The 55184-nt window shown below is 63.0% G+C and carries 58 protein-coding genes and 1 tRNA gene (1 of these 59 running past the window's edge); 38 read left to right on the top strand and 21 right to left on the bottom strand.

Features of this window, described 5'->3' with window-relative positions; translation table 11 throughout:
- The 6 genes from BraRD5C2_RS08150 to BraRD5C2_RS08125 all read left to right on the top strand — a co-directional run.
- Positions 1-531: the final stretch of a phage tail tube protein gene (locus BraRD5C2_RS08150; RefSeq protein ID WP_223967771.1), read on the top strand. 960 nt of this gene lie to the left of the window's left edge; the window shows 531 of its 1491 coding nt (coding positions 961-1491); the start codon falls outside the window, past its left edge; its stop codon occupies positions 529-531.
- Between the two features lie 87 nt (positions 532-618).
- Positions 619-1017 carry a hypothetical protein gene (locus BraRD5C2_RS08145; RefSeq protein WP_223967770.1) on the top strand — a complete coding sequence of 133 codons (399 nt, stop codon included), beginning with the start codon at positions 619-621 and terminating at the stop codon, positions 1015-1017.
- A 50-nt stretch (positions 1018-1067) separates the two neighbouring features.
- The gene (locus BraRD5C2_RS08140) at positions 1068-1358 is read left to right on the top strand and encodes a phage tail assembly chaperone (RefSeq protein ID WP_223967769.1); all 291 of its coding nucleotides are present in this window, start codon (positions 1068-1070) and stop codon (positions 1356-1358) included.
- The gene (locus tag BraRD5C2_RS08135) at positions 1358-3880 is read left to right on the top strand and encodes a hypothetical protein (protein WP_223967768.1); all 2523 of its coding nucleotides are present in this window, start codon (positions 1358-1360) and stop codon (positions 3878-3880) included. Before BraRD5C2_RS08140 ends, BraRD5C2_RS08135 begins: the two co-directional genes overlap by 1 nt.
- Positions 3881-3883: 3 nt before the next feature.
- Complete coding sequence (locus BraRD5C2_RS08130; protein WP_223967767.1) at positions 3884-4258, top strand: hypothetical protein; 375 nt, start codon at positions 3884-3886, stop codon at positions 4256-4258.
- A gap of 2 nt (positions 4259-4260) precedes the next feature.
- Positions 4261-4785 (top strand): DUF1833 family protein, encoded by a 525-nt coding sequence (locus tag BraRD5C2_RS08125; RefSeq protein WP_223967766.1) that lies wholly within the window; start codon positions 4261-4263, stop codon positions 4783-4785.
- Between the two features lie 127 nt (positions 4786-4912).
- Here BraRD5C2_RS08125 and BraRD5C2_RS39640 read toward each other — a convergent pair whose 3' ends face one another.
- From BraRD5C2_RS39640 to BraRD5C2_RS08110, 3 genes are all read right to left on the bottom strand, one after another.
- Positions 4913-5188 (bottom strand): response regulator transcription factor, encoded by a 276-nt coding sequence (locus BraRD5C2_RS39640; protein WP_223967765.1) that lies wholly within the window; start codon positions 5186-5188, stop codon positions 4913-4915.
- Positions 5189-5364: 176 nt separating this feature from the next.
- Positions 5365-5613 carry a DUF6894 family protein gene (locus BraRD5C2_RS08115; protein WP_223967764.1) on the bottom strand — a complete coding sequence of 83 codons (249 nt, stop codon included), beginning with the start codon at positions 5611-5613 and terminating at the stop codon, positions 5365-5367.
- A gap of 188 nt (positions 5614-5801) precedes the next feature.
- Entirely contained in the window at positions 5802-5981 is a 180-nt protein-coding gene (locus tag BraRD5C2_RS08110) for a hypothetical protein (RefSeq protein ID WP_223967763.1), read from the bottom strand.
- Between the two features lie 73 nt (positions 5982-6054).
- Here BraRD5C2_RS08110 and BraRD5C2_RS08105 point away from each other — a divergent pair, with 73 nt between their 5' ends.
- Genes BraRD5C2_RS08105 through BraRD5C2_RS08085 form a run of 5 tightly spaced genes read left to right on the top strand, consistent with a single transcriptional unit; the run spans position 6055 to position 13107 of the window.
- A complete protein-coding gene (locus BraRD5C2_RS08105) occupies positions 6055-6477 on the top strand; it encodes a hypothetical protein (RefSeq protein ID WP_223967762.1) in 423 nt (140 codons plus the stop codon).
- A 2-nt stretch (positions 6478-6479) separates the two neighbouring features.
- Positions 6480-10379: a host specificity factor TipJ family phage tail protein gene (locus BraRD5C2_RS08100; protein ID WP_223967761.1), complete on the top strand. Its 3900-nt coding sequence runs from the start codon at positions 6480-6482 to the stop codon at positions 10377-10379.
- Positions 10376-10858, top strand: coding sequence for a phage tail assembly chaperone (locus tag BraRD5C2_RS08095; RefSeq protein WP_223967760.1), 483 nt, complete (start codon positions 10376-10378; stop codon positions 10856-10858). The genes BraRD5C2_RS08100 and BraRD5C2_RS08095 overlap by 4 nt, the downstream gene beginning before the upstream one ends.
- Positions 10859-10876: 18 nt before the next feature.
- Positions 10877-12742: a hypothetical protein gene (locus BraRD5C2_RS08090; RefSeq protein WP_223967759.1), complete on the top strand. Its 1866-nt coding sequence runs from the start codon at positions 10877-10879 to the stop codon at positions 12740-12742.
- 5 nt (positions 12743-12747) lie between these two features.
- A complete protein-coding gene (locus BraRD5C2_RS08085; RefSeq protein WP_223967758.1) occupies positions 12748-13107 on the top strand; it encodes a hypothetical protein in 360 nt (119 codons plus the stop codon).
- A gap of 442 nt (positions 13108-13549) precedes the next feature.
- Here the strand turns inward: BraRD5C2_RS08085 and BraRD5C2_RS08080 are convergent, their stop codons facing one another.
- Together BraRD5C2_RS08080 and BraRD5C2_RS08075 are read right to left on the bottom strand one after the other, a co-directional pair.
- Positions 13550-13762, bottom strand: coding sequence for a hypothetical protein (locus tag BraRD5C2_RS08080; RefSeq protein WP_223967757.1), 213 nt, complete (start codon positions 13760-13762; stop codon positions 13550-13552).
- A gap of 167 nt (positions 13763-13929) precedes the next feature.
- Complete coding sequence (locus BraRD5C2_RS08075; RefSeq protein ID WP_223967756.1) at positions 13930-14112, bottom strand: hypothetical protein; 183 nt, start codon at positions 14110-14112, stop codon at positions 13930-13932.
- A gap of 79 nt (positions 14113-14191) precedes the next feature.
- Between BraRD5C2_RS08075 and BraRD5C2_RS08070 the strand changes: the two genes are divergently transcribed.
- Genes BraRD5C2_RS08070 through BraRD5C2_RS08055 form a run of 4 tightly spaced genes read left to right on the top strand, consistent with a single transcriptional unit; the run spans position 14192 to position 16524 of the window.
- Positions 14192-15442, top strand: a complete 1251-nt coding sequence (locus BraRD5C2_RS08070; protein WP_223967755.1) for a peptidoglycan-binding protein — start codon at positions 14192-14194, stop codon at positions 15440-15442.
- Complete coding sequence (locus tag BraRD5C2_RS08065) at positions 15439-15840, top strand: hypothetical protein (protein ID WP_223967754.1); 402 nt, start codon at positions 15439-15441, stop codon at positions 15838-15840. Before BraRD5C2_RS08070 ends, BraRD5C2_RS08065 begins: the two co-directional genes overlap by 4 nt.
- On the top strand, positions 15827-16153 hold the full coding sequence (locus BraRD5C2_RS08060) for a hypothetical protein (RefSeq protein WP_223967753.1): 327 nt from the start codon (positions 15827-15829) through the stop codon (positions 16151-16153). The genes BraRD5C2_RS08065 and BraRD5C2_RS08060 overlap by 14 nt, the downstream gene beginning before the upstream one ends.
- A complete protein-coding gene (locus BraRD5C2_RS08055; protein WP_223967752.1) occupies positions 16150-16524 on the top strand; it encodes a DUF1515 family protein in 375 nt (124 codons plus the stop codon). Before BraRD5C2_RS08060 ends, BraRD5C2_RS08055 begins: the two co-directional genes overlap by 4 nt.
- A gap of 332 nt (positions 16525-16856) precedes the next feature.
- Here the strand turns inward: BraRD5C2_RS08055 and BraRD5C2_RS08050 are convergent, their stop codons facing one another.
- The 4 genes from BraRD5C2_RS08050 to BraRD5C2_RS08030 all read right to left on the bottom strand — a co-directional run bounded on the left by BraRD5C2_RS08050 (position 16857) and on the right by BraRD5C2_RS08030 (position 19073).
- Positions 16857-17036, bottom strand: coding sequence for a hypothetical protein (locus BraRD5C2_RS08050; RefSeq protein ID WP_223967751.1), 180 nt, complete (start codon positions 17034-17036; stop codon positions 16857-16859).
- Positions 17037-17038: 2 nt separating this feature from the next.
- Positions 17039-17341, bottom strand: coding sequence for a hypothetical protein (locus tag BraRD5C2_RS08045; RefSeq protein WP_223967750.1), 303 nt, complete (start codon positions 17339-17341; stop codon positions 17039-17041).
- A 399-nt stretch (positions 17342-17740) separates the two neighbouring features.
- Complete coding sequence (locus BraRD5C2_RS08035) at positions 17741-18193, bottom strand: Hsp20 family protein (RefSeq protein WP_223967748.1); 453 nt, start codon at positions 18191-18193, stop codon at positions 17741-17743.
- A gap of 484 nt (positions 18194-18677) precedes the next feature.
- Positions 18678-19073, bottom strand: coding sequence for a response regulator (locus BraRD5C2_RS08030; RefSeq protein ID WP_223967747.1), 396 nt, complete (start codon positions 19071-19073; stop codon positions 18678-18680).
- 431 nt (positions 19074-19504) lie between these two features.
- Between BraRD5C2_RS08030 and BraRD5C2_RS08025 the strand changes: the two genes are divergently transcribed.
- Positions 19505-20203 (top strand): ABC transporter permease, encoded by a 699-nt coding sequence (locus BraRD5C2_RS08025; RefSeq protein ID WP_223967746.1) that lies wholly within the window; start codon positions 19505-19507, stop codon positions 20201-20203.
- On the opposite strand, the gene BraRD5C2_RS08020 is transcribed toward BraRD5C2_RS08025, so the two are convergent.
- A complete protein-coding gene (locus tag BraRD5C2_RS08020) occupies positions 20177-20995 on the bottom strand; it encodes an ABC transporter substrate-binding protein (RefSeq protein ID WP_223967745.1) in 819 nt (272 codons plus the stop codon). The genes BraRD5C2_RS08025 and BraRD5C2_RS08020 overlap by 27 nt on opposite strands.
- Positions 20996-21294: 299 nt before the next feature.
- Between BraRD5C2_RS08020 and BraRD5C2_RS08015 the strand changes: the two genes are divergently transcribed.
- Positions 21295-21465, top strand: coding sequence for a hypothetical protein (locus BraRD5C2_RS08015; protein WP_223967744.1), 171 nt, complete (start codon positions 21295-21297; stop codon positions 21463-21465).
- Positions 21466-21559: 94 nt separating this feature from the next.
- Here BraRD5C2_RS08015 and BraRD5C2_RS08010 read toward each other — a convergent pair whose 3' ends face one another.
- Positions 21560-21778 carry a hypothetical protein gene (locus tag BraRD5C2_RS08010; protein WP_223967743.1) on the bottom strand — a complete coding sequence of 73 codons (219 nt, stop codon included), beginning with the start codon at positions 21776-21778 and terminating at the stop codon, positions 21560-21562.
- A 66-nt stretch (positions 21779-21844) separates the two neighbouring features.
- Between BraRD5C2_RS08010 and BraRD5C2_RS08005 the strand changes: the two genes are divergently transcribed.
- The gene (locus tag BraRD5C2_RS08005) at positions 21845-22081 is read left to right on the top strand and encodes a hypothetical protein (protein WP_223967742.1); all 237 of its coding nucleotides are present in this window, start codon (positions 21845-21847) and stop codon (positions 22079-22081) included.
- Between the two features lie 74 nt (positions 22082-22155).
- Here BraRD5C2_RS08005 and BraRD5C2_RS08000 read toward each other — a convergent pair whose 3' ends face one another.
- Positions 22156-23526: a site-specific integrase gene (locus BraRD5C2_RS08000; protein ID WP_223967741.1), complete on the bottom strand. Its 1371-nt coding sequence runs from the start codon at positions 23524-23526 to the stop codon at positions 22156-22158.
- 1731 nt (positions 23527-25257) lie between these two features.
- On the opposite strand from BraRD5C2_RS08000, the gene BraRD5C2_RS07995 reads away from it, so the two are divergent.
- Positions 25258-25515, top strand: coding sequence for a PilZ domain-containing protein (locus BraRD5C2_RS07995; RefSeq protein ID WP_223967740.1), 258 nt, complete (start codon positions 25258-25260; stop codon positions 25513-25515).
- 31 nt (positions 25516-25546) lie between these two features.
- Positions 25547-25792 (top strand): hypothetical protein, encoded by a 246-nt coding sequence (locus tag BraRD5C2_RS07990; protein ID WP_223967739.1) that lies wholly within the window; start codon positions 25547-25549, stop codon positions 25790-25792.
- 12 nt (positions 25793-25804) lie between these two features.
- Here the strand turns inward: BraRD5C2_RS07990 and BraRD5C2_RS07985 are convergent, their stop codons facing one another.
- The 3 genes from BraRD5C2_RS07985 to BraRD5C2_RS07975 all read right to left on the bottom strand — a co-directional run bounded on the left by BraRD5C2_RS07985 (position 25805) and on the right by BraRD5C2_RS07975 (position 28206).
- Positions 25805-26446: a glutathione S-transferase family protein gene (locus tag BraRD5C2_RS07985; protein ID WP_223967738.1), complete on the bottom strand. Its 642-nt coding sequence runs from the start codon at positions 26444-26446 to the stop codon at positions 25805-25807.
- Positions 26447-26792: 346 nt separating this feature from the next.
- Positions 26793-27245 (bottom strand): VOC family protein, encoded by a 453-nt coding sequence (locus BraRD5C2_RS07980; RefSeq protein WP_097672220.1) that lies wholly within the window; start codon positions 27243-27245, stop codon positions 26793-26795.
- A gap of 787 nt (positions 27246-28032) precedes the next feature.
- Positions 28033-28206, bottom strand: coding sequence for a hypothetical protein (locus BraRD5C2_RS07975; protein WP_223967737.1), 174 nt, complete (start codon positions 28204-28206; stop codon positions 28033-28035).
- A gap of 167 nt (positions 28207-28373) precedes the next feature.
- Here BraRD5C2_RS07975 and BraRD5C2_RS07970 point away from each other — a divergent pair, with 167 nt between their 5' ends.
- From BraRD5C2_RS07970 to BraRD5C2_RS07960, 3 genes are all read left to right on the top strand, one after another.
- The gene (locus BraRD5C2_RS07970; protein ID WP_223967736.1) at positions 28374-28721 is read left to right on the top strand and encodes a GrlR family regulatory protein; all 348 of its coding nucleotides are present in this window, start codon (positions 28374-28376) and stop codon (positions 28719-28721) included.
- Positions 28722-28962: 241 nt separating this feature from the next.
- A complete protein-coding gene (locus tag BraRD5C2_RS07965) occupies positions 28963-29148 on the top strand; it encodes a hypothetical protein (protein ID WP_223967735.1) in 186 nt (61 codons plus the stop codon).
- 349 nt (positions 29149-29497) lie between these two features.
- Positions 29498-29773 carry a hypothetical protein gene (locus tag BraRD5C2_RS07960; protein ID WP_223967734.1) on the top strand — a complete coding sequence of 92 codons (276 nt, stop codon included), beginning with the start codon at positions 29498-29500 and terminating at the stop codon, positions 29771-29773.
- Positions 29774-29842: 69 nt separating this feature from the next.
- On the opposite strand, the gene BraRD5C2_RS07955 is transcribed toward BraRD5C2_RS07960, so the two are convergent.
- Positions 29843-30004: a hypothetical protein gene (locus tag BraRD5C2_RS07955; RefSeq protein ID WP_223967733.1), complete on the bottom strand. Its 162-nt coding sequence runs from the start codon at positions 30002-30004 to the stop codon at positions 29843-29845.
- Here BraRD5C2_RS07955 and BraRD5C2_RS07950 point away from each other — a divergent pair.
- The 7 genes from BraRD5C2_RS07950 (at position 30004) to BraRD5C2_RS07920 (ending at position 37206) form a co-directional block, all read left to right on the top strand.
- A complete protein-coding gene (locus BraRD5C2_RS07950) occupies positions 30004-30186 on the top strand; it encodes a hypothetical protein (RefSeq protein WP_223967732.1) in 183 nt (60 codons plus the stop codon). The genes BraRD5C2_RS07955 and BraRD5C2_RS07950 overlap by 1 nt on opposite strands.
- An 84-nt stretch (positions 30187-30270) precedes the next feature.
- Positions 30271-31032 (top strand): SIR2 family NAD-dependent protein deacylase, encoded by a 762-nt coding sequence (locus BraRD5C2_RS07945; RefSeq protein ID WP_223967731.1) that lies wholly within the window; start codon positions 30271-30273, stop codon positions 31030-31032.
- 199 nt (positions 31033-31231) lie between these two features.
- On the top strand, positions 31232-31894 hold the full coding sequence (locus BraRD5C2_RS07940; protein WP_223967730.1) for a cold-shock protein: 663 nt from the start codon (positions 31232-31234) through the stop codon (positions 31892-31894).
- A 122-nt stretch (positions 31895-32016) separates the two neighbouring features.
- Positions 32017-32496: a DUF192 domain-containing protein gene (locus BraRD5C2_RS07935; RefSeq protein WP_223967729.1), complete on the top strand. Its 480-nt coding sequence runs from the start codon at positions 32017-32019 to the stop codon at positions 32494-32496.
- A 120-nt stretch (positions 32497-32616) separates the two neighbouring features.
- A tRNA-Pro gene (locus BraRD5C2_RS07930) sits at positions 32617-32693 on the top strand.
- Between the two features lie 912 nt (positions 32694-33605).
- Entirely contained in the window at positions 33606-34382 is a 777-nt protein-coding gene (locus tag BraRD5C2_RS07925; RefSeq protein WP_223967728.1) for a cyclase family protein, read from the top strand.
- A gap of 1006 nt (positions 34383-35388) precedes the next feature.
- Positions 35389-37206, top strand: coding sequence for a carbamoyltransferase family protein (locus BraRD5C2_RS07920; RefSeq protein WP_223967727.1), 1818 nt, complete (start codon positions 35389-35391; stop codon positions 37204-37206).
- A 10-nt stretch (positions 37207-37216) separates the two neighbouring features.
- Here the strand turns inward: BraRD5C2_RS07920 and BraRD5C2_RS07915 are convergent, their stop codons facing one another.
- A complete protein-coding gene (locus tag BraRD5C2_RS07915; RefSeq protein WP_223967726.1) occupies positions 37217-38662 on the bottom strand; it encodes a SagB/ThcOx family dehydrogenase in 1446 nt (481 codons plus the stop codon).
- A gap of 30 nt (positions 38663-38692) precedes the next feature.
- Positions 38693-40945, bottom strand: coding sequence for a TOMM precursor leader peptide-binding protein (locus BraRD5C2_RS07910; RefSeq protein ID WP_223967725.1), 2253 nt, complete (start codon positions 40943-40945; stop codon positions 38693-38695).
- Positions 40946-41794: 849 nt separating this feature from the next.
- Here BraRD5C2_RS07910 and BraRD5C2_RS07905 point away from each other — a divergent pair.
- Entirely contained in the window at positions 41795-42685 is an 891-nt protein-coding gene (locus tag BraRD5C2_RS07905; RefSeq protein WP_223967724.1) for a VOC family protein, read from the top strand.
- A gap of 9 nt (positions 42686-42694) precedes the next feature.
- Here BraRD5C2_RS07905 and BraRD5C2_RS07900 read toward each other — a convergent pair whose 3' ends face one another.
- Positions 42695-43858, bottom strand: coding sequence for an OpgC domain-containing protein (locus tag BraRD5C2_RS07900; protein ID WP_223967723.1), 1164 nt, complete (start codon positions 43856-43858; stop codon positions 42695-42697).
- Positions 43859-44100: 242 nt separating this feature from the next.
- Between BraRD5C2_RS07900 and BraRD5C2_RS07895 the strand changes: the two genes are divergently transcribed.
- Positions 44101-44406, top strand: a complete 306-nt coding sequence (locus BraRD5C2_RS07895) for an ETC complex I subunit (RefSeq protein ID WP_223967722.1) — start codon at positions 44101-44103, stop codon at positions 44404-44406.
- Between the two features lie 48 nt (positions 44407-44454).
- On the opposite strand, the gene BraRD5C2_RS07890 is transcribed toward BraRD5C2_RS07895, so the two are convergent.
- Complete coding sequence (locus tag BraRD5C2_RS07890) at positions 44455-44952, bottom strand: Lrp/AsnC family transcriptional regulator (protein ID WP_223967721.1); 498 nt, start codon at positions 44950-44952, stop codon at positions 44455-44457.
- 2 nt (positions 44953-44954) lie between these two features.
- Positions 44955-45608: a TetR/AcrR family transcriptional regulator gene (locus BraRD5C2_RS07885; protein WP_223967720.1), complete on the bottom strand. Its 654-nt coding sequence runs from the start codon at positions 45606-45608 to the stop codon at positions 44955-44957.
- Positions 45609-45800: 192 nt separating this feature from the next.
- On the opposite strand from BraRD5C2_RS07885, the gene BraRD5C2_RS07880 reads away from it, so the two are divergent.
- The 6 genes from BraRD5C2_RS07880 to BraRD5C2_RS07855 form a co-directional block, all read left to right on the top strand.
- Entirely contained in the window at positions 45801-46973 is a 1173-nt protein-coding gene (locus BraRD5C2_RS07880; protein WP_223967719.1) for an isovaleryl-CoA dehydrogenase, read from the top strand.
- Positions 46974-47061: 88 nt separating this feature from the next.
- Positions 47062-48666 (top strand): carboxyl transferase domain-containing protein, encoded by a 1605-nt coding sequence (locus BraRD5C2_RS07875; protein ID WP_223967718.1) that lies wholly within the window; start codon positions 47062-47064, stop codon positions 48664-48666.
- Positions 48667-48668: 2 nt separating this feature from the next.
- Entirely contained in the window at positions 48669-50678 is a 2010-nt protein-coding gene (locus BraRD5C2_RS07870) for an acetyl/propionyl/methylcrotonyl-CoA carboxylase subunit alpha (protein ID WP_223967717.1), read from the top strand.
- The gene (locus BraRD5C2_RS07865) at positions 50675-51589 is read left to right on the top strand and encodes a hydroxymethylglutaryl-CoA lyase (RefSeq protein ID WP_223967716.1); all 915 of its coding nucleotides are present in this window, start codon (positions 50675-50677) and stop codon (positions 51587-51589) included. Before BraRD5C2_RS07870 ends, BraRD5C2_RS07865 begins: the two co-directional genes overlap by 4 nt.
- Positions 51590-51781: 192 nt before the next feature.
- Complete coding sequence (locus BraRD5C2_RS07860; RefSeq protein ID WP_223967715.1) at positions 51782-53365, top strand: sensor domain-containing diguanylate cyclase; 1584 nt, start codon at positions 51782-51784, stop codon at positions 53363-53365.
- 722 nt (positions 53366-54087) lie between these two features.
- Positions 54088-55184 (top strand): dihydroxy-acid dehydratase domain-containing protein (locus tag BraRD5C2_RS07855; RefSeq protein ID WP_223967714.1); only part of this gene is annotated, 1097 nt, incomplete at its 3' end.

Below are 55184 nucleotides of genomic sequence, written 5' to 3'. Positions count from 1 at the left end.
AAAAATTACATTGGCCGCGACGCCTATCTGCCGTCGCCGATGGCGCGCGCGACCGGCGCGACCGACGTTGCGGCGCCGACTTACGACGTTCTCAACACCTCGAGCAATGTCGGCCGCATTGGGTTCGATGGTTCGACCATCACCGGGCCGAACTTCGTGCTCGGCGCCAGCTTCACCATCAACAACAATATCCGCGCGCAGCAGGCGATCGGCTCGATCGGCGCGGTCGGTACCGGCAACGGTGAGTTTTCCGTCAGCGGCTCGCTGCAGACCTATTTCGGCGATCCGTCGATCTATCGGAAGATCGTCAACAACACGCTGACGTCATTCGACATGCGCGTCGGGCGTTCCGATGGCAACCGGGAATCGATCCTGTTCGATTTTCCCAGCATCAAGCTGGGCTCCGGCTCGCCATCGGTCAGCGGCAAAAATCAGGACGTCACGATCGACGGCGGCTTTACCGCGATCCGCGACGCGTCGCTCGGCTTCACCATGTCGGTCGGCCGCTTCTGGTATCTGCCATCCAAGTAACGGGCGATGGCGCCGGCGATTGCGATCGCCGGTGCGTCTCTCACACTGCCACCATCAACCGAGGCTACACAGATGAAGCTCTCTTCCATGAAAGTCGACTCCGCCCTGATCGAGCAGGGCGACTGGGTCGACAACATTCCGAACCTGCCGGGCATCCGTATCAAGGCGCGCGGTACCAACAACAAGGATTACCGCGCGCTTGAGGGCAAGCTCGTGCGCCAGATCCCGACCGGCGACCGCGCCGAGGGATTGTCTCCGGAAGATCAGGACCGCATCGCCGGCACGCTGCTGCTCGAAACGGTCGTGATGGACGTCGACGGCCTGACCGAGGATGACGGCAAAACGCCGATGAAATACACGCGCGAGCTCGGCGAGCAGATTCTGCTCGATCCGGATTTCCGCACGTTCCAGGCCGGCGCCGCCTATGCCGGCGGCGTCATTGCGCAGCGTCGCAAGCCGGTCCAGGAGACCGAGACAAAAAACTGATTGACGTCCTGACCTGGCAGCTGGATTGGGCCGACAAGATCGACGCGATCATGCAGGCGGCCACGGCCGCCGGCGTCCCGCTCCAGACGCTTCCCTGCGTCGCGAGCCGCGTCGATCTGTTCGGGCATCTCTGGTTTGAGGCCGATGCTTTTCGGCGGCTCTCCACTGATCGCCCGATCGGCTTCGACCGCGGCCCGATTCCCTGGCGCTCGATCCATCTCTATGCCGAGCGCTACGGCCTGGTGCAGGACGACTTCGATCGCTTCGCCGAGATCATCCACGCAATGGATGCGGCCTATCTCGACTATCACCGCAAGCTGAAGCCGAACGGGGGCAATTGATGCCGTCGCTTGATACCATTCGCACCGTCACGATCCGCGGCCAGTCCGATGGCGTCGACCAGACGCGGGCGGCGCTCGACCGCCTCACGGCCTCGATCCAGGCGGCGAATGAGAACCTCTCCAAGACCAAGCAGGTCGCCAATGACAACCGCGACGGCTTCGCGATCACCGGCGAGGGCGCGGCCTCGGCTGCCAACCATCTGCGGCAGGCCGCAGAGGCCGCCTATGCGTTCTCGCCGGCGTTCCGCGGCGTGGTCAACGGGATGGCCGTGCCGGCGCTGCAGGGCGCCGGCGTGGCGCTGGAGGCGGTCGCCGCCGGCATCGTGACGGCGACCAATGCCGCCGGCACTGGCGTCGTGCGCATCGGCACCGCGATCGAGACGACCTTCCCGGCCTTTGCGCTGCTCGCCGGCAACGTCAAGACGGCCGGCGCGGCCATGGAAGCGTTCAGCCCGTCGCTCGCGGGGACGGCGGCCACGATCGGCTCCAGGCTGCTGCCGGCGCTCTCGCTGCTCGGCAAGGCCTTCCTGATCGTCGACGTCATCAAGTCCGTGGCGCAGGCCTGGGAGCTCGGCAACGCCAAGCTCGCCGAATATGTCGCGCTTTCGGAGAAGGCCGCGGCGTCCGGCGTGTCGACCGAATTCTATCAACGCATCGCCAAGGCGGCCGAGCAGGCCAAGACGCCGGTCGAAGCGCTGACGGAGGTATTCAAGAAATTGAACGACGCTGCGGCGCCGCGGCTCGGCGGGACCACGGCGCAGAACCGCCTCGACGAGCTGGTCAAGGCGGGTAATTTCTCCGGCAACACCGGCGTCGGCGACCTCAAGAACGCGAATTCCAACGAGGAGCGCCTGCGTGCGGTCGCCAGCCTGGTCGACCAGGCGCTCGACAAGGGCCAGCGGCTCGCGGCGATCGATATCACGCGCTCGTTTCTCGGCGACCAGGCGGCGGCCAACCTGGCGAAGGATTCCGGCTATCTCGACGACCTGATCGAGAAGGCCGATCGCATCAAGGCCGATGACCTGATTTCGGCCGGCACGATCGCCAACGCGGTCGAGCTGCAGGACCGGCTCGACGCGGCCGAGAAGATCCTCTCGCAGCGCTGGCACCCGATCCAGGACCTGCTGACCCAGCTCGGCATCAAGATGAAGGAGACCTGGGTCGATATCGTCGAGGAGATCGCCAAGGCGGTCGACGCGGTGTTCAAGCTGGCCGAGCGGATCGGCGCGGCCTTGTCGCCGATGGTCGATTTCATGCATGGCATCGGCGACCTGCTGCAGAAGGCGGCGCCCTATATCGGCGCACTGCCTGTCGTCGGCGCGCCGGCGTCGACCGCGATCAATTCAGCCGGTAAGTTGCTCGGCTCGTCGGACACCACGGCGGCTGACAGTGCACAACGCGAGGCGCTGCTCGCCGATGCGCGCAAGCGCCTGGCCGAGGGCTTGAACCGGCAGGCCGACAAGTCGAAAGCGCCGCAGGTCGCGCAGGAGGCGAGCGCCTACGATCGCGCGACGGAGTCGCTGGAAAAATACATTCAGGTTACCAGCGCCGCCGCGACCACGGTCGGCAAGTCGGTTGCCGAGCAGGAGAAGGCCAAGGCGGTTGCGCAGTTGACCGCGGCGGCCATGAAGGATGGCACGCCGATCACGGCCGCGTTGCGCGCCGAGATGGACAAGCTCGGCGAGCGCGCCGCTGCGGCTGCGCAGGCGCTGGAACGGGCCAAGGTCGCGGCGGACATCAAGTTCAACCGTGACACGTCGCTGCTGTCGCAGGATGACGTGCAGATCGCGCAGCAGCTCAAGGGGCTCTATCCGGACGTAACGACGGCGCTGCGCAGCGTCGAGGCGCAGGCGATCCGCAGCAACAATGCCTTTAAGGAAATGGGCTCGGCGATCGAGCAGAACCTGACCTCCGGCCTCACCGATATCGTGTCGGGCTCCAAGACCGCGGCGCAGGGCTTTACCGACATGGCTAACGCGATCATCAAGGCGATTGAGCAAATGATCATTAAGATCACGATCGTGGAGCCGCTGATGCGCTCGCTGCAATCGTCGTTTGGCGGCGGCGGTCTGTTTAGCTTCGGCGGCGCCGGCGGCACGGCCGCGCCGACGCAAGGGGCTGGCGGCCTGGCTGCCATCCATCACACCGGCGGCATCGTCGGCGACCCGTTGATGCCGACGCGTTCGATCCATCCGGACTGGTTCGCCGGCGCTCCGCGCTTCCACACCGGCGGCATCGCCGGCGACGAAGTGCCGATCATCGCCAGGCGCGGCGAGGGCGTGTTCACCGAGGGCCAGATGGCCGCGCTCGGCGCCGCAGCTGCCGGCGGCGGCCAGGGGGCAAAGGTCACCATCAATAATTACAGCGACGCCTCGCCAACGGTTCAGAAGTCGTCGAACGGCGACGTCACTGTCACTTTGCGCAAGATGGTTGACGGCGCGGTCGGCGACTCGCTCTCGGCCGGCTCCGGCCGGCGCGTGCTGGGCAGCCAGTACGGCGTCAAGCAGTTTACGGGGCAATAACGCATGCCGCTTCCGTCCTGGCCGATCGCATCCTACATGCCCGATCCCGACAGCTTCCGCCCGCTGCAGCGGATGCTCGACCCGCTCGCAACCGACATGGAGGGCGGCAACACCCGCCAGCGTCCGCGGCCTGGCGATAATGTCGGGACCGTGACGCAAACGATCTGGATGCCGATGGCCGAGCACGATGTTTTCGTCGCCTGGGTCAAGGGCACGCTCGGCAATGGCACGGGGCGGTTCACCGCGAATATCTGGCTCGGCTCGAGCTACGTCACCAAGGTCTGCCAGTTCATCAAGCCGGGCTCGCAGCTGCTCTATGGCTATCTCTCGCCGGATAAGGTCGCGGTCACCATGACGCTGCGCGTGTACGACGTCTAATCATGCCGACGCACAATGAAGCTCTGCTCGAGGCCTATGCCTCTTGCCCACCCTCGGCGCGGATCTATTACACGCTCGAGGTCTGGCAGTCCTCATTCGATCAGCCGGCGCGCATCGTCGCCAATGTCGGCGATGACATGGCGTTCGGCATCGAGGTCGGCGCCGTCCGCAACAGTGGCGAAACCGTCACTTTCATGGCTTGCCCGTTTCAGGCCGGCTATCCGGAGCAGCGCGAAGGGCAGCCGCCGTCGATCAAGGTCAAGATCGACAACGTCGCGCGCGAGCTCGTGCCGAAGATCCGGACCGCGCAAGGCACGCGCGAATATCTCCAGGTGCTGTATCGGGAATATTCGACGCCGGATCTGAGCGAGCCGGCCTATGGCCCGGTCGAGTTCGAGCTCCGCAACGTCGCGATGGTCGGCGCCTCGCTGACCGGCGACGTCATGGTGAAGAACCTGCGGAATAAGCGGTTTCCGCGCATCATGAAGAATTATGACTACGTGCAGTTTCCGTCGCTGCTGCCCTAGAGGTGGGACGGGGAAAGTCGGCTCGAAGCGACAAGCATCGCATCACTTAATGAAGGAGGCCGCCAACTGAGGCGGCCCCTTTGATTGAGCGACCCCAGCAACCATTGGGGGCCTGTGTGAAGGAAGGCTAGTTGCTGGGGCCATCTACCGGCTCGGTGCTTCGAGCCAGGTTCGAACTGGAAGTGGGTCGCAGCTCTCGCGAAGGCCATCTAGCGAATTTTTCCGCGGCATCCACGATCTGAGTCTGAGAATGGATTTTCAGCTTCCTGAGTAAGCGAAGACGCTGGACAGATACTTGTGCTTCGGTCCCCCCGATCTGCGCGGCAATTGCAACATCACTCCGCCCCCGAGCCATGCGCCTCAGGAGCTTCTTTTCGCGCGGACTCAGGATGAGCGCCTTCACAACATGAACATAGCGATGGCGGCAATGGCGAGTGGGCTGAGCCCGAGTAAGACGATGGAAACGCGTTCAATTAGATCACGGCCCATGACGCAACTCCTGCGTTGGAGCTGAAACCTACTCCGATGAACCACAGCAGAATAGTGCAAATTGTGCCTCTACAGGCCAACTGAGGTGCCTTACTGGAGGCGTTTAATCTCGAACGAGAATGTAGCGTGCATTACCGCGCCGACCTCGTCGCGCACCTCAATTGTCAATTGCCGTGCTGATCCCCCGTCCGGTGAAACTCGCCGCACCTCATCTCTGGCAAAGTCGCCGAGCGCCCGTGCGGCTTCGTCCTGGACAGCTTCCAGGGTTGAAAACAGCATCCCCTCGTCATCCGAGACGACGCCTTGCTCGTCGCGTAGATCGAAAAAATATCGACGCATTGGGTGCGCTCCCATGTGAGGCGGGAGCATGCAGCACTCTCAGTCACCGATAGTTGCCGAGGTCCGTTCGGTGATGACCCACCAATAATCGAGTGATCTCACTGTTCCTACCCGGGCAAGTCCGGGTGATGTGCAGATGGCCCGTGTTCAGTTCCAACGTGAACATTGGCTCGGAACATTTGAGCGCGCTAGCCGCCGGGCCGAGAATCCTTCATCGCGCGTTCGACCTCATCAGCCAGATTGCGCTGATGGGCAGCTAGTTTGGCAAAAAGCGCTTTCTTCGTCGCGTTGGTTGCTAGCTTGCTGATGAGTTCGCACTCCTCGGCTTCGACGCGCAGCTTCTCTAAGTGCGCCGCCATGTCCTTCATTTTGAGCTTCCCCTTTGACGCTCGGGAGAGTTCTGCAAGTGGAACTTATTCGCATTAACCTATGATAACAATTGTGCAATCCGCCGGGCTGCGTTCGGCCTTCCTTTCGCCGTTGATCGGCGAGGCATGGGCCTGGCAATCCCGCAACTGCTGGGATTTCGCCTGCCATGTGCAGCGGGAGCTGTTCGGCCGCGAGCTGCCGCGCGTTGCGGTGCCGGACGGGTTTTCCGAGCGCTGGGTGCTCGAGGCGATCGCCGGGCATCCGGAGCGCGCGCTCTGGCGCGAGGCGCCGGAAGGGCTGGGCGGCCTGGTGACGGCCGCTGATGGCGCCCTGGTGCTGATGGCGCGCCTGCGCTTTCCCGCGCACATCGGCGTTTGGATGCGGCCCGAGGCGCGCGTCATTCACTGCGACGGCAAGACCGGCGTCGCCTTTGAGACCGTCCTGGCGCTGCGCCAGATGGGCTGGAAAAAGCTCTCTTTCTTCGAGCCAAGATAAACATGCACAGATCTGTCAAACGATTGTCGGCGCCGGAGATCGGCGCGCCGCGGCCGCGCGCTCGCCGTGCGCGGCGCCGTGATGCCGCGCGCCAGCCTGTGCTGCACCTGGTCGCGCCTGGCCTCGAGGTCGCCCGCGCCGAGCCGTTGCCGCGCGAGACCTTCACGGCGTTCCTGCGCCGGACCGGCTGGGCATCGCGCGATCGCCGCTACGGCTGGCAATTCCGTAAGGGCCTGCCGACCGTGCTCGAGGTCAACGGCGAGCCGGTTCTGCGCAAGGATTGGCGGCGCCGGCGCATCCGCGCGGCCGATACCGTGCGCTTTCTGTCCTATCCGCTGGGCGGCGGCGGCAACACGATGAAGCAGGTGATCGGCGTGGTCGCGCTGGTCGCCATCACGGCCTTTGCCGCATGGGCCGGGCCGGCGCTCGCTGGGTTGGCCTTCTCCGGCGCGACAGCAACCATCGCTGGCGGCGTTGCGACGGCCGCGATCAGCTTGGGCGGCGCGCTCCTGGTCAATGCGCTGGTGGCGCCGAAGGCTGGCGCCACCAATACGCCGTCGGCGACGCAGGACCAGATTTATTCGGTCATGGCGCAGGGCAACGTTGCCAAGCTCGGCCAGCCGCTGCCGGTCTGGTACGGCCGCGTGAAGGACTATCCGGATTTTGCGGCGACGCCTTGGGCCGAGTTCGTCGGCAATGACCAATACCTCAACGTGCTGCTGTCTCCGACCATGGGCAGCATGGCGTATGAGGCGATCTATGTCGACGACACGGTCCTCTGGGACTCAACCAACGGGATCTCGGCGACCTTTCCGGGCGCGCAGATCGCGTTCTATGAGCCGGGCGCAACGGTCACGTTGTTCCCGACCAACGTCGACCAGTCCTCCGAGGTTTCCGGCCAGCAGCTGCCCGATGGCACTGGTACGGCCGGCGGCTTCTTTGTCGCGCCGAGCGCTACGACATCCGGCGCCTGGCTCGGCCCGTTCGCGGCCAACCCGCCAGGCACGCTAGCGCAGTCGATCGCGGTCGACTTCGTCCTGCCGGCCGGCTGCGCCACCTTCAACCAGGGCAGCAACGGCGCAAAGATCGGCTACGCGCGCATTCCGCTGACCGCGGAATATTGCCCGATTAACGACGCCGGCGCGCAGACCGGCGCGTTCCAGACGCTGTTCTCCGGCGTGTACCTGTACGGCACCACCAGCCCGATCCGCGACAGCCGCAAGGTCGACGTCCCGGCTGGCCGCTATGCCGTGCGCTTTCGCCGGGATGACGCGGCCTTCAGCACGGATCTCGGCTCCAACCAGGTCGCATGGGCTGGGCTGCGGTCGTTCCTGCAAAACCACAATTCGTTTCCCGACGTCTCGACTGTCGCGATCCGCCTCCTGGCCTCGCAGTCGACGCAGGGCGCCTACAAGTTCGGCGTGCTCGGCACCCGCAAGGTGCTGGTGTGGAACGGCTCGAATTTCGTGCTGCAGGCGACGCGTAATCCGGCATGGGCGTTTCTCGACGCCGCGACCAGCGGGCAGTACGGCTCTGGCCTTCCGATTTCAAAGGTCGATTTCAACGCGGTCATGAACCACGCGACCGGCTGCGCCAATCGCGGCGACACGTTCGATTATCGCTTTACGACCGCGGTCGCCGTGCCGGAGGCGCTCGACAAGATCCTGACGCCGTCGCGGGCGCGGCACTTCTGGCTTGGCGACACGATCTCGATCGTGCGCGACGAATGGCGCGACGTCCCGACCATGATGCTCAGCGATCGCGAGATCGTGCGGGATTCGACGCAGGTCTCGTTTCAGATGCTGGGCGAGGAAGATCCCGATGCCGTCATAGTCGAATATCTCGACGAGGAAACCTGGCTGCCGGCGCAGGTCCAGTATCCGCCGAACACCATCGGCTTCACTGCAACCTATGCTGAGACCAAGCGCGTCGACGGTATCGTCAACCGCGACCAGGCGTTCCGGGAATGCGCCTTCTACTACCTGCAATCCATCTATCGACGCGAGACGGTGCAGCTCGATGTCGAATACGAGGGCAGGGCGATCACCTATGGTTCTGTGGTGCGCGTGCAGTCCGAGCTGCCGATGGCGTATGGCTATGGCGGCGCCGTTGTCGCGGTCGCCGGCCGCACGTTGACGCTCAACCCGGCGCCTGGCTGGGATGGCGGCCCGACCTATATCCGCCTCCGGCAGGCGAACGGTAAATCATTCGGCCCGATCCTGTGCACCGAGGGCGCGGATGCGTCCCAGGCCGTGCTCGACGCCGGCAGCCTGGCCGCAGCGCAGACCGCCCAGGCGACCACGCTCGCGGCCGTCCTGGCCCGCGAGGACGGCGGCGAAGATCCATCGTTTGAGATCGGCGCCGGCGACAACCAGTCCCGGCTTTGCGTCGTGCTCAATGGCGTGCCGAACGGCGAGCTCTGCACACTGAGCCTGGTCGTCGACGACCAACGCGTCCATGCGACGGATCTCGGCAATCCGCCCGTGCTGCCGAGCCCGCAGTTTCCGAGCAACGACAAGGTGCCGCTGATCGCCGGCCTCAATGCCAGCTTTGGGCAGGGCACGGCCGAGCCGATGCTGTCGGCGAGCTGGTTTCCGGCCGCCGGCGCGCTCTACTACATCGCCGATGTCTCCTATGACGCCGGCGCGTCCTGGGCGCAGGTCTATGAGGGCGCGGCGAACCAGTTCGACCAGGTCGTACAGAACGCGGCGCTGCGGCTGCGCGTCCAGGCCGTCAACTCGGCTCTGCGCGGTCCCTATTCGACGGTCGACCTCGAGGCGCCGACGATCGTCATCTCGGACGGCGCGGTCGCGCTGAAATCGCTGCAGGAGGGCATCAAATATGCCGTTACGACCTTGCAGCAGCAGCACGCGCAGGACATCGCGGATCTCGAAACCGCGATGTCCGACCAGATGCGCCAGGTCGCGGCGCGGATCACACTCGCCAAGCAGGCCGGCAACCAGCAGGCATGGGACCAGCTGCAGCAGGTCGAGAACCTGGTCCAGGTGACGGCCGATGGCATCAATGCGTCGATCGACGACGTCCGGACCGTCGCCTACGACACCAAGACGGCGTTCGCCGATTACAAGGTCACGGTTGCCGCACAATTTGGCGACCTCGGCGCGTCCGTGACGGAGCAAGCGACCGCGATCGCGACGCTCGACGGCATCGTCGGCGCGAGCTGGGGCGTCAGCATCAACGTCAACGGCGTTGTGACCGGCAGCATTCGCCTCGACGGCGGCGCCAATTGGTCCGCCTTCATCGTGCAGTCCGACAAATTCCAGGTTCAGCTCCCTGGCTATAACGGCGGCCTGGCGATCCCGGTGTTCACGGTCGGCACGATCAATGGCTTGCCGGCGGTCGGCGTCGCCGCGAATGTCTATCTCGACGGCAGTATCTTCACTCGCATGATTGGCGCCGGCCAGGTGACGGCCGTCAATATTCAGACCGGCACGATCACGTCTGACAGCGGCGTCATTGGCGCGCTCAGCGTCAAGAGCCTCAGCATTGGCGATAACGCGATCATTACGCCGATCGTGCAGAGCATCAGTGCGATCGCCGTGGGCGGTTCAACGACGGTCATTGTGGGGACAACGCTCTCGCTCGACACGACCGGGTTGGCGGGCAAGACGATGACGCTCTACTTGAATTGCCCGCTTGTGGTCTACGAGTCGGGGAGCATCGCGTCCAATTGCACGTTCACCGCTTCGCTGAACGGCTCTGTCGTCTCGCAATATACGTTCTCCGGCCAGAACGTCTCCTTCACTCCGACGCTTTCGGGTTCGGTCCAGATCGCGGCAACGGGCGGCGTGATGGCGATCCCTGTTAGCGTGACGATGAGCAATCCCGGCTTCTGGGGCGTTGCGTCCGGCTCGATGTTCATGATGGCGGCAAAGCGATGACGATCGTCCACTTTTGCAGCGCGACCGGCTATATCCGGTCGTGGGGAAATGCCGAGCCGATCGACGGCAAGAGCAATTTCCCCGATCACTATATCCTGCGGACCGCGGATGATCGCGACATTGATCCGCTAGAGGATATGGTCGACGTCGCGCTGGTTGGTCCGTTTCAGAGGCCAGAGGACGCCATCGTCGCGCGACCCGCTGCTGAAAAGCGCGTGCTTCTGATCGAGCGGCTCGCGCTCGCCATCGTGCTCGCGGTCTCCGCCGAGCTGGCGTCGACCGATCAATACATGGTTCCGGATCGGCCGGTCGCGAACCGCGAAGCATGGGCGACGTTCCGGCAGGCACTTCGCGCTCTGTCCCGTCTGCCTGACGCGCGGACGATGGCGCGCAATTGGCCGGCTCGGCCGGACGCTGGGGCCGCGCCGGCGCAGATCCTCGACCTGTTGGCGCAGATCGATGCGCTCGCACAAAGCTGATTTCGGAGAGACCATCCTATGCCGAACCTGATTTATGCGACCGGCACCGTGGCCATCGGCGCCGGCGCCGTTTCCGTTGCCGGCGCCGGCGGCCCGCTCTGGGCGTCGAACATTCAGCAATTCGACAAGCTGATCGTCGACGGCTTCGCCGGCGTCGACATTCTCGGCGTGACCGATGACACGCATCTCGTCATCGCGAAATGGCCGTTTGCAGCGGTGCCGGCCGGGACCGCGTACCAGATCCTGCAGACCAGTCCGCTGCGCTTCAATGGCGCGCAAAACTCGGCCGAGGTCATCCGCCTGACCGGCGCGCTCGAGGCTGACGGCTTTTACATCTTCGTGCGCTCCGACCAGGCCGCTCCCGATCCGTCCAAGGGCGACGACGGGCAGTATGCGCGGCAGCCGTCGACCGGCAAGGAGTGGCTGAAGACGGGCGGCGTGTGGGTTTACCAGGGCGTCAACAAGGCGCTCGGGCAGCCGGCGCCCTATGATCCCGCGCATACATACGCTCTCAATGACGTGGCGACGTTGAACGGTTCGTCGTTCGTCTGGAGCAACGCGACGCCTGGCTCGGGGCACGCGCCGCCCGATGCGACCTACTGGCAAGTGCTGGCGGCCAAGGGCGATACAGGCGCGACGGGACCGCTGGCGTGGCTGCAGACAGCGACCTGGGTGACGGGCCAGAACTATGTCGCGGCGGCGCCGGCGTCGATCGTGGTGTATCCGCTCAACAAGAACATCTACCAGTGCATCGTCCCGCATCTGTCGACCACGTTCGAGGCCGATCGGGCGGCTGGCAAATGGCTGCTGATCGCTCAAGGGTTGGCTGAAGGAACAAGCACGTCGTCGCAATCGATCGGTCTCGGCAGCGTTCTCTTTCAGACTCAAATTGATCTGTCGTACCTGAACGGCGCGCGTCTGCGCGCGTCGTCCAGCGGCTCAATCAACAATTGGGTCGAGGGTCAGTGCACCTACAATCCCGCCAACGGGCAATTGATCCTTTTCCGCGATAAATCCAATGGCGCGGGAACATTTGCGGATTGGGCATTCAGCCGCATCGGTCAGCCGGGCGCGGGCGATCTGTCGTCGACTGCGAACCTCGCCGATCTTGGCGACAAGTCCGCAGCCGTTAAAAATCTTACATTGCCGACGCTGTTGAGGTCAGCGTTGAACGGTCTGAAAATCTCGCAGACCGGATCGACAAATAGCTTCGCTGTCAGTGCCGGCACTGCGGCTGATAGCACCGGAGCGGATTTCATCAGCATCCCAGGCAACATCACGAAAACCGGCGCGGCATTCGCTGCCGGCACAGGCAATGGATGCTTGGATACCGGCGCGCTTGCGGCTCGCTTCTATCATGTCTTTGCGATCAAAAACCCGACGGCCGCCGCAACCGATATCTTGATTTCGGCCAGCGCAACCGCACCGACGATGCCGTCCGGTTTCACGCTGTTCAGGCGCATCGGCGCGGTTTGGTGGTCAACGTCATCCAGCGTGTTTCTGCAAATCCTGCAGCGCGGTCGCGAGTTTTGGTGGCCTGGTGTTTCAATCGACGTCAACGTGACCAATCTCGGAACGACGTTGACGAATTACACGCTTGCCAGTGTTCCGCCCGGTGTCCAGGTCCAGGCCATTCTTACGGTCGCCGCCTGGAACAGCACGCTCAACACCATTTGGTGGGTGCACGACAAGGCGTTGATCGACAACATACCGGGTTACACCAACGGCGGCACTGGGATCGAGGTGACGTCCGGTGCAAGCGGCAACATGGCTGAAATTCGAGTTTGGACCGATACGTCGCAAGGCGTTGCAGCGCGATCGTCCGCTGCGAGCACGACGTTGAAGCTCATGACTCGCGGTTGGTATGATCCGTTGGAGGGATAATCATCATGGGGTTCATTGAACGGAACGATGCCGGCATTATCGTCGGTTGGTTCGGCTGTCTGCAGCCCGATCGCGCGCTTGAACAGGTTGCGGACGATGATCCGGCGGTTCTCGCGTTTCTCAATCCGCCGGCGCCGCTGCCGGCTTCCTGCACCAAGCTCGGCCTGAAGCGCGCCTTTGACGAGCTCGGCACATGGGCCGCGGTTAAGGCGGCGATCGCGGCCGACGCGAACGCCCAGGAGGAGTGGGATCTCGCGACCGAGATCCGGCGGGCTGATCCTCTGGTTCAGCACATGATTACGATCGTCGGCCTCACCGACCCGGAGGTCGACCAGCTTCTTATTCGCGCAAACGCCCTGGTCTAAGCGGGTTGGGCTGTGAGAACGAAAGCAACTATCAACAAGGTTGCGGCGATGACGACGCAGCCGAGTAATGTGATCCAGTCGGTTTGTCTTTTCATGCCGACACGGTGTTCTTCCCTCCACGGGTCGAACACGTTGACGTAAGTCAAAGCCGATCGACCTGCCCCGACTTTCGCGCAAGCGCCTTGGTCTGACCGGCGCCGCCGGCTGAACCCAGGGCAGATACTGAGCGGCAACGCGCTTCCTACCTTCGTCTTTCTAGGTCTATTGATTGCGGATCGGTGACGAGAAGTTGGAACAAGGCCCGGTCTCCCGCGTACTTCGCGGCTCGTCGGGTCTTTTCCCGTCCGGCTAGGAGTATCTTGCCGGAAGGATCGCGAACCTCCCATTCCCAGCCGCGTCTATGGCGGTCGGTCAGGACGACGTCCAACATTGTCGTAGCTGCCTAGGCCGTGGCTGGACGCGATCGTCGCGAGACGGCGCCCAGCTCGAGAGGAAATATCGACCTCGACAGCATTTCTATCGCGGTCTGCTCCTCCGAAAGGCGCCTTTCCAAATACTGACGCTCAAGTGCGGAGAGCTGGGTTTCGAGCAATCTGCGGTATCGATGGATGTTGTTGCGATGGCTCCGCAACAGCGCAAAATCTTCGTCAGTCATCGTCGTCATCCTTTGACGGTCGTATAATTTTCCTTGAAAAATGGGAGGGCCTTGCCCGGTCGAAAACTTAGAACACATGCGCAGACTGTCAAGGCCGGGTTGGCGCGGATGAGACTTCTCTGTCGGGGTCGTTGGCATCTCCGACAGGCAGGTTGACCAGCCGATCTTCAGCCCTGTTTGTCTTCTAACTTTGGCGCCTTCCCGAAGGCCTCCTCACTCTCTGCCAAGACCCGGTAGCTGTGCTCCATCGCCGCCAGATAGCGGCGGGTAAAGTGGTCTTTGGCCATCGCTTTGGCCTGCCGGTAGTGATCGGCACGGTCCCTGCAATCTCCAGGTGTCATCGCTTTCATTTTCGGCGCTCTCTGCCGAATTAACGACGGCCGTGAATACCTGTTCCTGGCCCCGTTTCATCACACAAGGACTATCACGATGACCAGCGCAGTCATTTCTGCGAGCGCTATCGATTTGCATGGCATCTCCCGTGCGACCTTTGACCTGATCGTCAGCGCCGAGGTCACCAGCTCGGCCTGGTATTCGAAGCATCTGAGCGGCGCGACCTGGCCTGGCGAACAGTCCGGCGTGACGATTGGCTGCGGCTATGACGTCGGCCAGACGACGCGGCAGCAGTTCCTGGCCGATTGGTCGCGCAAGATCCCGGACGCGATGCTGCAGGCGCTGGCGAAGTGCTGCGGCGTCACGGGGCCGGCTGCGGAAAAGCTGGCGCGCAAGCTGCGCGGCGTCGTCGACATCCCTTGGGACGTCGCGCTCGAGGTTTTCTCGAGCCATGACATTCCGCGCTATCTGGCGATCTGCCGGCGGCTGCTGCCTGGTTTCGACGAGCTCTCGCCGGATTGTAAGGGCGTCATCCTGTCGATCGCCTTTAACCGCGACGCTGGCGGCTTCAACAAGCCGGGGCCGCGCTGGTCGGAGATGCGGCAGATCAAGGCGGCGATCGGCAGCGGCGAGCTCGCCAAGATCCCCGGCCTGATCCGGTCGATGAAACGGCTCTGGCCTGACAGCAAGGGCCTGCGCATCCGCCGCGACGACGAGGCGGCGCTATTCGAGCACGGCCTCGCAATGTCGCATCCGCAAGAGCATGCCAAGCTCGCGACGACGCCGGCGCCGGTCGATCCGGAGGCGGTCGCGTATGTGCAGCGCCGGCTGCGCGAACTCGGCTATTACGACGTCGGCCAGGTCGACGGCGAGCAATCGCCGCAGGGGCGGACCGAGGGAATGATCCTGGCCTATCGCAACGCGCGCGGCCTGCCGCTGACGCCTGCGATCGACGACCAGCTGATCGCCGAGCTAGGCAAGCCGCAGGCGCCGCGCCCGGTCGCCGAGACGCGGGCGAGCGCGATCGTCGAGGATCTCCGCGACGAGGGCTCGCAGACAATCGCGCTGACCGATCGCGCCAAGGGATGGGCCGGCAAGATCTTCGGCGGCTCGAGCGGCCTCGGCGGCGCCGGCGTGCTCGCCTGGCTTACAGACCGCGCGACGCAGGTCTCGGCCGCAAAGGACGCGGTGGGTGGCCTCGGCCTGACGCCTGGCGCGATCCAGGCGATCGCGATCGGTATCGCCGCCCTGGTCGTCGTCGCCGGCGTCGGCGTCCTGGTCTGGTTTGTTGCTGACCAGCTCGAGCGGCGCCGCCTGGCTGACTATCGCGCGGGGAAACACGCATGAGCTGGGTCGTCGCAATCGTCATGCGCCTGGCGGGCCTCGCCGGCGTCAACCTCTCGCCGTTTGCCGCCGGCGCGCTGTGCGCTGGCGGCCTGGCCGTCGTCGCCGGCGGCGCTGCGATCGCCGGCGGCGCGCATCTCTACAACGCCGGCTTTGGCTCGGCAGAGGCCAAGTGCGAAGCGGCGCAGGTCGCCGCGCAGAATGCTCAATTGCAGGCGCGCCTCGAGGAGAAGGATCGCCAGCTCGTTTTCGCCAATGCCCTGCAGCAGCGCGACGCCAAGCGCGCCGCGGCGGCCGAGGCGCAGATCCAGTCTAACCAGGGGGCAATCGATGCAACGCCGGCTAATCCTATCAAGTGTTTTACTCGCGACATGTCTCGCCGGGTGCGTGGCGTCAGGTAGCGTCGACAAGCTGCAGGCTCCGCCTCCGGACGCGCCGAACATTCCGGCGCTGCCGGCGGACGTTGCGGCCTGCGAGCGCGCGCCGGTCGATACGCCGGACCGCGAGCTCGACGCCGGCGAGATCGAGCGGCTTTGGAAAACCGACCGTGCCGCGCTGGCAAAGGTCAATGCCTGCCTGCGTCGCGCCGTCTGCCAATACCAGGACATCCGCGAGGGCATCGGCCGCGTGGACGGCGTCGCCTGCGAGAGCGCGCCGCCGGCGAATGCGCCGGCGCACGGTTTCAGCCTGTTCAAGCGAAAGAACGCGAAATGAGCGGTGATGATAGTGGCAGCTTAAATGCTGCCTTGCTTCAAATGGCCGCTAAGATCGGTGGGCTTGAATCTACGGTATCGACGTTGCTGCAGACATGGCAGCGAATGGAGGAAAAGGCCTCGGAAGGGCGAAAGGATCTCCATCGGAAGGTTGACGACCTCCGCGCGGACATGACGGCATTGGGCGCGCAGGTGGCGACGGCTACGAAGGACATCGCTGACATGAAACCAACAGTCCAGACCGTCCAAAGCGTCCAGGCGCAGGCCACCGGCGTTCGTAATCTCAGCCGTTGGCTTTATTGGTTCGCTGCTCTCTTGAGCGGAGGCGTCGGCTGGATTTTGACCACCTACCTTGATATGCATAAGCGGTGAACGAGCGCGTCGCGCTGTTGCCGGTGATCGCAACTAACCAGCCTTGCCGCGGTTCGATCACCAATCGGTTCGCAGTTCATACCGATGCTTCAATCTAAACTCCGTGGCTCCCGCCGCGTGCTGGATTCGATCGAGATCGGCGCCGTCCCTGACCGTCGCGTGAAGTTTCCAATCCGGGTTCGCCTGAATAACTTCCACATGGCAAACATATTCGCCGCCGGGAAAGCTGCGAATCTCGCGCAAAGCGATTAATTCCAGGTCCCTCGCCGATATTGGCGTTCTCATGATCTGAGCCTCGCCCTCTAAGTTGCCACCGGATTGACTACGAGCGATCAGGCCGCTTGCGCTGGCCGAGCAAGATCAGCAAGCAGTCGTTCCAGGTTTCGATTCTCTTCATCTATCCTCTTCGCCAACTCCTTCTGCTCCTGCTGCGTTTTCGCCGTGTCGAGCAAAAACCGATAGTGACCGATTATCTTCTGGCTTCCCTGTATCAGAAATTGCGTCGTGCTCATGGTTACGCCCTTTTTGATCCAAGGCCGACGTCGAGCAGCGGCTGCTCACGGCCGAGAGGAGGAATGTCACCTACCAGATTTTCAATTGCAGTTGATTCCTCGGACAGGCGTCGTTCGATGTAATTGCGCTCAAGGTCGTTCAGCTTCGTGCTGAGTAGCCATTGATATCGCCGGATGTTGTTGCGATGCGCCCGCAGCTGTTCGAGCTGGCGGTCGACGAACTCGCCCTTTGTTGAGGCTTGTCGGGCACACCAGCGGGCCTCGATTCTGTCGACGACGTGTTTTGGGAGGTTGATGTCGTTCATGCCTGCCTCCTAAGCCGCTAGCGGCCGCGCGGTTGAGCGAAGTCGGTAGGGCTTGCCTCCTGGCGGATGATCAGGATCGCTGTCGAGGCGACGTAGTGCGTCAAGAATTGCGTCGATCCCGACTGGTGATCTTAGATCGCGTGGAGCCCGCAAGCCTGGTCGGGAGGGAACCGTAGCAGCATCCGACGCCCAGGACGCCAACAGAGCGCGTTTTTCTTCCGTGGTCAGGGATAAATCCGCCACGACATCCAGGGGATGATTGAACCGCGCATCGCGTCGACCAGATACATTCAAGAAACTAACATTCGCGGTCGTCGGCCGCATGTTTGCCTCCGTTCTAAGACGAGAATGGGATGGTTGAAGCCGCGTGCGGCAGACCCGGACGCGGCTTGTCGCCGTTCAGGCTGCAGCGGATTCGAGCTGTTGCGGCCGGCTCGGCGTCGCGTTGATCGCAATCCGCCGCGGCTTCATGGCTTCTGGAATTTCGCGCGCCAGCTCGATCTTGAGCAGACCGTTGTCGAACGCGGCGTGCTTGACCAGAACATGGTCTGCCAAGCTAAATTGCCGCCTGAATCGCCGGGTCGAGATGCCCTGATAGAGATAGTCACTGTCTGCTTTCTCGACCTTGTTGCCCTCGATTGTCAGGACGTTCTGCTCGGCGGTCACCGAGATCTCGTCCGGCGAGAAGCCCGCGACTGCGAGCGCGATCTGGTAGCGATCATCGGCAAGTCGTTCGATGTTGTAGGGGGGGTAGTTATCTTCGGTGGCGCGCTGGGCGGTTTCGGCCAGATCGAAGAGACGGTCGAACCCAATCGTCGACCGGAAAAGGGGAGAGAAGTCGTACGTGCGCATAGCCAAATCCTCCAAAGAGCAAGATGGGTATGAGAAGCACCGGACACGACCGGTGCCCGTTACGCCTGGACCCGATTGGCGTCCAGACATCGACCCTAACCGGACCGACGAGCGAGGAAATAAATTAGAAATTGATGGTGTCAAGAGGGCTTGCAAAAAAAAATCGAGAGCGGCTCGGGCTGCTGTGAGGGCCCGTGCCGGGTTGCGGTATGCATTTGGTTCTGTCGTCCCAGGTGAACCACCGGGCAGCTAAGGGAAACCGACCCGCTCAGGTTCACCGCCAGCACCTGCACTCGACCAGGCGAACGTTACTTGCCAGTGCAAATGTTCCGCGTGGTCCGCACCAAATCCGCGAGACCGCATCAAAGCTTTTGTCGGGGGCCAGTATCCAGAGGGCACGGTGGCAGGGCGCGCCTTTGATGAACCTTGCGACGTTCCCGATAACTGCGCGACCTTTACCTAGGCTGAAGGCCGCCAACAGGCCTTACTCTTGCGTCGGGGGTACCTGGTTCAGTAGTTGGGAGATCGCCGTCACGACCTGCGCGAGCGCGAAAGGCTTTTGCAGAATGATGCTGTTTGGTACTCCCTGCGCGGCCCACTCATCGGCTGCGCCTGAGGTCATGTAGACCACGGGCATTTGCCCATTAAGCTCTCTTGCGCGCCTCGCGACATCCCAACCGGAGAGAGCACCAGGCAAATGAATGTCAGTGATGAGGGCTCGGTATTCTTGCTGGTCATTTTCGAGGAGGGCGATCGCCTTTTCCCCAGATGAAACAGATTCTGTTTTAAAACCTCCGTCGGCCAAGGCTTCCTCGACTAGCTCTTGAATAAATACTTCGTCCTCAACCACGAGGATCAGCAATACCGGTTGCTCTAGCATGCCCCATCCTCCTGCCGCGCCAATGCGGTAATGGCTAAGTTACAAAGTGAACACTTGTTCCTGTAGAGGGCGGCCATACCCCAAAATGGCATGGAACGATTGCACCGGAAGTGCACCGGATGGCGCGCCAAACATCGCCCGAGAGAGAAGTGGGGTGGTGTTTCGAAGCCATCGCGTCCATTCTCCCGCTGAATCGGGCGGGCGGGAAGTCGCTAGAGGTTGTCGACTGGCCTCGGCGCCGCGCTAGAAGTTGGTCAATTGGACGTTGCTCAGACCCCAGCCGTTCGCCTGCCTTTTCGCCGCCGCCGACGTGTCTCATACTAGCCCTAGCCAGACGGTCGTGCGGCGCTCCCGCAGCCGCTGGTCAGGCCCGGCGCGTGCTTACGGAACGCGGCCGGGCCGCTGATTGTCTTGATGCGTCGGTGCTTGTAATGAATGACTTCGTGGAATCCATCAGTACTGCAATCCTACTGATTGGCGGCCTCGACCCAGAACTCCTTGGAATCGTCGCGCTGTCATTGCGCATAAGCCTATCGGCGAGCATCGTCGCGCTGATTGTCGGCGCACCATTCGGCGCGTGGCTGGCGATCACGAAGTTTCGCGGCCACCAGGCGATCATCGTGCTCACCAATGCCTTTCTCGGGCTGCCGCCGGTCGTGGTCGGCCTCGCTCTGTATATGTTGCTGTCGCGCTCCGGTCCGCTCGGGTCAGGCGGCCTCCTGTTCACGCCCACTGCAATGATCATGGCCCAATCCCTGCTTGCCGCGCCGATTGTGGTGGCGCTGGTGCATAGGCCGTCGACGCTGCTGTGGGCAGAATACGCTGACCTTGCGCGCGTCGACGGTCTGTCACGGTCGCGCAGCATCGCGTTGTTGTTCGCGCTCGGCCGCGCATCGCTGCTAACAGCGTTCCTCGCAGCTTTCGGAAGGGCCATCGCGGAGGTCGGCGCCATCATCATCGTCGGCGGTAATATTCGCGGCTACACACGGACGATGACGACCGCCATCGCGCTTGAAACCAGCAAGGGCGATCTGCCGCTGGCGCTGGGCTTGGGTCTGATTTTGCTGGCGCTCAGCCTCGCGGTCTCGACGGTTGCGTTTTTGCTAGTGGGGCGCGTCGGGGAAAAATAGCTGTTCACCAGCGACCTTGTAACTGGCGATGCTCTGCTGGCCCATTGGCGAGATCAGCCAGTCGATGAAGGCCTGACCTTCTTTGGCCTTAACCGCGGGATGCTTTTCGGGGTTCACCAGCATCACGCCATATTGGTTGAAGAGTCGCTTGTCGCCTTCGGTAAGAATGGCTAACTCGCCGCGGTTCTTGAAAGACAGCCATGTACCCCGGTCGGACAGCAGATAGGCGTTCGATGACGATGCCATGTTGAGCGCCGGTCCCATGCCCTGACCGATCTCGCGATACCAGTCGGCCTTCACGGCCGCCACGTCGATGCCCGCCTGCTTCCACAGCCGAAGCTCGGCCTCGTGCGTTCCGGAGCGGTCGCCACGCGATATGAAGGGTGCTTTCGCGGCGGCAATCTTGCGCAGTGCTTCGACAACATCTTTGTCACCCGCGACGTGGGCCGGATCAGATTTCGGTCCGACGATGACGAAGTCATTATACATGACGTCGAAGCGCTTCACGCCTTGGCCTTCGGACATGAACTTGTCTTCGGCCGGCCTGTCGTGAACGAACACGACGTCGACATCGCCTCGTCGCCCGATGTCCAGCGCCTGGCCGGTACCGACTGCGACAACTTTTACGACAATGTTCGTGGCCTCGGTGAAGTGCGGCAGGAGATATCCGAACAGGCCAGACTGTTCCGTCGAAGTCGTGGAGGCCACAGTAATTGTTGCGGCTGGCTCGGCCTGTGCCGCTGCGACATAAGCCAGGATTGAGAGCACCAAGCCAAATTTGCGCAATTTCATCTGCTCCTCCCCGACGGCGCGAGCAGTGGTATATTGAATTCTGGACGTGTTCAAATCGAACGATGCCGTGCGCGTGGTACCTTGCGGGTCGTGCTGGGAGGAGATTTAGGCGGCGGCCGGCTTCAATATATAGCAACACGTTTTGAAGCTGGACCCTTTTTGCGGTAAAAGCAGTCCGCTAACTGGCCGTGGAGGACGCGATGCGCCCACAGTCTTTTCTCGCAATCGCTGTACTAGTTGCCATGATCGGGCTCGGAGCATTCGTCGCCTACGAATATGTGCCCCATTAGGATTAGCTGATGGTCAAGGAGACGAAATCCCTACGCAAGCAGGCCGATAAGGCCGAACGCGCAGCGCGGGCGATCTCTGATAGTGAGGCCGCCGAAAGCCTTTTGGCGTTGGCAAGAGCCTTTCGCAGTCAGGCCGAAGTAATAACGGCCAAGAAGAAATCGGGCAAAAAGCGGGGATGACCGGGCTCGGTCCGGGCGGATGGCCCGATCGTCAAGCATCTCCGCGGGCTGGGAGGCGGCTGTACCCGCTGAAAAAGTACGCCGGGCGTTCGGTCTATCGAGGCCGCGTTGCCGGGTGATATCGAAACGGATCGCCGCTCCATCCCTTTCCCTGGCGCAGCAGCAGGCCCTGCGTGACGAGTTTTCGGCATGTTGGATTAACGCGCTGGATCGCTGCGTTCTCTCCAAAGATGCGGTCGGCGAGTTGACGCTCAGTCAGGCCCGGGTGTTCGCGAACGGCGCGAATGATCTTCTCTGCAACTGTCATGGTCATCCAAATCAATCGACCACAAAAACTCCGGTAACGAGCTACGTCAAGAGTGCACGAGGAGTCGTCGCAATGATTGACAAGAAGGATCACAAGCAATGGGGCGAACCTGAACTTGACAAGGCTCAAGCCGAAAGCGACGTCATCTTTGCCGAAATGGACGGGCTGAAAGGGCTGGTCGAGAGCGGTGACATAACGATCGAGCAGGCCCAGACACGGTTCATAGAGCTGCTGGAGCGGCATCGGCTGGTCGGCGAGCGGCTGCGCGCGGTAGCTCGCGCCTGGGGCGGCACGCCGGGCAACGCCTGAGAGACCTATTGACCCTGGCGGAAGCCCAACGGCTCGCCTCATCGAATGGTCGCCGCGGACTTGACTATGGACGCTTAGCCTGACGCCGCGATCAATTGAAGCGGAGCGGGAACCTGCATTCCAGGCGCCAGCGCGATCAGCTGGATGTACTTCTGCTTCAGGTCGAGCCCGTGACCGTCGCCGTATTTGGGCTTCTTGGTGTCGTGGCCCATCAACTCGTCCTTGAGCTCGTCCGGCGTCTCGACGCTGCGCAGGCGGTCTTTGAAGCCGTGCCGCAGTGAGTAGAGTGTGTGGCTCTCGGTCTCGCGCAGGCCGTGGTCAGAGAAGTACGCATTGACTGCGGCCGACAGGGTGTCGCCCTTGTCGCGATAGTGCGGGAAGCCGTCAGGAAATTGCCGCATCGCCTCGAGCGAGATCCCGATCAACGGGATGTCGCGATCGGAGAAGGTTGTTTTCAGAACGCGATCGTCTGGCCGGACGCGGATGTGCGGGATTGGTGCGTCCAGGACGATATGCCGCCGGCGCAGGTTGATGATCTCGCTCGGCCGGGCGCCGGTATTGATCATCACCATGACCACCGCGCGCTCCTCGTTGTTCATGGTCTCCAGCGCGCCGGCCGCCAAAAGCCGGTTGACAATCCACCAGGGCGAGAAGGGCGGCCGAGGCCGCGACGCGTCACCCTCAAGCCTGGCGCCGACGAATACACGATCCAGATTGAGCCTATGACGTTTGGAGACGGCCGACAGCATACCGGTGATGTGCGTCAGGTTGCGATTGGCCGTCGCGGCCAGAACCTCACCGTCGACCACGCGCTCGGTCCAGTGGTCGGTAAATTTCAGGACGTCGTCGCGCGTCAGCCGCGTTATGGCCTTGTCGCCGATCACGGTGATGAGCAGGTCGATTGCGCGTTTCTTGCCGTTCTTCCATTTCTTGAACTGACCGGCCGACATCCTGGCGATCGTCGTTTTCTTGGCGACCTCGAACTCATCGCACAGACCGGACAGCATGATCTCGGGCAGGTCGACGCCGCCGAGGGTTGCTGCGGCCGTAGCAGGGTCATGCCGCCGATCGCCCACCGCGAGGGCATCGATCCGGCGGAGGATCTCCGCGAGGGCCTCCCGCGCGACGTCGTCGACCGGCCTGTAGGTGAGCTGCAGGGCCTGCGCCCGGTGCCGGGCGTCCTCGAGCGCGACGATGGCGTCCCGCGTTCCCTGGCCCGCGGCTGCCCTCCAGAACGCCTCAAGGTCGATATTGAGCTGATCTGCGATCCGGCCGGCGCGAATGCCTGACCGATCGTCCCCAACGCGGATCTTGGTCGATTGTTTGACGATCCCGCGAGGGTCAACCGCAGCGAATTCGGGCGGTACCCGCCGCACGAAATGCCAGTACCCTTTTCGCTTGGTGAGACGCTCCGGCATCGGACCCTGTTGGACGTTTTGTTGCACGCCAACATCCGAGGAGTGGCGGCTAGAAGTCAACAAATTACGAATTATCCCAAGATATCAACAGCATCGCCGGGGAGGTCGCCCGCGCCGCTAGGGAGCGCCATCGTGCAAGTGCGTGAAAAAACCTGCTTCTTTTGACCCCGCGAGACTTTCCCGCCCCCGGGCGCATCTACCGAACGAATGGCCGACGCCGCCGGCTAGGGCCTGACTGCTCAAGTTCAGCTTTTAATCTCGGACCTTCGCCGAAACAGTTTGATTAACCCGTTGACCGGCCAATCAATCAGACATCGAAAAATGAAGCCGAGGACCGTGAGTGGCACCAAGATTGGCAAGTAAGCCAACATGCCAAGAGCAGCCAACCATCCCGGATTGCGACGCTCCCGAGGCCCCTTATCCCGGTCGAGCCGAAAATAAATCAACACTGCAATGACGTGGACCGCGAATACCACGGCCCAAATACAGGCCCCGATACTCGCCGCCTCAGCGAGTGTCAGGCTTGGCACGCAGCCTCACCACGGCCTTGAAGGCGGGCATTCGCTTCCATTTTCCATTCGACCTCCTACGGCTTCCAACCCCTACAGGGATGGAGTTATTCCATTTGGAACATGTCGGGCACTCGTCGAGAACGATTGACTAGCTGCAAACTGGAGAAACTCATCCCTGATGGTCTCCCGTTCCCTTGTTTCAGGCGACATACGAGGAGTCGTATTCGATCTATGTCAGTCAATCGGAGTGATTGCGCGGGAGGCATGAAAGGGCAAAGCCGCTAACTGCTAATGATCTCAACATGCATAGCCAAGCCGTTCAGCAGTACTAGCCCCAGTTCGAACAATTGGTCTTCCCAAGGAAGTGCCCCGACTGAATCCCGACAATCCTAGAAAACCCAGCGAGGGCGGGGTTTCTTCCAGCTCACGAACTGGGGATCTGAGTCGGACTCGCCATCCGTACCGGCCGCAGAAGCAACAGCGTCGCTGAGACGGAGTATGCTCGTCTCGCGACGCTGGCCTGAACACTGGGCCCTGAAATCCCCCAGCCGGGGGTAAGTCTCGGCGGCAACGAGTAAGTGCAAAATAGAACCCCGCCTTCGCGGGGCGGGGTTTGGTGTTGCCGACCGCCTTGGGGGCGGATGAGGTCAGCAAGCGTCTCAGTAACTCTCGGACTCGCAGAAGGTTCCTAAGAGCCGTCTCTGCCATCTCAGGGAAGCGACTGTCCCGGCGTGTTGAGCACGCGGTTTCGAAGGCTGTTCTTCAACGCTTCCGCCGATCTGCTAGTCGATTGCAGGTAGGGCATGGCACGCCCGATGCGCCGCAGGTGCAAGCGTCCGGGCCGTTCCAAGGCTGGCCCGGATGGCTTCTACAAACCCACCCGCAATCGTCGCAAAGCAAGCAGCACGGGTGCGGCCGAATTTCAATGAAATAGCGAAATGTGTCCGAGGGGCGTCGTCGGAACTCATGCAGCTGGTTATCTTTTTCGGACCACGAAGGGCGGGGCCTAGTCGGCATGGCGTATCCTCCCGAAACGGAGAATAGGCTCGAAGCCTGACACCGGGCTGACGCTCGGATGTTGGATTTGCTTTGGGATGCGGTTCTGCAAATGGCGCGAAAGAAAGCGGCTCCAACTCGCCGCTATGCCCGTGCAGGTGTGCACAAGGTCTAGATTGCTGCAATCCGCCGATCTTTCGCAACCCTTTGGTAAGCCCGCGGCGATAGGCGTGGGCCCGGGGATGATGTGATGGCTTTGGGATCCAAGAAGCGCGAAACGCGCAAATCGCTGCGTCAATTCGGCTGGATCACGCTCGACGGCGGATTCGCCGCGCGGCCTTGCGTGGTCGAGGACATTTCCTCGTCGGGCGCAAAAATCACCGTGCAGGACAACAACACGCTGCCGGCCAAGCTGCGGTTGGCGTTTTCGCGCGACGCCCGCACCGGGCGCGCCTGCGAAGTGGTCTGGCGCAAGGGCAAGACGTTCGGTGTCAGATTCGTACGCTAGCCTGATCCGGCCGCGCGCGATAAAAGGCCGGATGCGCAAGACCTGCTTCGCCATCATCGCCGTCCTGCTTCCCGCCGCTGCGTTCGCGCAAACCGGCGACCGCCGCAACTTCCAGACGCCGCCCGATGCCGGCAAATCCCTGCCGTCGAAATCCGTGACGCGGAGCAATTCCTGCGCGTCGTACGGACCGGGCTTCGTCAAGGTCGAGGGCTCGGACACCTGCGTGAAGCTCGGTGGCGCCGTCAGCGTCGGTGCCGGGGTGTCCAGCGGACGCTGAGCGGCTTGCCGCTCACGACATCGGCGGCGCGACGATGCGGACGAAGGCCGGCCGCTGCGCGATCTCGCCGAACCAGCGTTCGAGATGGGGCAGCTTCGGCTTGGTCACGCCCTCGACGCCGAACCAGCGCCGTGCAAAGGCGCCGAGCGCGATGTCGGCGATCGTGAACTGATCGCCCTCGACGTAGCGGCGGCTTGCAAGCTGCGCCTCGACGACGTGCCACACCACGCCCGCGGCATCGGCGTCCTTCTGGCTCTGCACCATGTCGCGCTTTTCCGGCGCCGTGCGCACCAGTCCCCAGAACAGCGGGCGCTCGACCGGTTGCAGCGTCGACAGCGTCCAGTCGAGCCAGCGGTCAACGGCGGCGCGCGCCTTCGGCGCCTGCGGATACACCGGCGAGCCCTGGCCGTAGGCCAGGCAGAGATAGCGCATCACTGAATTGGATTCCCACAGCACGTAGTCGCCGTCGACCAGCGTCGGGACGCGGCCATTCGGATTCATCGCGAGATAGTCCGCCTGATCGTTCTTGCCGAACTGCATGCCGGCATCGATGCGCTGATAGGGGACGTCGAGCTCGGCGAGACACCAGAGCACCTTCTGCACATTGACCGAATTTGGCCGGCCCCAGATCGTCAGTTGCGGCTTGCTGTCCATCACGCGTTTCTTTCCGCTGTTGTGCTTTGCGCGCGTTCTTAGCCGAACCGTCAGGGAAATGCGCGGGGTGAATTGTACCGAGTTCAAAAAAGAGGCTCCGCCGCGATGCGGCAGAGCCTCGTCGATCTCAGTCAAAGCGCAGTCAGTGACCGAACAGCAACCACAGCACGATGATCACCGGGATCGGTACACCCAACAGCCAAAGCAAAAGTCCTTTTCCCATCTCCTCGCCTCCTCGCATTCGTGTGAGGAGGCAACGTCAACCAGAGCGCCATGTTCCTCGCGATCGCTCCGCGTCTCACCGATGGAGAAACGCGGATTAGGAACATGCGCGCGGTCGCGGCGTTTACCAGTGCCCGGTGTTCGGCATCGAGGCCCATGGTTCGGCCGGCGCCTTCGGATCGCCCTTCTGCAGGATCTCGATCGAGTGCAGGTCGGGCGAGCGCACGAACGCCATGTTGCCGTCGCGCGGCGGACGATTGATGGTGACGCCCATCTTCATCAGCTTCTCGCAGGTCGCGTAGATGTCGTCGACCTCGTAGGCGAGATGGCCGAAATGGCGGTCCTCGCCGTATTTCTCCTCGTCCCAATTGTAGGTCAGTTCGACCAGCGGCGCGCCGCGGCTCTGCGGCAGCGACTTGAGCAGATGGAGATCTTCCTCCGCGCAGAGAAACACCAGCGTGAAGCGGCCCTTGTCATTGTCGATGCGGCGCACTTCCTTCAGCCCCAGCGCGTCCTGATAGAATTTCATCGCGACATCGAGATTGCGGACGCGCAGCATGGTGTGCAGATAGCGCATTTTCTTGTCCTCCTGGGAATTGCGAGATTTTGTTTTGGCTCGGGCGAGACGCGCCAAGAAATAGCAGCAAAACGCGGCGCGGGGCAGGGGCGTGCACCACTTTTGCCGACCGTTCGGGGCGGTTGCGCTCTCAAGCTTTCGCGAGCCGACGCAACCGAGCGAGCGGTGACATGCTGATGCCGCGCGCAATACGAGAAAGCCCCGCCCAGGAAAATTCCGGGACAGGGCTTTCGTGGTCGAGCCTTGGAGGCACGGGCCTCTATCCCATCGATTGCCCATCACTGCCAATCAAGGACGCGCGAGGTTGGACATCCTCTAAAAAGCAAAGCCCCGCGCGTGGTCTCGCGAGGTCTGATGCCCGGCCGGCCTTGGGGAGATCGTGCCGGCAACCAGCCAACTCGCTGTGCTCGCGGCGGCAGGTTCCTGCATCCCGAAAATGGAAAGCCCCGCAGGCTGGATGCGGGGCTTTCCCAGCTGACGGACTGGGGATCTCTCAGGGCGTGAGCCGTCAACTGTTGGGGACCAAACTTAAGGTTGAATTTATAAAATGCAACAGCGCCGCGTAGACGGAATATCCTCGTCCCACAGCGCTGCGCCAAACACTGGGCCCTGAAATCCCCAGCGCATTTATGTCTTGGCGCTGCGTAAAAGGTTCAAAGGAAAAGTCCGGCGAGGGGGATTTTGCGGGGGCGTTCGAGGCCGGCCCGGCGGTGGGTCCGGATCACGCGCGACATGCGCCGGCGCGCCGCCAAATGTGCAATGCAAGCGCCTTTGGCCGGTTGCGATCTCACACCTTGATGTCGAGAAGGGTCTCGACGGCGTCGCGATCGGCCTTGTTCTTGGCAGCGAAGACGTCGAGCACATCCTCGCTGATGACGCGCGGCTGCTCCTTCGCCGTCTGATCGACGACGAGCTGCACTCTGGCTTGCGTCACTTCGACAGGTACGGGGTAAACGAGCATGGCTCTCTCCCTCCGGCTGTCGAACCCTGTCAGGGCTTTCTTAACGATTTGTAAGCGCCTGGACCGGCGCTTTCGGCTCGAATCGGCGGCCGGGCGGGATCGGCCCGCTCGCCTGCCGCCCGGCTTGGCGGCATACTGCGGGCCGGCGGGGCCGGACGGCGCGATCGATGAGGAACGGGCTTTATTCGATCCATATCCTTATGTTGGACGGCGTGCGGGGCCGCGACAGCGGCGTCCTGATCCTTCGCGATGGCCTGCTGATCGGGGGCGGGCCGCATTTCTGGTCGATCGGGGCCTACACGGCGGGCGAGGGCACCTGGAAGGGGCACCTCCGGACCAATCAGCATTCTCCGTTTTCCGATCCGTTCGCCCGGCCGCTGTTCGCAGGGCAAGAGGTGACGAGCGGCTTCTCCGGTACCTTCAGCGGTGACCAGGCCGAAGTGTTCGGGACCGTGTTGGTTGGAACCCGCAGCCTGAGCTTCCAGGCAACCCTGAAACGCCTCGCGGATGCCTGATTGCGGCAAGGCTGTGGACGAGTGCGCAGCAAGCTTCGCATTCTGTTTGGCAAAATGATCTGCCGCGGCTGTGGATTTGCTGCGGACAAGTGCGGGATATCGTTGTGGATGGATGTCGCGACAAGTGAGGCATCGCAACGCTGCCCTACCGGGCCACCGCTAACCCTACCTAGTTAGGTTAAGAGCAGCATTGCGTTGTCACCACCTGCGATTGCGGTAGGGATGGTTGCAGGTGACAGCCATGACGCCAACGTTCCATAGCGCTGACCGACCGACCCACCGGCGCGTGATGGTGGTGGGCCTGCTGCTCTGTTCCGCCTTTGTCGCGATCAGTTTCTGGCTTCGGCCGCAGCCGGAGAGCGGCAAGGTGCTCGTTAAGGCGGACCGGCTGGTCCGCACGGCGGGAGAGACGCGGAAATCAAACTAGAGGAAATCAAACTAGAGGAAATCAAACTAGAGGGGGCATCAAAACCGCAATCGGCAAGCTGAGCCGCGCCCGGCGCTCAGTCGGGCAGCTTCCCGTTCGGATGCTTGTGATACATCGCGATGCCGATAAAGCCGGCAAAGCCCATCACGTTCAGCAGCAGTTCCATCCACGCCGGCATCGATGCCAACCTCGCTCAACCGAACCTAATCATTGAGGTTGTGTTTTTGTTCCACCGCTAACCGATGGTAGCTTTGCGCTATCGCATGGCTGCGGAACCGGAACAGGCGTTTTGCAGCAACCATCCTTTTGCGCCTGCGTTGGTGCACATAACCAAGTGAGGAGGTTGGCCATGAAAAGGACATTGGCAGTTTTGGCGACGGTCGCGACGGTGGGCGCAACGATGGTCAGCGCGCCGGCGCAAGCGCGCGGCATCGGCCCGGGCCTGGCGTTCGGTCTGGCCGCCGGTGCGCTCGCCGCGGGTGCGGCCGGCGCCTATGCGTACGGCCCACACTACTACGGGCCCGGCTACGGTTATTATGGCCCGCGCTACGGCTACTACGACGACGGATACGCCTACTATCGCGGTCCGTACTATCGGCACCACCACTACCGCCATTACTGGTAACGGCGACGAGCCCGGAGCACACCGCTCCGGGCTTTTCAATCACGCGTCATGGTGTGATCGCGCGCAAGCTCAAGCGCTCTTGCGCTGCAATCCGCTCCAGACATTGCCGAGCGTGTTGTCGTAATATTCCTGGCGATCGCGCTCGAACTTCTGCTGCGTCGCCCTGAAATTGGCAATGCGTGCGACGATCTCTTCGCGCTCGCGCGCGGCACTGTCCTTCTGATCGGCCATTGCCCATCCTCTTCGTCGTGGTCCTATCCCCGTCGCGCATTGGCATCGGTGAATTGGGCGTCAATGCGGAGCAGGCTTTGCAGGATTGTGATGAAGCCAAGGCAGCGGAAGAAGGGCAGCGGAGGAGCGACGAAGCCGATGCGCCCGCGAAGCAGGTCGCGCAGTCCGATCGCGGCGGCTGACCGCAGCCGATCGCTCGCGTGATGTCGAGCTCGCAATCGCTCCGACCATGCTATAGTCGCGGCCGACCAACCGGATCATTCCCAGTGATTGCAAAAGATCTGCGCAGCGGCGCCGAGCGGCTCGGCAACATGATTGCCGAGGCATCATCGATCGTGCCCTTCACCGGGGCGGGTATCTCCACCGAGTGCGGCATTCCCGACTTCCGCTCGCCCGGCGGGCTATGGACGCGCAACCGGCCGATTCCGTTCGACGAGTTCGTGGCCAGTCAGGAGGCGCGTGACGAGTCATGGCGCCGGCGCTTCGCGATGGAACCGACATTCGCGGCCGCCAAGCCGGGGCGCGGCCATCGCGCGCTCGCGTCGCTCTACCGGGCCGGCAAGGTTCCCGGCATCATCACCCAAAACATCGACAATCTGCATCAGGCGTCGGGCTTCAAGGCCGATGACGTCATCGAGCTGCACGGCAACACCACCTATGCCCGCTGCATCGGGTGCGGCAAGGACTACGACTTTGCGTGGGTGAAGCTGCACTTCGACAAGATCGGTGCTGCGCCCGATTGCGCGGCGTGCGGCGATCCGGTGAAGACCGCGACGATCTCGTTCGGGCAGTCGATGCCCGAGGATGCGATGCGTCGCGCGGCGGAACTCGCAAGGCACTGCAACCTGTTCCTGGCGATCGGCTCGTCGCTGGTGGTGTGGCCCGCCGCAGGCTTTCCGATGATGGCGAAGGAGAGCGGCGCGCGGCTCGTGATCATCAACAACGAGCCGACCGATCAGGACGACATCGCCGACCTCGTGATCCGGCACGACATCGGCGACACGCTTGGTCCTTTCGTAGGCAATTGACGCCTGATTGATTCGTGGCTGCGCAAGCCTGTTCATAGTTCCAGCAAGAATCGTTTTTTAGCTATGCCCGGCAAGCGGGAGTGTTATCTTTTGGTTGAGAGATTCGCGCAGCGTCCAAATGAGTTGGTCATGGAGAGCAGCGTGTACAGGGTGCGCCGCAACGTCGGCGCTCTGCATTTGATGTGTGGGGTCCGGGGTCATGGGGTCGGACGGATTTGAGTCCAAGAAGCTCGGCGGACCGCCGATAGGCGGAGTTGGGCAAAGCAGGATTGCACAAGGCGAGTACGGCAGCGCGCCGCGCGATCCGGCGATCGATGCCTTCTCCGGTCTCGGCGACACGGCGGCAAACCTCGTCGAAGTCTCCGGCGTCATCAAATGGTTCGACGCCTCGAAGGGATACGGCTTCATCGTCCCCGACAATGGCTGGCCCGACATCCTGCTGCACGTGACGGTGCTGCGGCGCGACGGCCACCAGACCGCCTATGAGGGCGCGCGGCTCGTGGTCGAGTGCGTGCAGCGCGCGAAGGGCTACCAGGCCTTCCGCATCGTCTCGATGGACGAGTCGACCGCGATCCATCCGGCGCAGATGCTGCCGCCGCGAACCCATGTCACGGTGACCGCGACGAGCGGCCTCGAACGTGCACAGGTCAAATGGTTCAACCGGCTGCGCGGCTTCGGCTTCGTGACTTGCGGGGAGGGCACGCCCGACATCTTCGTGCACATGGAGACGCTGCGCCGCTTCGGCATGACCGAGCTGCGCCCCGGCCAGTATGTGCTGGTGCGGTTCGGGCCCGGCTCCAAGGGCATGATGGCCGCAGAGATCCACCCGGAGACCGGCCCCTCGGCGCTGTCGTCGCACTGAGCCCCGAGCTGGACTCCCTGACGGAAACGTGAGCCGCCGGCAAGCCGTCAGGGCTCTGGCATTTGCCGCAATCATCGGGTTAGGGTCCGCCGGAAAATCTTCCCCGGTGTGAGTATTTGTCGATGAATTTCGATCACATGGTCGGGCGGCTTCGCCCGTGGCTGGTGGCCTCCCTCGTCATGATGTTGGGCGCGCTGCTGGCCCCGGCCGCGCAGGCTGCCAGCGTCCAGCCGCTCGAGATCGTCACCAAATCAGGCGTGCACGTCTTCTCCGTCGAAATGGCGACCACCGAGCAGGAGAAGGAGACCGGCCTGATGTACCGGAAGGAGCTCGCGGACGGCAAAGGCATGCTGTTCGACTTCACGCCGGAGCAGGAAGTGTCGATGTGGATGAAGAACACCTACATCTCGCTCGACATGATCTTCATCCGCGCCGACGGACGCATCCTGCGGATCGCCGAGAACACCGAACCGATGTCGACCAAGATCATTCCGTCGCGGGGGCTCGCCAAGGGCGTCCTCGAGGTGATTGCCGGCACCGCGCAGAAATACGGCATCCAGCCCGGCGACCGGGTCGGCCACCCGCTGTTCGGCGGTCACTAGCTCGCCGTTCCCTTGCGGTTTCCGGACGGAAACCGCGGCTGATTTCCCAGCCGGAAGTCCCGCACCGCCGCCTTGCTGGCGCTGGCTGAAGCGTGTATCCACGGGGCTTCTCGGAAATATCGGGGTATAGCGCAGCCTGGTAGCGCGGCAGTTTTGGGTACTGCAGGTCGTTGGTTCGAATCCAGCTGCCCCGACCATCTCCTAGCGATCGTGAACGGCGGATCGCTTTCGTACCCAAGACCATTCCTGAATTTGCGGATCCTGATGGTCAGCTAGCCGGTGGAGGCGAGGGCGGCAACGCACGCCTCCGGCGAGATGCTCTCGCTGATCAGGCTTGCCACGTGTGGGATCCGAACCAACAGGTCGTTGGCGACAAGCACATCACGACGCTTTGCCAATCCACAAATCGTGGTCAGTCGGCACCCTGAAATGGCAAGCGCCGGACCGAAGCCCCCGCGCTCCACTCCTCGCATCTCCAGCCGCCCGGGCGCTGACCCAGATCAACGAGCCGGCGGGTTGTAGCGATCCAGGATCACGGTTCTAGGGCCACTCGCCGACGGTCGCGCGATGGCGTCGTCGAATTTGTGATAGCGGTCGAACTGCTGCTGCTCATCGCGCAGATGTGGCGCTTCGGCGGACGAGTGAACTCTATTTGCACCGTTCCAGTGATCAAATCCCGACACGACGCAACCCCGTTTGGTTCAGATGCAGGTTGGTTAGCATCGTTGCAGGGGTATCTCTGTATCGTCGTGGCAACACCACCAGCAATCCGCCCGCATTGAGCACACGGATTGTTTCTGCGGCTCGCTGTGCGTGAACAGCGTTCTGGCACGGGTAACCGCGCTTTGGCCGGGATGTCTCGCCTGACGCAACAACGCCGTCGGGACGGAATATGGATCGTCCAGACGGCGTCGCCGAATACTGGGCCCTGAAATCCCCAGTGCCCATGGGTCGTCCGCACGGGAAATAGGTTCAACGCCGCGGCGCCTTGCCGCTGTCGCAACCGGGGCAGACCCATCGCCTGATCTCGTGCGGATGTGGCTTGCCGATGGTGCGCGCGGACTGGCAGGTTGCTTCAGCCTGACAAGACCAATCCGCGAGGAGGCACCATGGCGCGCAGACTGATCGATATCTCGGTTCCCTTGCAGAACGACGTTCCGGCCGATCCGCCGGGCAACCATCCGACCATCCAGTATATCGACCATCAGCAAGGGCTGCCGCGCATGCTGCAGTTCTTTGATGGACTGAAGGCTGCGGATCTGCCTGACGGGCAGGGCTGGGCCGTCGAGCAGGTCTCGCTCTCCACGCACAACGGCACGCATCTCGATGCGCCCTGGCATTTCCATCCGACCATGAACCGCGGCGAACGCTCGTGGACCATCGACGAGGTGCCGCTGGAATGGTGCTTTCAGCCGGGCGTCAAGCTCGACTTCCGGCATCTGCCTGACGGCTACGTCGCGACCGCAGGCGATGTCGAAGTCGAGTTGAAGCGGATCGGCCACACGCTGTCGCCGCTCGAGATCGTCGTCGTCAACACCAGTGCCGGCGCGAAATACGGCCAGGCCGACTACGTCAATTCCGGGTGCGGAATGGGCTATGAGGCGACGATGTATCTGCTCGAGCGCGGCGTGCGGCTGACCGGCATCGACGGCTGGAGTTGGGATGCGCCGTTCGTCTTCACCGCGAAGAGATATGCCGAGACCAGGGACGCCAGCCTGATCTGGGAAGGCCACAAGGCCGGGCGGCATATCGGCTACTGCCACATCGAGAAGCTGCATAATCTCGAGCAACTGCCGGCGACCGGGTTCATGGTGTCGTGCTTCCCGGTGAAGATCGAGCGCGCGTCGGCGGGGTGGACGAGGGCGGTTGCGATCCTAGACGGCTAGGCGCCTACCGAGGTTTTCGGCAAGCCTCTGGAACCGGTGGACAGGCTGTGCATTGCGGCAGGTTGTTGCGGTATGGCTACAGCCAGAGGCAGCCGAATCTGCTCTCATGCACGCCGTAGATGCATTGGGTGATCGGGCCGGCGGCTCGTCCTCGCGTCCCGATTTCTGAAGCGTTCTCTCCCGTGACTGGAGCCCCGGCGTCTCCCGGGGCTCTTTCTTGCGTGCCGGAGATGAGCCGGGCCCCAGCGGGTGAACCAAGTCCAAGCAGGACAACCAATCCGCAAAAAGAAAATCAGGTGCGCCGGGACCGACGCACCTGATTGATGTCTTCAATATCGCTTGTATCGGCCGTCGGTTGTTACCAGCGGCAAACGCGAACACCACGCGGGGTCCACCAGCAACGGGGACCTGCATAACCGCCGTAGTAGCCATAGCCGCGGCCATAACCATATCCACGACCATAACCCCATCCGCCTCCGCGACCCCAGCCGCCGCGATATCCGTAGCCACGTCCGCGCCATTGCGCCTGCGCAGACGACGTGGTGGCGCCGATCAGGATGGCAGAGGTACTTGCGACATAGACGAACAACAAAGCGACTGCTGCGAGGCAACGAGTCAGGATATTGTAGCGTTTAGTCATTCCGAAGATCTCCAGTCACTTCCAAACATCTGAACTGATGCTGGCTGTCTCACTTGGATGCGCGAAACCGGTATCCCGTTCGAGCATGCTAAGACAATATTTTCACTAAGGTTCTTGCGAGCTTTAGCGACTCTATTGAGACCAACAGGTAAGGTCAAGTTACGTTCCCGCCTGCAAAGAATGATGTGGTTGCTACACTCATCTTGTCGTTCATCCGCCGTTCATTCTGTTCATCTTGCATTGTGCCGATGTGATTTGTGCATCGCAGAAGCAGAAACTTGCGAGCCGCGGAAAATGCCGTCGAGAACTTGAAGTCGACACGATCATGTTCTCTGAGCGTTTCAGAATCCTTCCTGAAGAGTGCCCATGCCGAAACAACACACCTACGTCCTTGGTCTCAACGTCTACGACCATGACGTGAGCGCCTGCCTGCTGCGTGACGGCGCGATCGCCTATGCGATCTCCAAGGAGCGCATCACCCGCGAGAAGCACGCCTCCGGCTTCTACAAGGAAGTCATCGACTACTGCCTGTCCGCCGAGGGCATCACGCTCGACGACGTCGATCTCGTGGTGAGCAACAGCTACATCCTGCCGGTGCCCGAGATGGAGGAGCGGATGCTCCACCAGGACATGCCGGGCTTCCTGCCGATCGCCGAACGCAACGAGGCGATCAAGCATCCGCTGTTTCGCGCGAAGTCCGACAAGGTGGTGTCGATCTCGCATCACCTCGCGCATGCCTACAGCGCGTTCGCGGTGTCGCCGTTCAAGGACGGCGTCGTGATGATCGTCGACGGTGTCGGCAACTATCAGGCCGACGCGATGGAAACCTATCCGCAGGATGGGACGTCGCCGCTCGCCCGCGAGTCCGAGAGTTACTACAGGTTCGACGATACAAAGCTTGAATGCCTGAAGAAGGTCTTTATGGAGCCGGCGCGCGGTCTCTTGTCGGACGAGTTCTACAACATGCCGGGTCTCGGCGCGCTCTACAGCCGGGTCTCGACCTATGTGTTCGGCGACTGGAACAAGTGCGGCGAGCTGATGGGGCTTGCGCCCTATGGCCGCCACGAGCAGGTCGGCCATTTGCTCGAGATGAAGGACGGCCGGCTGAACGTGCCGTTCTGGGGCGCCGACAACCAGCAGCCCTTCGTGCTCGACAGCGGCAGCTGGGACAAGAGCCCGACGATGCGGCACTGGGAGGACATTGCCTGGCGGGTGCAGGACGACACCGAGAACGTGCTGCTGGCGCGGGCACGCTGGCTGCGCGAGACCACCGGCGCGAAGAACCTCTGCATCGCCGGCGGCGTCGCGCTGAACTGCGTGGCCAACGGGCGCATCGCGCGCGAGGCCGGCTTCGAGAACGTCTGGATCCAGCCCGCCGCCGGCGACGACGGCATCGCCATCGGCTGCGCCTATTACGGCTGGCTCGAGATTCTCAAGCAGCGCCGCTCGTTCGTGATGGACCATGCCTATGTCGGCCGGCGCTACAGCGACGCAGAGGTCGCGGCCGCGCTGCAAAGCTTCCTGGTGCGGATCCAGGTCGACGCCAAGCGCAGCGACAACATCTGCCGCGACACCGCAAAACTGCTCGCCGACCAGCGCGTGATCGGCTGGTTTCAGGGGCCCTCTGAGTTCGGTCCGCGCGCGCTCGGCAACCGCAGCCTGATCGCCGATCCGCGCAAGGCCGAGATGAAGGACATCCTCAACAGCCGCGTCAAGCACCGCCAGGCATTCCGGCCTTTCGCGCCGATCGTGCTGGCCGAGCGCATGAAGGAGGTCTTCGAGGGCGAGGAGGACTCACCCTATATGCTGATCGCCAAGCCGGTGCGGCCCGAATGGCGTGACAAGATCCCGGCGATCGTGCATGTCGACGGTTCGGCACGGGTGCAGAGCGTGCGCGAGGAAACCAACCCGGTGCTCTATCGCCTGCTGAAGGAGTTCGAGGCGCTGACCGGCGTGCCGGTCTTGATCAACACCTCGTTCAACGTCAAGGGCGAGCCGATCATCGAGACGCCGCAGGATGCGGTGAGCTGCTTCCTCACCACCGGCATCGACAACCTCGTGCTGCACGACACGCTGGTGTCGAAGACCAAAATGCACAAGGTCGTCACACCTGTCATGACGACGTTCGGCGACGTCGCCACCATCGTCTCCTCGACCACGCAGGACGGCAGTCGCAGCGGCTGATCGAGGACTATCAGGCAGGGGGCGGTTCCATGCCGCGACCCAGCCCGAACTGGCCAACCGGCCCCTCGACGTGAATGTCGAGCCCGGTCATCTTCGCGAACAGATCGATATTGGCGGTGCCGATCGCACAGCCGCCGAGGCCTAAATCCGTCGCCACCAGGTACAGCGTCTGGGTCAGGACGCCGACATCCTTCAGGATGAGCGCATAAGCGATGGCGCTGTACTTCCAGGAGATCCGGCCAAATCGCGCGGCGATCGTGATCAGGATCTGCGGCGGAGACGGCGCGTCCATGGCAAATTCCGCGCTTTGCAGCATGGCCTCGAAGTGTTGTGGGCGAACGTCGATGGCTGCCAACGCATGCGCATCGGCGTCGTAGTGATAGAAACCTGGCGTCAGGCCGTCGCAATTCGCGACGGCCAGATAGAGCTCAAGCTCGTAGGCGTTGCCCGCTGCCGGATACGGCCTGCTGGTGTATTCGATATCGGGACCATCGTCGGCAAACTCCAGCCGCCCGCTCCATTTCGCCCGGACCCGCGCGACGCTGTTCAGGAACGTCGAAAGTTCAGCCAATGTGACAGGCTTGTGATCGTCGAAATCGCGCGTCGAATGCCGGTCATGCAGCAGTTGTTCCAGCGGCGAGGCGATGCGGTCGGATCCCGGCAGCTTGATGGTCTTGCCGGGCCAGGCAGGTCGGATCGCGGGGAGCGGCGCAATCAGGCCGGTGTGCGGATAGAGGCCACCCAGCGGACTGGCCTGTCGTCCTTCCGTGCTGCGGGCATGGAACAGCAAGTCGTGAAAATCCCAGAGCACGAGGCCGTCATCGCCTTCCGCCTTTCGCAGCGTATCGCGGTTTGCCGCGTCGACCTCGATCAGGATTTGGCAGTCCAGCAGCAGCGCAAGCAATGCAGGGCCCGGATAGCCATCCAGACGTCGGATGCGGCTGATCTTCTGAGGACTGGCGAGGATGGTCAGCAGAGCCGCAATCCGCGCATCATGGATCCTCAACAGTGCGCCGGCCCGCGGCGATTCCAGAATCATCTCGGTGCCGCGCCGCCGAAGATAGGCGAAGCGTGACAGCACGACTGTTGCCGCATCGTCGAGCTTTGGCGTTCGCGGCCAATAATCAGGGGTCTGCGGTTCGATCGTGACGAGATCATTGGCATCGCCCGGACGCGCCAGGCGATATTCCAGCAGGCCGCGGCGTGCCAATTGCCGCATCAGGCGCTCGACCTCTCGCTCGACCGCGTCGCCTTCAGAGCGCGGAAGCGGCAGGCCCACCCGCAGTTCGAGGGCGCGTTCCGCTGCGGCTGCGCTGAACGGTCCCAGTGGCTCCGAATAGCCTTCGACAAGGGCCGCTATGCTCCCGTCAGGTTGCGCTTCGAGCGCGACGAGCGGGTTGAGCCGAACGAAGACAGCCGGCAGCGTGGCGCGTGGTGATTTCTTTTTCTCGCTCATTTTCCTGGGCGCGCGCACGCCGGTATCACCTCAAGTGTGCGGAAGAAATGGCGTCAACTCGCTTTCCAGCGATGGCCGATCGCGCAATCCGAGCTTGACGGGCACATCGTAGAGCCGCCCCGGCGCGAAGCGGCGATAGAAATGGCGCATCCCGGGAACGATGACGCGGACCACCGGAACCTCGACGTCCGGTCGCGTCTGGTCGAGAACGAGGAAGTCGAGACCGGCGCGGGCCGCGATATCAACGCAGGCGTCCACCTGTGCACGGGCGTTGTCGAGCGGCACGTCGGCCGCGGCGGCCGGCGGGATGACGGGATTGGCACTTGGAATCAGGAACGGATATTCGTCGAGCCGCAGCGGATTGACGCCATCGAGGCTCGGCTTCTCGCCGCTGCCACCACCCATCAGGCCGATGGAGAGGAACTGATTCAACTCGGTCAATGACCGCAGCAGCGCGATGCGCGGATCGAAGTGAGCGCCCGAGCCGAACTCGATATTTTCCTGACCGTTCTGCATCCAGTGCACGATCGCGACATAGGTCGGGACGCCGAGATCGCTGGTGATATCCAGCACCCAGAGCCGCCGGCCCGCTTCCTCGAGTTGGGTCTTCAGATCGCGGACGTAGGAATCGTCGAACTGGTTCAGATCGACCGCGGCGCGTTGCGAACGGTTGTACCACCAGATCGCATAGGCGTCGCGCTCCATCAATTCGAGGAAGCCCTGCACGATGGCTTCCTCGCGGGTATTGCCGGCAGCGCAGCCGTTGGAATCAGCGGCGAAGGCGGCCGGGCCTTCGTAGAAGAAATACAGCAGGCTGGTCGGAATCTGCCTGAACCGCTTGTCGCGCAACGACCAGACGGGTGACCATTCGATTTTCGCGGACGGATCAAACGGCTCGGGGGCCGGCTGGGTATGGTGCGAATCGTCGGGATCCGGCACGGCGCTGCCGCGGTACTGCGCGTCGCTGAAGAGCAGGATGTCGTTGGGACGGATTGCGTCGCCAGGGGAGAAGTCGGCGAAGCGCTTTCGCGCCCGGATCTCATCACCCTGGAAAATCCCCGAATATCGTTCGATCGCTTCCATCAGCGCGCTGGCCTCGCCTTGCTCGGCCGTGCTGCCCTTGCCGAAACTGCCGCCGCTCAGCCCGGCGCGCAGCTGATCCACGTTCTGCGCCGGCGCGGAGAAGTTATGTTGGGCGTAGAAGTTGGTGTTCATCGGCAGATCGACGTCGATCCGCTCCAGCCGCGTCACCACGCCGGTGAGGGGGCTGACATGCTTCTTGAACCGCGCCACCGTGGTGCGGGACGAGACGGCGCGATACCCGCCACTGGTCATGACCAGCTTGGCGCCGGGTCCCAATTCGATCGGCTGTGGTGACCGCCGCGGGTTTTGCAGTTTCTTGTTGCCGCAGGTTGGGCATTGCGGGCGGGCTGCGACGTAGTGCCTTGCAATGGTCGAGCCCAGCAAGTCGAGACTGGCGATGTGATTGCGCAGATCGGTACGGAAGCCGCTCGCGATCGCCTTGGCGACTTCTACCGCGGCAAAGTGGATGGCGCTCTGTCCAACGGTGTGCTGGGCGAGCGGAGACACCGCGACCGCCCGCGCTCCGCCGCGATCCAGGAAGCCCTTGACCTCGCGGTTGCGGATCATCCGGTCGTACAGGCAGGTCCAGCACGCGGTCTCGCCCGGGCTGAACATGGGGCCGACCAGGGGAAACACGCCGGAAGGCTGCACCAGCAACCAGGCCGATCCATCGGACACGTGCTGCAGGTTGCGTTCGGCGAGCCGCCGATCGAGATAGTCGTTCACCAACGTAACCGTGAGGTCGGGCGATGTCTTGACGACGCGGACGCCCAGTTCCTGGAGTGCCTTGCTCAATTCGGCCGCGCCCTTGACGTCGATCGTCTCAAGTCGAACGCGGCAGTTGTGAAGGTTTTGTTCGGCGATGGCGCCGGGAAGGCCCAGGCTTGCCCAAAGCCCCGCCGCGGCGGTCCCGGGACCTGGCGGCTTCGCGATCACATAGCGGCGGTCCAGCAGTCGCTTGATGGCTTCATTGATCTTGTCGGACGGAAACGTTCGCCCGAGCGTGTCCGTGAGCTTGGCGACACTGCATCCATTTGCGCCGATCGCCGACGCCAGCGTGCAATAGAGCTCGCCATGGAGAAAGAACTTTCGATCTTCGGAATAGAGGCAGACAACATCCGGAGGCAGCACGTAGGCCGTGAAATTCGGTGCGAACTGCAGAACGTCCTTGTTGGCGCGCTGGGTGGATTTTCCTGGCAAAGAATCGTTCCTGTGCAGCTTGCGGGTCGATTATTGAAGCGGGCGAGGCCCCGGCCTCTACACCTCCGCGCCGTTGCCCGGAGCGAGCCGCTCAACGATACGGAGACAATATGATTTGGCCGGGTCGACGTGTGTCGGACCCGGCCATGACGAGCGATGTGTGTCAACGCGATTTCGACTAGCAGATGCGGCAGGCGCCCCACGACAGACAGCAGCCGCCACCGCAACCAGCGCAGCCACCGCAGCGACAGGCACGGCAACCACCGCAGCGACAGCCACGGCAGCCTCGGCAGCCGCCGCATCCGCGCCACGCAACCTGGACGCCGGCTCCGACGTCTTCCTTGTCGAACAGGTGGAACGTCGCCAGGCTAACGTCGGCGATTTCTTCTTCGCCGAGTGTGATGGCTTGCGTCGGTCCGTACTTCTGAATCTGCGGCACGTCTGCGGCCGGAACGGCGGATGCGGACGCACCCCCGACCAGCGAGAAAGTCAATCCGGCTGCCCCCAAAGCGGGCACAGCGGCCTTGGTCATACGCTTGCTGGTCACACGCTTGCTCTTGGGGGCTTGCTTCACTCGCGGCATGCTCGCATCCTCCATTCTTGACGTGTTGTCGAATTCAACTCTCGCGCAGTTGTACAAATTGTCGCAGCTGCATGCAAGGCGTGCTGCGCGCACACTCTCGCGAGGAGACGCTGACGTGCATCAAGTACTGTCGTTCATCTTCGTTCCCAGGTTCATCTTGATGAACGCGATTATTGGCCGGCCCTGTCGCTCAGGCGCGATCGTTGACGATGTGGGAATTTGCATGCTGCACTGCGGTTGTCTGGACGCCGAAGCGAGGGATCGGCATGGCCGATAATGCTGCGAGCTTCGCTTGGTATGAGCTGCTGACCACGGACGTGGGAGGAGCGAGTGCCTTTTACGGCAGCGTCCTCGGCTGGATGACGAAGGATGCCTCTACACCCGAGATTTCTTACAAATTGTTCATGTCGGGCGAGCTTGCTCGAAGCGGTCTGATGGAGTTGCCGGAAGAGGGCATACGCCAGGGCGCAACCCCGCGATGGATAGGTTATGTCGGTGTTGACGACATCGATCTTGCCGTCCGCCGAATGCTAGAACGTGGTGGCGCGGTCTATGTGCCGCCGACCGGCACCAATATCGGCCGTATCTCGATCGTCGCCGACCCGCAGCGGGCGACGTTCGGATTGCTGAGCGGATCAAGGATCGCTCGGCCCGCGGTCGAGGGCCTCGATGCCCCTGGGCGGGTCGGCTGGCATGAACTGCTGGCTGCCGACTGGCGGAAGGCCTTCGGTTTCTACAGCGAGGTTTTCGGCTGGCGGCAGGCCGACAGCGACGTCGCCGGCGCCGAGTCCTACCAACTGTTCTCCGCTGGTGGGCAAACCATCGGTGGAATCTTCAACAAGCGTCCGCTCGAACCGATCCCGTTCTGGCTTTACTATTTCAACGTCGACGACGTCGACGCAGCCATCGTGCGAGTCAGGGCCGGTGGCGGACGAGTCTATGAGGGGCCGCTGGAGCTGCCGAACGGAAGCTGGATCGTTCGCTGCCTCGACCCGCAGGGCGCCACGTTTGCCCTGGAGGGGGCGCGCAGCTCCGATAGCATCGCGAAGGCGCCGGCGGCCGAGTATCGCTGGACCACCACCTGGGATGGGGTCACTTCAAAGGGCAGGTGGCGAGACGGCCAGCCGGGTGGCAAAGGGCGACGGCCGGGCAAATGAGGAGCATCGTCACCCGGCCTTTGCCGGTGCCGCGGGTTTCGGCGCCGGCGGCTTGATCGGCTTGTCCTGCCGCTTCGACCACGAGATGTAATAGGCCACGATCGTCATGATCGCGATGCCGGAGATGCTGACGAAGATCTGCGCGAACAGCGAGCCCGAGCTCATCGAGAGTTCGAAATGCCCGACAAAGGACAGGAACACGCCGACGCAGAACACCGCGAGCGACTGCTGGCCGCAGACGATCAGCGGATCGAACACCTTCCACTCCAGCGCCGACCAGTCCTTCGGAACGAAGCGGATCACCAGCACCGTGATCACCACGAAGTGCAGGAAGCGGTAGGGCGCGAGGTTGGTCTTGTCGTTCGGGTTGAAGGTCGAATACAGCCAGTCCGGGAACATCGCGCCGAAGTCCGGGAAGCGGCCGGCCATCGTCATGATCAGGGCGAAGATCATGTAGGCGACGCAGAACCACAGCGTGTAGCGCGAATTGATGATGTGCATGTTCGCGCGCGCGCCGCCCATCGCGCACCACGAGCCGAACACGAACAGCACCTGCCAGGCGAACGGATTGAAGTACCAGGTCCCGGCCGGGTAGGCGGGCAGGTTCCAGCCCATATGCCGCGACACCAGCCACAGCGCGATCGAGGCCAGCATGGTCCAGTTCGGCTGCCGCAGCATGAACCACAGCACCGGCGGAAACAGCCCCATCAGCACGATGTAGAGCGGCAGCACGTCGAGATTGACCGGCTTGAACTTCAGGAACAGGCCCTGGCGCAGCGTCTCGGTGGCGTTGTCGACGAGGCCCGCGACGTTGAACTCGTTGATGATCTCGGAATCGCCGAAGCGTAGCGCCAGATAACTGATCGAGGCGATGTAGATCACGAACAGGATGATGTGGGCGACATAGAGCTGCCAGACCCGCTTGGTCAGCCTAGTGGCGCCGACGATGAAGCCGCGCTCCAGCATCATGCGGGCATAGACGAAGGATGCGGTGTAGCCGGAGATGAAGACGAACAGGTCCGCGGCATCGCTGAAGCCGTAGTTCCGCGTCGTGATCCAGTTCACGATATTGTCGGGGATGTGATCGAGATAGATCGCCCAGTTCGCGATCCCGCGAAACAGGTCGAGCCGGAGGTCACGTCCTTTTTCGGGCAGGTGAGCGTGGATTTCCATGGGGCGCCGCTTCCTCGAGATGATGCTGTCGAGAAGGCCGCGCCGCGGACCCAGGGGACTCCAGACCGAAGCCTCCCGAGGCCAGATTGTCACAGCGCGGTAGAATGACTATACCGGTCCGGCGAAGGCTCCCTCCGAGATCGAGGAATCACCGATCAGTTCGTTGAACGGTGTCTCTATACTATCCCGGCGGTTTCCTTCAAATCGCTTCCATATCGCACATCCCACGGGGCCGACCATCCATGACCGCACGCATTTTTAAGCCCGCCAAAAACGCGATGCAATCGGGACGTGCCAAGACCAAAGAGTGGCAGCTGGATTACGAGCCGGAGCAGCCGCGCACCGTGGAGCCCCTGATGGGCTGGACCTCGTCGACCGACATGAAGCAGCAGCTCACGCTGCATTTCGAGACCAAGGAGGAGGCGGTCGCCTATTGCGAGCGCAAGGGCATCGCCTACCAGGTGATCGAGCCGAAGGATTCGGCGCACCGCCAGATCGCCTATGCCGACAATTTCGCGTTCCGCCGCTGGGAGCCGTGGACCCATTAGGGCTGGACCCACTAAGGTCGGGCCCACCAGATCGGGCTGAGCCCGCGATCAGCTTGCGGAGATGGGCGAGGCGAGGGCGCCCGGGATCGGCAGCGGCGCATCCTTGGAGACGCCGAGCACCGGAAAACTTCTAATTTTACGCACGTTGGGCAGGCCGGCGAACTGCAGCAGCTGCTGACGCATGTCGTCGACGCTGGGCGCGACGCATCTCAGCATGAAATCGGCATCGCCCGAGATCCGCCAGCATTGCAGGAAGCGCGGCACGCCCGCCACCGCGGCCTCGAACGCCTCGATCGCAACCAGGTTCTGGCTGTCGAGCTGGATCAGGACGAAGGTCGTCACCTCATAGCCCAAGAGCCGCTCGTCCAGCGTGGCGCGGATCGCCTGCACCACGCCGCGGCTGCGCAAGGCACGGACCCGGCGCAGGCAGGGCGGGGCGGTGATGCCGACGCGTTCGGCGAGCTCGTTGATCCTGATCCGGCCGTCCCGCTGCAATTCGGAGAGGATCCGCAAATCGATGTCATCGAGCTGTGGGCGTTCTGTCACAGTCACGAGCCCGCTACCGCCGTGCGTGGGCTCTTGCTACCGCTGCCGACCCGACCGAGCGCGGCCTGCGGTGCGACGCCCGACAGCACCAGCTTCTCATGTGCCGCGATGATGGCATCGCGGGTCAGCCGGCCGCCGGGGCGGTACCAGGTGCAAAGACCCGTCAGCAGCGCGATGATGGCGAAGGTCGCGACCTGGATATCGCCGACCTCGAACACGCCTTCCGACACCCCGTCGGTGAGGATCTGCGCCAGCCGCTGCTCATAGGCCCCGCGCAACGCCACCACGATGTCGTAGTTCTTGGCCTCGAGGCTGCGCAGCTCTGAATTGGCGATGAAGACCTCGCGCTTGCGGGTCATATGATAGCTGACGTGGAACGCGACGAAGGCGCGCAGCTTCTCGACCGGATCGGCCTTGCCCTCCAGCGCGAGATCGAGCTCGCGCAGCAAATCGTTGATATGCTCCTGCACCAGATCGAACAGCAGGTCCTGCTTGGTTGAGATATGGTTGTAGAGTGAGCCTGCCTGGATGCCGACTTCGGCGGCGAGCTGGCGCAGGCTCATCGCCTCGTAGCCGCGCTCGAAGATCAGGCGCACGCCGGCCTTGCGGATCGCCTCCAGCGTCGTGGGGCCGTGTGAGCCGATCGTGCGTGCCATCAGGGCCTCGGAGGGATGTTGGCTTGCCAGGGAGTGCCGGAAACAAGCAAACGACCGTATGTATATCGCATGAAATCCCAGTAAATTCAATGAACTGCGGATTTCATATGCAAACCATAGCACGGTTGCTTGCGAAGCCAAGAAAAAAACGTATGATCGTTTAATTGCAAGATGAATCTCATGGGAGGGATCATGGCCTCGAACCGGGCGGCAATCTTCAATTTCGACCTTGGTGAGACCGCGGATGCGATCCGCGAGACGGTGCATGATTTCTCGACCAACGAGATCGCGCCGCGCGCCGCCGAGATCGATCGCTCCAACACTTTTCCGCGCGACCTCTGGCCGAAGATCGGCGCGCTCGGCCTGCACGGCATCACCGTCGAGGAGGAGTACGGGGGCTCGGGCCTCGGCTACCTCGAGCATTGCATCGCGGTCGAGGAGATCTCGCGCGCTTCGGCGTCGATCGGACTGGCCTACGGCGCGCATTCCAACCTCTGCGTCAACCAGATCCGCCGCAACGGCAACGAGGCGCAGAAGCGCAAATATCTGCCCAAGCTGATCTCCGGCGAGCATGTCGGATCGCTGGCGATGTCGGAGCCCTCCGCCGGCTCCGACGTGGTCTCGATGAAGACCCGCGCCGAGAAGAAGGGCGACCGCTTCGTACTCAACGGCAGCAAGATGTGGATCACCAACGGTCCCCACGCCGAGACGCTGGTGGTCTACGCCAGGACCGATGCCAATGCCGGCCCGCGCGGCATCACCGCCTTCATCATCGAGAAGGGTATGAAGGGATTCTCCACCGCGCAGAAGCTCGACAAGCTCGGCATGCGCGGCTCCGACACTTGCGAGCTGGTGTTCGAGGATTGCGAGGTGCCGGAGGAGAACGTTCTGAGTGAGGTCGGCCGCGGCGTCAACGTGCTGATGAGTGGTCTCGACTATGAGCGCGCGGTGCTGGCGGCGGGACCGATCGGCATCATGCAGGCCTGCATGGACGTCGTGCTGCCCTATGTTCACGAGCGCAAGCAGTTCGGCGAGCCGATCGGCTCGTTCCAGCTGGTGCAGGGAAAGATCGCCGACATGTACACCACGATGAACGCCTCGCGCGCCTATGTTTACGCGGTGGCGAAGGCCTGCGATCGCGGCGAGACCACGCGCGAGGATGCCGCCGGCGCCATCCTCTATGCCGCGGAGAAGGCTACCCAATGCGCGCTGGATGCGATCCAGCTCCTGGGCGGCAACGGCTACATCAACGACTATCCGACCGGCCGGTTGCTGCGCGATGCAAAACTCTACGAGATCGGCGCCGGCACCAGCGAGATCCGCCGCATGCTGATCGGCCGCGAGCTATTCGCGAAGACAGCTTGAGCTGCTTAACCGCTGTCGCGCCCCGGCGCGGCGGCCGGCTTTCTTTCCCTAAATTCTGTCGGCTCCTCCAACGAAACGTGCAACAGCGATGCCGCTTCATTCGACGATCGATCCCACATCTTCTGAATTCGCCCGCAATGCCGATGTGATGCGCAGCCTGGTCGCGGAGCTCCGCGACAAGCTCAAGCAGGTGGCCGGCGGCGGCGGCGAGACCTCGCGCAAGCGGCACACCTCGCGCGGCAAGATGCTGGCGCGCGATCGCGTCGATCTCCTGGTCGACCCCGGCACCGCATTCCTCGAACTGTCGCCGCTCGCCGCCAACGGGCTGTACGGCGGCGACGTCCATTCGGCGAGCGTCATCACCGGCGTCGGACGCATCTCGGGGCGCGAATGCATCATCGTCGCCAATGACGCCACCATCAAGGGCGGCACCTACTACCCGCTGACGGTGAAGAAGCATCTGCGTGCCCAGGACATCGCGCGGCAGAACAATCTGCCCTGCGTCTACATGGTGGATTCCGGCGGCGCCTTCCTGCCGCTGCAGGACGAGATCTTTCCCGACGAGCGGCATTTCGGCCGCATCTTCTACAATCAGGCGCAGATGTCGTCGCAGGGCATCCCACAGATCGCGATCGTGATGGGCTCCTGCACCGCGGGCGGCGCCTATGTGCCTGCGATGTCCGACGAGAGCATCATCGTGCGCAACCAAGGCACGATCTTCCTCGGCGGCCCGCCGCTGGTGAAGGCTGCGACCGGCGAGGTCGTCACCGCTGAAGAGCTCGGCGGCGCCGACGTCCACTCCCGGCAGTCGGGCGTGACCGACCACTACGCGCAGAACGATGCGCACGCGATCGGGATCGCACGGCGCATCGTCGGCACGCTGAAGCAGCCCACGAAGGCGCCGCTCAACATGCGCACCGTCCAGGAGCCGCTGTTTCCCGCCGAAGAGATCTACGGCGTGGTCTCCGCCGACGGCCGCAAGCCGTTCGACGTGCACGACATCATCGCGCGGATCGTCGACGGCTCCGAGTTCGACGAATTCAAGAAGCTCTACGGCACCACGCTGATCTGCGGCTTCGCCCATATCTGGGGCTATCCGGTCGGCATCATCGCCAACAACGGCATCCTGTTCAGCGAGAGCTCGCTGAAGGGCGCGCATTTCATCGAGCTGTGCTGCCAGCGCGGCATTCCCCTGGTGTTCCTGCAGAACATCACCGGCTTCATGGTCGGCAAGAAATACGAGGCGGGCGGCATCGCGCGCGACGGCGCCAAGCTGGTAACGGCGGTTGCGACCGCCGGCGTGCCGAAATTCACCGTCGTGATCGGCGGCTCCTACGGCGCCGGCAATTACGGCATGTGCGGCCGCGCCTACAGCCCGCGCTTCCTCTGGCTGTGGCCGAACGCCCGCATCTCGGTGATGGGCGGCGAGCAGGCCTCGATGGTGCTCAGTCAAGTGCGGCGCGACGGCATCGAGGCCAAGGGCGAGAGCTGGTCGGCGGAAGAGGAAGACAAATTCCGCGAGCCGATCCGCGCGCAATACGAGAAGCAAGGCAATCCCTATTACGCCACGGCGCGGCTCTGGGACGACGGCGTGATCGATCCCGCCGACACCCGCCTGGTGCTCGGGCTCGGCCTGTCGGCCGCGGCCAATGCGCCGATCGAGCCGACGAAATTCGGCCTGTTCAGGATGTGATCATGGACCGCTCAAAACTCTACCGGCGTTTCCGCACGCTTCTGATCGCCAACCGCGGCGAGATCGCCTGCCGCGTCATCCGCTCGGCGCGCGCCATGGGGCTGCGCACCGTGGCAGTCTATTCCGAAGCCGATCGCGATGCGATGCATGTCGCACTCGCGGACGAGGCGGTGCTGCTCGGACCCGCGCGGGCGCGCGACAGCTATCTCAACATCGAGCGCGTGATCGCGGCCGCAAAACAGACCGGTGCCGAGGCGGTGCATCCCGGCTACGGTTTCCTGTCCGAAAATGCCGAGTTCGCGCAGGCCTGCCTCGATGCCGGCCTGGTGTTCGTCGGCCCGACCGCCGCGATGATGACCGCGATGGGCGCTAAGTCCGGATCGAAGGCGCTGATGGAGAAGGCCGGCGTGCCGCTGGTGCCCGGCTATCACGGCGAGGCGCAGGACGAGGCGATCTTGGCCGAGGCCGCCAACCGGATCGGCTTCCCGGTGCTGGTGAAAGCGTCGGCCGGCGGCGGCGGCCGCGGCATGCGCGTGGTCAATGCGGCGGCGGAGCTGTCGGCCGCGATCACCAGCGCCAAGCGCGAGGCCAAGGCGGCGTTCGGCGACGACCGCATGCTGATCGAGAAATACGTGCAGAACCCGCGCCACATCGAGGTGCAGATCATCGGCGACAGCCACGGCAATCTGCTCTCGCTGTGGGAGCGCGAATGCACGCTGCAACGCCGGCACCAGAAGGTGATCGAGGAAGCGCCGTCGCCGACGCTCAACGCCGCGCAGCGCGAGGCGGTTTGCGAGGCCGCCCGCAAGGCGGCCGGCGCGGTCAACTATGTCGGCGCCGGCACTATCGAGTTCGTCTCCGACGGAAAGGATGTGTTCTTCATCGAGATGAACACCCGCCTGCAGGTCGAGCATCCCGTCACCGAGCTGATCACCGGCGTCGATCTCGTCGAGTGGCAGCTGCGCGTTGCCTTCGGCGAGGCGCTGCCGCTGAAGCAGGACGAGATCAAGCTCAATGGCCACGCCATCGAGGCCCGTGTCTACGCGGAAAATCCGCAGAAGAACTTCATGCCCTCGGTCGGCCGCATCAAGACCTGGCGGACGCCGCCGGAAGGCGACGGCCTGCGCATCGATAGCGGTTATCGCAGTGGCGACACCGTCTCACCGTATTACGACGCGATGCTCGCCAAGGTGATCGCCTGGGCGCCGACGCGCGAAGGCGCGATCGAGAAGCTCAATCGCGGGCTGGAACAGACCGATGTCCGCGGCATCGTCACCAACATCCCGTTCCTGTCGGCGCTGGTGACGCATCCGGCGACCCGCGCCAATGCGATCGATACCGGCTTCATCGAGCGCGAGCTGAAGAACCTGACTTCGGGCGCCGGTGCGGCCGGCGAGTTCGAGCTGTGCGCGGCGGTGGCTGCGATCGTCAACGACGAGCAGAAGGCGGCGCGGCGCGAGGCGAATTCGCCCTGGCAGGCCTTCGGCTGGATGCCGGTCGGGCGTCGCCAGCGGGTGTTTTCGTTCCGGCAGGGCCACGAGCCGCCGCACACGATTACGCTTCATTATGGCCACGGACCGATGACGCTGTCGGTCGGCGGGCGCGAGCTTGTCTTTGCCATCGCGTCAGCCGGCGAGGATGGCTTCGACTTGACGCTCGACGGCCTCAAGTCGCGCGTCGCATCCGTCATCGAGGGCCACGAGCTTTACTTGCGCACCCGCAACGGCCGTTTCGACCTGCACTGGGTCGATCCGTTCGGCGGCGAGAGCGAGGAGCAGGTCGGCGAGGACAAGATCGTGGCGCCGTTGCCGGGCACCGTGGTCGCGCTGCTGGCCGAGGAGGGCGCGACGCTGGAGAAGGGCGCGCCGATCCTCACGCTTGAAGTGATGAAGATGGAGCAGACCCTGCGCGCGCCCTATGCCGGTGTGTTGAAGAAGCTCAAATGCAGGGTCGGTGACATCGTCGGCGAGGGCGTCGAGCTTGCCGAAGTCGAGCCTGCGGCCGCGTCATGACCGATCAGATCCGGATCGTCGAGATGGGGCCGCGCGACGGCCTGCAAAACGAGAAGACGTCGGTTAGCGTCGAGGCGCGTATTGCCTTCATCGAGGCGCTGGTGGCGGCAGGGCTCAACACCGTCGAGGTCGGCGCCTTCGTGTCGCCCAAGGCGATCCCGCAGATGGCAAGCTCCGATCAGGTGCTGCGCGGCGTCAGTCACGTCAAGGACGCCGAATTCCACGTACTGGTGCCGAACGAGAAGGGCTATGACGCCGCGCGCGCGGCCGGTGCGCAGGTCGTCTCGGTGTTCGCGGCGGCGTCCGAAGGGTTCTCGCGCGCCAACATCAATTGCTCGATCGCGGAGTCGATCGAGCGCTTCAAGCCGGTGCTGGCGCGTGCCAAGGCCGATGGCGTCAAGGTGCGCGGCTACATCTCCTGCGTGCTCGGCTGTCCGTTCGACGGCGAGATCAAGCCGAAGGCGGTCGCCGACCTCGCGATGACGCTGTGGGATCTCGGCTGCTACGAGATCTCGCTCGGCGACACCATCGGTGTCGGCACGCCGCTGAAGGCCAAGGAGATGCTGCGCGCGGTCGGCGCCGAGTTGCCGGTCGCCAATCTCGCGATGCACTTCCACGACACCTACGGCCAGGCGCTCGCCAATCTCTATGCCGGCATGGAGGAGGGCGTGCGCGTCATCGATTCCGCCGCCGGCGGCCTCGGCGGCTGCCCCTATGCGCCCGGCGCCACCGGCAACGTCGCAACGGAGGATGTCGTCTACATGCTCGAAGGCATGGGCGTGAAAACCGGTATCGACATGGAGAAGCTGCTGGCCACGACGAACGAGGTCGCCGGCTTGCTCGGCCGCCCGCCGGTCAGCCGCGTCGCCTCTGCGTTGAACGCGAAGCAGAAGCGCCTCAGCGGATCGTAGTCCTCGACCGCTCGGGTTCCAGGAACAGCGGGATGGAACCCGTTTTTGCGGCGCACACCGTACAGCTGCTGCTCAAAACGCCTCGAAAGCGTTCATGGCTTGGTGACTCAAACATGCTGAGGTGACGGGGCTCGCAATTGCTCCAGGTGCGCCATGTCCGGACAGGTGTCAGCTTCCCGCGGCCGAACGTTTTTGGCCGGAAAGATCGTCTTCAATTTCGGTCGGTCGGCCTTCGATTGCACGGTCCGACAGCTCACCGATACCGGCGCGACCGTGGAACTCGAAAGCGTCGTTGGCATTCCCGACCAGGTCCAACTCTTGATTGTCGGCACCAATCAGGTGAGGCCATGCAAGCGGCTGTGGCAATCGGACCGCCAACTCGGCCTGGTGTTTGAGGCGCAGCAGGCCGCTCCCGCGCCTGCCGCTGCCGTGCCTGCCGCTCCTGCGCCATCAGCCATGCCTGAGCGGCGCAGCGGCGATATTCTGCGCGGGCACATGCTGGCGCTACGCTCAGCGCTTGATCAGATCCCGGTCGGCATCCTGCTGTTGGACTCGGAGCTGAAAGCCCTCTTCATCAACCGCGCGTTCCGGAACATGTGGCAGCTTCCGGACGCGGTGGCTGACCGCAATCCCAGCTTCACCGATCTGATGCATCACGGCTGCAAGACCATGGCCTATGAGCTGCCGCCTGAGCAGCTTCAAGCCTACGTTGCCGAACGCGTCCGCCTCGTCAGCGTCGGCGACGCAAATCCGATCGATCTCAGGCTTCGCAATGGTGATGTGGTGCGGTGTCAGTGCACGCCGCTGCCCGACGGCGGCCGGATGGTGAGCTACACGCCCGTGACCGATATCGTGCGCGCATCGGACAAGTTGAAGGTGCTGACCGGCGCGCTCGAGAACGTGGAGGACGGCGTTGTCCTGCTCGACCGCGATCTCAATGTGGTTTTCCTCAATCGGAGGATGCGGGACTTCTGGGAGGTGAGCGAGGAGGAGGTGGCGCGGCATCCGGCATACGTCACGCTGCTCACGCGCAGCCGCCGGGCAGTCCCGACGGACTCGACGCCGGAACAGATCAGAGCCTTCCCGGCGAAGCGGATTGCGGAGATCAAGGCGGGCGATCACAAGCGGGACGTCCAGACGCCTGATGGCCGCAACATCAGGATCCATTGCTCGACGATGGCGAACGGCGGCCGGATGCTGACCTTCGTCGACGTCACCGATCTTGTCGGTAACGCGCGACAGCTCGAAGTTCTCGCGACCACCGATCCGCTCACCGGACTGTTCAACCGCAGGCAATTCCTGACGACGCTGGATGCGGAGTGGAGCCGGTTCCAGCGCTACTATCGCTCCGTCTCCGTCCTGATGGTCGATATCGATTACTTCAAGAGCATCAATGACCGGTTCGGGCACGCGGCCGGCGACGAGGCCATCAAGGCCGTCGCCGAGATTTGCACCCGCGGCAAACGCAAGTCCGACGTCGTCGGCCGTGTCGGAGGCGAGGAGTTCGCGGTTCTGCTGCCGGAAACGACGTTGTCGCGCGCTCGGACCGTCGCCGAGCGCATTCGCAAGCGGGCGGAAGGCTTGGCGCTGCGGGCGGACGATCGGCCGGTGTCATTCACGGTGAGCATCGGCGTTGCCGAGGCCATCACCAGCATGCCCGGGATAGACGCCCTGATGAAGGCCGCCGACGCAGCGCTCTACCAGGCCAAGGAGCGCGGCCGGAATCGCGTCGAGTGCTGGGCGCTTCCGGCGCCGCCGAAGTTGGCGGCTGAGTAGACTGCAGGAAGGGTGGAGCGCGCCTTGTCCGCCGTAGCTCGAAGAGCGAGGCGGAAGCGATAGCCATTGTGTCTCGACGCGTATTGATGAGCATCGCTGCTCCACCCTTACGAACTGCCAACTCCCTCCATTGTCATTCCCCGGTGCGCAATTGCGCACCTGAGGGCTCGCGAAGCGAGAGCCCGGAATCCATTTTACCACTTGTTTTGCGGTCCAATGGATTCCGGGCTCAACCCTTCGGGCTGCCCCGGAATGACGAGAGGAGATGGTGTGGCGCGCCATACATCTGAGTTGCCCGACCGCGCAAGCCCCGCAAGGATGTTTCGCCTTATCAGAAGTTGTAACTCGGTGTATGGTTCGGCCGTCTCGCCCGATCGAGGGGCGCTTCGCGATCGTCACTTTAGGAGAGGGCGGCAATCTACTCACAACTCGGGCGAATTTCGTCGCGAGGTGGCAACTCAACGGCTATTTGGTCAGGCGCCCGTCAGGTTCCCATAAGGACCGATAATGCATGGTTGCCCGGGAGCCACGATTGTTGCATCATCGCAACAGTTACTGGACATTTAACCCTAAACAGAGCCGGTCCGTAGTCGCGCCGCTTTTTGGCCACACCCTGACATGAAAGGATATTCACCTAGCTGAATAGCCAGCGCTCGCGACGACGGGACTTTTGATCGGTTCCGGCGTTTGTTGGAGGAAAGAGCGTCGGGAACAGGGTCGCGATGGACGTCAAGACGAACATCAAGGGCAGGCTGCCGAGCCGTCACGTGACGGAGGGGCCGCAGCGCGCGCCGCATCGGTCCTATCTTTACGCGATGGGGCTGACGACAACCCAGATTCATCAACCCTTTGTCGGCGTTGCTTCATGTTGGAATGAAGCTGCTCCCTGCAACATTTCGCTGATGCGCCAGGCGCAGGCGGTGAAGAAGGGCGTGGCGTCTGCCGGCGGCACGCCGCGTGAATTTTGCACCATCACCGTCACCGACGGCATCGCGATGGGCCATGACGGCATGCGCTCGTCGCTGCCGTCGCGCGAATGCATCGCCGATTCGGTCGAGCTGACCGTCCGCGGTCACTCCTATGATGCGCTGGTCGGGCTTGCCGGCTGCGACAAGTCGCTGCCGGGCATGATGATGGCGATGGTCCGTCTCAACGTGCCGTCGATCTTCATCTATGGCGGCTCGATCCTGCCCGGCAACTTCCGCGGGCAGCCGGTCACCGTGCAGGACATGTTCGAGGCGGTCGGCAAGCACTCGGTCGGCGCCATGTCGGACGAGGACCTCGATGAGATCGAACGGGTGGCGTGCCCGTCGGCCGGCGCCTGCGGCGCCCAGTTCACCGCCAACACCATGGCGACCGTCTCCGAGGCGATCGGCCTCGCGCTGCCGTATTCGGCTGGGGCTCCGGCGCCTTACGAGATCCGCGATGCCTTCTGCGCCGCCGCCGGCGAGAAGGTGATGGAGCTGATCGAGAAGAACATCCGGCCCCGCGACATCGTCACCCGGGAAGCCCTTGAAAATGCTGCGGCCGTGGTTGCAGCCTCAGGTGGTTCGACCAATGCTGCGCTGCACCTACCGGCGATCGCCCATGAGTGCGGCATCAAGTTCAATTTGTTCGACGTCGCCGAAATCTTCAAAAAGACTCCTTACGTCGCGGATTTGAAGCCGGGCGGCCGTTATGTTGCCAAAGACATGTTTGAAGTTGGTGGCATTCCGCTGCTGATGAAAACGCTGCTCGACAATGGCCACCTGCACGGGAATTGCCTGACCGTCACTGGCCGAACGATCGCCGAAAACCTCAAAAGCGTGAAATGGAATCC

This window comes from Bradyrhizobium sp. RD5-C2 (genome assembly GCF_019972155.1).
Lineage (GTDB): Bacteria > Pseudomonadota > Alphaproteobacteria > Rhizobiales > Xanthobacteraceae > Bradyrhizobium.
Note: the sequence above shows the minus strand (reverse complement) of the source record. Positions and strands in the feature narration are given on the sequence as shown.

Excerpts from the sequence above, each read along its gene's own strand:
- BraRD5C2_RS08010 (WP_223967743.1), bottom strand. The coding sequence starts at position 21,778 with ATGACCATGACAGTTGCAGAGAAGATCATTCGCGCCGTTCGCGAACAC.
- BraRD5C2_RS07940 (WP_223967730.1), top strand. The coding sequence starts at position 31,232 with ATGGGGTCGGACGGATTTGAGTCCAAGAAGCTCGGCGGACCGCCGATA.
- BraRD5C2_RS07975 (WP_223967737.1), bottom strand. The coding sequence starts at position 28,206 with ATGCTCGTTTACCCCGTACCTGTCGAAGTGACGCAAGCCAGAGTGCAG.
- BraRD5C2_RS07895 (WP_223967722.1), top strand. The coding sequence starts at position 44,101 with ATGACCGCACGCATTTTTAAGCCCGCCAAAAACGCGATGCAATCGGGA.
- BraRD5C2_RS08090 (WP_223967759.1), top strand. The coding sequence starts at position 10,877 with ATGCCGAACCTGATTTATGCGACCGGCACCGTGGCCATCGGCGCCGGC.
- BraRD5C2_RS08015 (WP_223967744.1), top strand. The coding sequence starts at position 21,295 with ATGGTCAAGGAGACGAAATCCCTACGCAAGCAGGCCGATAAGGCCGAA.
- BraRD5C2_RS07920 (WP_223967727.1), top strand. The coding sequence starts at position 35,389 with ATGCCGAAACAACACACCTACGTCCTTGGTCTCAACGTCTACGACCAT.
- BraRD5C2_RS08065 (WP_223967754.1), top strand. The coding sequence starts at position 15,439 with ATGAGCTGGGTCGTCGCAATCGTCATGCGCCTGGCGGGCCTCGCCGGC.
- BraRD5C2_RS07960 (WP_223967734.1), top strand. The coding sequence starts at position 29,498 with ATGAAAAGGACATTGGCAGTTTTGGCGACGGTCGCGACGGTGGGCGCA.
- BraRD5C2_RS08050 (WP_223967751.1), bottom strand. The coding sequence starts at position 17,036 with ATGAGCACGACGCAATTTCTGATACAGGGAAGCCAGAAGATAATCGGT.
- BraRD5C2_RS07885 (WP_223967720.1), bottom strand. The coding sequence starts at position 45,608 with ATGGCACGCACGATCGGCTCACACGGCCCCACGACGCTGGAGGCGATC.
- BraRD5C2_RS08030 (WP_223967747.1), bottom strand. The coding sequence starts at position 19,073 with ATGCTAGAGCAACCGGTATTGCTGATCCTCGTGGTTGAGGACGAAGTA.
- BraRD5C2_RS08020 (WP_223967745.1), bottom strand. The coding sequence starts at position 20,995 with ATGAAATTGCGCAAATTTGGCTTGGTGCTCTCAATCCTGGCTTATGTC.
- BraRD5C2_RS07905 (WP_223967724.1), top strand. The coding sequence starts at position 41,795 with ATGGCCGATAATGCTGCGAGCTTCGCTTGGTATGAGCTGCTGACCACG.
- BraRD5C2_RS08140 (WP_223967769.1), top strand. The coding sequence starts at position 1,068 with ATGCAGGCGGCCACGGCCGCCGGCGTCCCGCTCCAGACGCTTCCCTGC.
- BraRD5C2_RS07935 (WP_223967729.1), top strand. The coding sequence starts at position 32,017 with ATGAATTTCGATCACATGGTCGGGCGGCTTCGCCCGTGGCTGGTGGCC.
- BraRD5C2_RS07955 (WP_223967733.1), bottom strand. The coding sequence starts at position 30,004 with ATGGCCGATCAGAAGGACAGTGCCGCGCGCGAGCGCGAAGAGATCGTC.
- BraRD5C2_RS08125 (WP_223967766.1), top strand. The coding sequence starts at position 4,261 with ATGCCGACGCACAATGAAGCTCTGCTCGAGGCCTATGCCTCTTGCCCA.
- BraRD5C2_RS07995 (WP_223967740.1), top strand. The coding sequence starts at position 25,258 with ATGGCTTTGGGATCCAAGAAGCGCGAAACGCGCAAATCGCTGCGTCAA.
- BraRD5C2_RS07990 (WP_223967739.1), top strand. The coding sequence starts at position 25,547 with ATGCGCAAGACCTGCTTCGCCATCATCGCCGTCCTGCTTCCCGCCGCT.
- BraRD5C2_RS07870 (WP_223967717.1), top strand. The coding sequence starts at position 48,669 with ATGGACCGCTCAAAACTCTACCGGCGTTTCCGCACGCTTCTGATCGCC.
- BraRD5C2_RS07970 (WP_223967736.1), top strand. The coding sequence starts at position 28,374 with ATGAGGAACGGGCTTTATTCGATCCATATCCTTATGTTGGACGGCGTG.
- BraRD5C2_RS08135 (WP_223967768.1), top strand. The coding sequence starts at position 1,358 with ATGCCGTCGCTTGATACCATTCGCACCGTCACGATCCGCGGCCAGTCC.
- BraRD5C2_RS07980 (WP_097672220.1), bottom strand. The coding sequence starts at position 27,245 with ATGCGCTATCTGCACACCATGCTGCGCGTCCGCAATCTCGATGTCGCG.
- BraRD5C2_RS08005 (WP_223967742.1), top strand. The coding sequence starts at position 21,845 with ATGATTGACAAGAAGGATCACAAGCAATGGGGCGAACCTGAACTTGAC.
- BraRD5C2_RS08130 (WP_223967767.1), top strand. The coding sequence starts at position 3,884 with ATGCCGCTTCCGTCCTGGCCGATCGCATCCTACATGCCCGATCCCGAC.
- BraRD5C2_RS08100 (WP_223967761.1), top strand. The coding sequence starts at position 6,480 with ATGCACAGATCTGTCAAACGATTGTCGGCGCCGGAGATCGGCGCGCCG.
- BraRD5C2_RS08035 (WP_223967748.1), bottom strand. The coding sequence starts at position 18,193 with ATGCGCACGTACGACTTCTCTCCCCTTTTCCGGTCGACGATTGGGTTC.
- BraRD5C2_RS07875 (WP_223967718.1), top strand. The coding sequence starts at position 47,062 with ATGCCGCTTCATTCGACGATCGATCCCACATCTTCTGAATTCGCCCGC.
- BraRD5C2_RS08095 (WP_223967760.1), top strand. The coding sequence starts at position 10,376 with ATGACGATCGTCCACTTTTGCAGCGCGACCGGCTATATCCGGTCGTGG.
- BraRD5C2_RS08115 (WP_223967764.1), bottom strand. The coding sequence starts at position 5,613 with ATGCGTCGATATTTTTTCGATCTACGCGACGAGCAAGGCGTCGTCTCG.
- BraRD5C2_RS08110 (WP_223967763.1), bottom strand. The coding sequence starts at position 5,981 with ATGAAGGACATGGCGGCGCACTTAGAGAAGCTGCGCGTCGAAGCCGAG.
- BraRD5C2_RS07985 (WP_223967738.1), bottom strand. The coding sequence starts at position 26,446 with ATGGACAGCAAGCCGCAACTGACGATCTGGGGCCGGCCAAATTCGGTC.
- BraRD5C2_RS08070 (WP_223967755.1), top strand. The coding sequence starts at position 14,192 with ATGACCAGCGCAGTCATTTCTGCGAGCGCTATCGATTTGCATGGCATC.
- BraRD5C2_RS07880 (WP_223967719.1), top strand. The coding sequence starts at position 45,801 with ATGGCCTCGAACCGGGCGGCAATCTTCAATTTCGACCTTGGTGAGACC.
- BraRD5C2_RS08075 (WP_223967756.1), bottom strand. The coding sequence starts at position 14,112 with ATGAAAGCGATGACACCTGGAGATTGCAGGGACCGTGCCGATCACTAC.
- BraRD5C2_RS08055 (WP_223967752.1), top strand. The coding sequence starts at position 16,150 with ATGAGCGGTGATGATAGTGGCAGCTTAAATGCTGCCTTGCTTCAAATG.
- BraRD5C2_RS07865 (WP_223967716.1), top strand. The coding sequence starts at position 50,675 with ATGACCGATCAGATCCGGATCGTCGAGATGGGGCCGCGCGACGGCCTG.
- BraRD5C2_RS08025 (WP_223967746.1), top strand. The coding sequence starts at position 19,505 with ATGAATGACTTCGTGGAATCCATCAGTACTGCAATCCTACTGATTGGC.
- BraRD5C2_RS08085 (WP_223967758.1), top strand. The coding sequence starts at position 12,748 with ATGGGGTTCATTGAACGGAACGATGCCGGCATTATCGTCGGTTGGTTC.
- BraRD5C2_RS07965 (WP_223967735.1), top strand. The coding sequence starts at position 28,963 with ATGACGCCAACGTTCCATAGCGCTGACCGACCGACCCACCGGCGCGTG.
- BraRD5C2_RS07925 (WP_223967728.1), top strand. The coding sequence starts at position 33,606 with ATGGCGCGCAGACTGATCGATATCTCGGTTCCCTTGCAGAACGACGTT.
- BraRD5C2_RS07900 (WP_223967723.1), bottom strand. The coding sequence starts at position 43,858 with ATGGAAATCCACGCTCACCTGCCCGAAAAAGGACGTGACCTCCGGCTC.
- BraRD5C2_RS08045 (WP_223967750.1), bottom strand. The coding sequence starts at position 17,341 with ATGAACGACATCAACCTCCCAAAACACGTCGTCGACAGAATCGAGGCC.
- BraRD5C2_RS08080 (WP_223967757.1), bottom strand. The coding sequence starts at position 13,762 with ATGACTGACGAAGATTTTGCGCTGTTGCGGAGCCATCGCAACAACATC.
- BraRD5C2_RS07915 (WP_223967726.1), bottom strand. The coding sequence starts at position 38,662 with ATGAGCGAGAAAAAGAAATCACCACGCGCCACGCTGCCGGCTGTCTTC.
- BraRD5C2_RS08145 (WP_223967770.1), top strand. The coding sequence starts at position 619 with ATGAAAGTCGACTCCGCCCTGATCGAGCAGGGCGACTGGGTCGACAAC.